Genomic DNA, 54,382 nt, shown 5'->3' with positions numbered 1-54,382 from the left:
TCCTCGTTGGCGAACTGCACTTCCTCGTCCTGCGTGATGACGATGCCGTCGTTCGCCTCGGTGACGACCGTCGAGTAGAGTTGCTCTTTCTCCTTGCGGTCGGACACGTCCCGGACGATGCCTGCCGTGCCGCAGAACTCGCCGTTCTCGTCGGTCAACAGCGTGAGGTGTGTCTCACACGGGATTCGCTCGTCGTCTTTGGTCAGGATGTCCATCTCGTAGGTCGTGTGGGACTGCTCCTCGGCGGTGAGGAGGTCGGCGATGGCCTCTTGGGTCCGCTCGATGCCGTCCTCGGGGACGCTCTGGGCGGCACTGCTCCCGAGGAGGGCGTCGCCCTCGTAGCCCGTCATCGACTCGTGAGCCTCGTTGACGAAGGTGAAGTTCCCGTCCTCGTCGAGGACGAACACGAGGTCGTCGACGGCCTCCACGATGGTCTCGTAGCGGCGTAACTCCCGTTCGCGCTTCTTGCGGTCGGACACGTCCCGGAGGGTGACGACGATGCCGTCTATCACCGTGTGGTCGACGAAACTCCGCGCCCGCGCGGCGACCCAGCGGTACTCGCCCGTGGCGTCCTCGACGCGGAACTCGACGCTGACGCTCTCGTCCGGCGACTCGACGGCCCGGTCGAGAGCCGCCGTAACGCGGTCACGGTCGTCGGGGTGGATGTACGACAACGCGTCCCTCCCCGGGAGCCTCGCGGGGTCGTATCCGAGCGACGCTTCGATGGTCGGGTCGGCGTACTCGATGCCGCTCTCGCGGTCGACGACGACGACGACGTCGGTCGTCTGTTCGACCAGTCGGCGGTACCGCTGGCTGTCGGTGGCGACCCGCTCGGTGGACTCGCCGACGACTGCAGCCAAATCCTCCGGTCCGTCGAGCGTGTCGGTCGGCACGTACCGCGTGCCCGCACGCTCGGCGGCCAGTCGCGCCAACTCCGGGTCCCCCGCTCCGGCCGGGACGAGAACCACGGCCGTCTCCGGTCGTAACTCCGTCACGGCCTCGACCACGTCGGTCCCGTCCCCGTCCGGCAGTGCGTGCTCACTCACGACGACGTCCACGCCGTCCAGTTGCTCCCGGACGCCGTCCACGGTGTCGACCTGCTCGACCCGCCATTCGGTCCCCCGGACCGAATCCATCACGTCGGGGTGCCCCGACCCCACGTACAGCACCGCCCGACCAACACTCATCTGATTGCTCCTACCTTTCCGGTAGGGATACAAAAACTTGTGGCAGAAAACGTCGCTCGTCTGTCGTCTGTGCGGCGTTTTCGACCGGCTGTCGAATACTATTAACTCAAATACACTATCTACTGAACAGTTCTTCGTGTCGGTGGGCGAGGTCGGTGTACCCGCCGGAACTGTAGGCCTCGAAGACGGCGTCCGGGTCGATGCTCGTCTCCGCGAGTGGCGTGACCGTCGCGGGCATGCCGCGAACGAACGACTCCGCTGGCACCTCGTAGCCCGCCGGCACGACCGTCCCCGTAGCGACGATGCTGCCCTCGCCGATGTGTGAGTCCGTCACCGTCGAGTTGAACCCGACCAGTGCCCCGTCCGCAACGGTGGTGTCGTTCAGTACCGCACCGTGACCGACCATCACCCGCTTACCCACCGTCGCGGCGTGGAGGACGGCGTTGTCACCGACGTGTGATTCGGGGCCGACACGGACGGACCCCACGTCACCGCGCAGGACCACGCCCGGCCAGACGCTGGCGTCGGCTTCGACAGTTACGTCCCCGACTACCGTCGATTCACGGCTGACGCGAGCAGTCTCGTGGACATCCGGGCTCGTTCCCTCGAAGGCAAACGCTCGACTGTCCATACGTGGTATTCGGTAGCACGAACTATAACGGTTGACCCACGACACGCCGCTCGGCACAGACCGGGAGAAGTAAACCGGCGGCGTGGGAACGCCTGCCCGATGAAACTCGCACGCGCGGAGACGGCGGACGGCATCGTCGAAGGGGAGTACGTCGACGGGACCATCGAGACGGACGACGGAACCTACGACCTCGGCGACGAGGCGACCCTACTCGCACCGTGTGACCCCGACGCACTCTTTTGCGTGGGGCGGAACTTCGGCGAGAAGGTCGACCAGATGGACTACGACATCCCCGACGTGCCGGACTGGTTCATCAAGCCGCCCCACAGCCTCCACCCGCCCGAACAGCCGATTCCGTACCCCGACTGGACCGCCGAGTTGACCTACGCCGGGGAACTCGCCGCGGTCGTCGACGAGCGGTGTCACGACATCACCGAGGACGAGGTCGACGACGTGCTCCGTGGGTACACGATTCTCAACGACATGGACGCACTCGACCAGGAACGCCGGACGGCCCGGAAGGCGTTCGACGGGTCCGGGCCGCTCGGGCCGTGGATAGAGACGGACTACGAACCGGTCGGCAAGGAGATGGAGACCCACATCAACGGCGAGCGTCGCCAGCACGACAACACCGAGAACATGTTCAACAAGCCCCGCGAAACCGTCGCGTTCCTCTCCGAGCGGTACACGTTCCGCCCCGGCGACGTTATCTCGTTCGGGAGTCCGGCCAACCCCGGACTGGTCGAACCCGGCGACGACATCGAAATCCGCTACGAGGGCATCGGGACGCTCCGGAACACCGTCGGGGAGTGACCGGGAGACAGGGCGACTCGTCCCCGACCACGGGGAATACGGGTTGAAACGGTTGTAAACTGGACAGCCGTACCAGTACTTTTTATACGGAAGTCACCGTGAATCGGTAACATGGTCGACAAAGAAGACCTGCGACAGCAGCTCATCGACGGCTTCGAAGGTGCAGACTTCCCAGTGTCCAGTCCGATGGACCTCGTGCCCGCGCTCCCGAACGGTCCGGCCACGACGTTCGAGTCCGGCGACGTGAGCTTCACGGCAATGGAACTGAACCAGAAGGGCGGCGGCGGGGACTTCCCCTACGACGAAGTCGAGAACCTCGTCGACGACATCATGGAAGGCCTCGAAGAAGAAGACTACATTTAAACGACCGACCACACCCCTTTCTTTCGACGCTGTCCGGGTAGCCGCGGGTGTCGGCAGAAGCCGTAAGCGTCCCCGGCCCCTATGCCGGACTATGTCACAGGACACGCAGCGAGACATCCCCGACACCGACGCGGAGTGGCGTGACGTCCTCACCGACGAGGAGTACCGCATCCTCCGGGAAGCCGGTACGGAACCAAAGTTCAGCGGCGAGTACGTCGACAAGAAAGACGACGGCACCTACGTCTGTGCCGGGTGCGGGACGGAGCTGTTCGACTCGGACACGAAGTTCGGGTCCGGCACCGGGTGGCCGAGTTTCTACGACGCCGCCGGGGACAACGTCGAGACACGCGTCGACACGAGCCACGGAATGCGCCGAACGGAAGTCGTCTGTGCGACCTGTGAGGGACACCTCGGGCACGTCTTCGACGACGGGCCGGACCCGACCGGCAAACGCTACTGCATCAACTCGGCCGCACTCGACTTCGACCCCGCGGAGTAACGGTTCTCAGTCCAGCGAGACGGTCAGCACCGGCACGTCCGCGGTGGACGCGACAGCACGGCTGACGCTCCCCAGCACCGTCTCCTGTGCGTCGTCGCCGTGTGTCCCCATCGTCACGAGGTCGATTCCCTCCGCTTCGGCGGTGGCGACGATTTCCTCGGACGGGTTGCCGCGCCGAATCTCGCCGGTCACGTCGATGCCGTCGTCGGTGAACCGTCGCTCGGCCTCCGCGAGTGCGGCCTCGCCCTTGGACTGGAACTCTTCGAGTACGTCGTCCTGCATGTCGTCTGCCAGCGTCAGGAACGCCCGGTCGTCGACGACGTAGAGGACGTGAACGGTCGCGTCTCGGCGTCGCGCGATGTCTGCGGTGTGTGGGAACACCGCGTCGAGCGAGTCCGTACCGTCGATAGGGACGAGTATATCGTCGTACATCTACCGGCGGTTCGTGCGGCCCTCCCTTGACGGTTTAGTTTCGCGCCGAGCGGTTCCGCCCCCGTCAGGGATGGGGTGCGGCCTTCTGGAGCGCGCTCTCGGCGATGTTGCCGCCGTAGTCGGCGGTCCGGGAGAGGGAGTCGACGACCAAGCCCAGTACCTGTGCCGTCTGTGAGTCGAGTTCGCGGATGAGGTCGTCGACCACCCGGGTCTGGTCGTCGATGCCCGCTATCTGCTCGCGGGCGGCGTTGGCGAGTTCCGTCGCCTTCGCCGAGTCGTCTTCGAGGAGCGCGTCCATCGCCTGCTCGGGGACCGCGATGGCCTCGTCGTGGAGCGTCTCCAGTTCGGCACCCACCTCGTCGGGAACGTCCCCGATTTCGAGCGTCAGGTTCGCTATCTTGGTCGCGTGGTCGGCGACCCGCTCCAGTTGCCGGGCACTGGACTGGTAGTCGAAACACGTCTCGCGGGGGAGCCCGATTTGCGAGGCGGCCGTCGGGTCGCGGAGAACCGACCGGAACACGCGTGAAATCATGTACCAGAGGCGGTCAACGTCGTCGTCGCGTTCGATAACGTCGTGGGCGAGGTTGTCGTCGCCGTCGATGAGTGCCGTCACGGCATCCGAGAGCATCGTCAGCGACACCAACCGCATCCGCGTGATGGCGTTGTGTACCGACAGTTCCGAGGAGTCGAGCAGGTCCTGCAGGACCACCCGGTCGCTCGTCTCCTCGATGACTTCCAACCCGACGAGGCCCTGCGTGGCCTGTCGGATGGTTCGCCGTTGCGGGGCCTCGATGCGCGGCGTTTCGAGCGTGATGATGTCGAACCCGCTGACGTACATCGTCATCACTGCGCGCGTCAGTTCGTCGCCGGCCAACCCGGTCACGTCGAGAGTCCCTTCCGTCCGCTCCTCCTCGCGCTTGGGGGTCAGCAACAACGAATCCCCCTCCGCGTGGAACTCGACGATGCTCCCGGCACTCACGTCGTTTGCCTTCGCCCAGTCTTTGGGCAGCGACACGGTGTACGTGGACCCGCCCGTGACCTGAACTTTGCGCGTCTCCATACCACATCTCGACGGAGAGGTACAATAAATCCTGCTAAATATATGTATACTCTAACGCAGTACATAATTCTAACACTCGTTTCTGGATGTGTGGTATCGGATGACGAAATCCGGGACTGACGGCGAGGAAGTCCGATGCTCGACGCTACTACGGAGATAGATTCCGTCTGATATCCGCACCGGAAGTCCCGACAATCCGTGGAAGTGACGGGTATCGGCTGTTCGACGGGTCGGCCGCTCGATATCCCTATCAAGAACTATATAGAATACATACAAATGGGTATTCGTAATAGAAGGGTATTTATCCGTATGCCGGCCGGTTTCTGATGATGCCACGCAAAGCAGACCGTATCTCGCGGCGGAAGTTTGTTGCAGGTGTTGGGGCGACTGGTGCACTCGCATTGGCGGGCTGTTCCGAACAGTCAAACGGTGGCGGCGACGGAAGTGGCGATGGTGGCGGTGACGGTGGGTCCGACCAGCTTTCGGGTGCCATCAGCATCACCGGGAGCAGTACGGTCTTCCCGCTCGCCACGGCCGTGGCCGAGCAGTTCCAGGAGGACCACCCCGAGGTCAACATCGACATCCAGTCGACCGGTTCGGGCGGTGGGTTCGAGAACTTCTTCTGCCCGGGCGACTCGGACATCAACAACGCGTCTCGCGCCATCAAGGACAGCGAGGTGTCGAACTGTCAGGACAACGGCGTCGAGCCCCACGAAATCAAGGTCGCGACCGACGCCCTGACTGTCGTCATCAACAACGAGAACGACTGGGCGACGGAGATGACCGTCGACCAACTGGCCCAGATTTGGGGTCCAGACGCCGGCGAAGACCAGATGTGGTCCGACATCAACTCCGACTGGCCCGACGAGACAATCGCGCGGTTCGGTGCCGCCGAGACGTCCGGGACCTTCGACTACTTCACCGAGGTCATCAACGGTGAAGAGGGTGCCCACACGCAGGCGTACGAACCGACCGAGAACGACCGCACCATCGTGCAGGGTGTGCAGGGCAACCCGCACGCTATCGGCTACTTCGGCTTCTCGTACTACTTCAACAACCCGGACGCGGTCACTGCTGTCGCCGTCGACGACGGCGACGGGCCGGTCGAGCCGTCGCTCGAAACCGCGTCCAGCGGCGAGTACACCCCGCTCGCCCGGCCGCTGTTCACGTATCCCAACGTGAACCAGCTCTCGGAAGAGCACATCGCGGAGTTCTGCCGGTACTTCGTCGAGCAATCCGCCAGCGAGGAGGTCGTCGCGAATCAGGTCGGCTACGTGCCCAACACTCAAGAGCGGGCCGACACCGAACTCGAAGAACTCAACGCGGCCATCGAGAACGCGAACTAGTAAGAGAAAAGTCCCCCCCGGTTTTCGTGTACACACACCCACGACTTTCCTAAGAAATGAGCAACGAACCAGAAACCGTCGACCTCAGCGGTGACCGCGGCTTCCAAGACCTCCGTGAATCGATTTACGGAGTCGCCTTTCTGGCGTGTGCGACCGTCTCCGTGCTGACGACGGTCGGTATCATCGCATCGCTGCTGTTTCCGGCGATAACCTTCCTCGGCGAGGTGCCCGTTCAGGAGTTCCTCCTCGGGACACGGTTCACGCCGGGAATCGAACCGGTGGCGTTCGGCGTCCTGCCGCTCGTGTTCGGGACCTTGTTGATAACGCTCGGCGCGGCACTGGTCTCGCTCCCAGTCGGTCTCCTCACTGCTATCTACTTGAGTGAGTACGCGAGCAGTCGGCGCCGAGCGGTCCTGAAACCGCTGCTCGAAGTACTGGCCGGCGTTCCGACAGTCGTGTACGGGTACTTCGCACTCGTGTACGTGACCCCGATTCTCGACGCGATTCCCGGTATCGAACTCGGGACGTTCAACGCGCTGTCGGCGTCGCTGGTCATGGGTATCATGATAATCCCGATGGTCTCGTCCATCAGCGAGGACAGCATGAGTGCCGTGCCCGACTCGCTCCGGAACGGGGCCTACGGCCTCGGCGCGACGAAGTACGAGGTGTCGACGAGTGTCGTCGTCCCGGCGTCGTTGTCGGGCATCGCCGCGTCGTTCATCCTCGCGCTGTCCCGTGCCATCGGCGAAACGATGATCGTCGTCGTGGCGGCCGGGACTCGCTCTCGCTTCCCGGACACCGTCCCCGACTTGCTCAATAGCTTCTTCCAGTCCACGCAGACGATGACGTCGGCGATGGTCCAACTCGGCCAGTCCGACCTCGCCGGTGGCACGACTGGCTACCGGGCACTGTTCGCTATCGGCCTGACACTGTTCGTCATGACGCTCGTGCTCAACCTCGTCAGCGACTACATCGCACAACGGTTCCAGGAGGACTACTGAGATGGCAACTGACACCGAATCCGGAACTGCGACGGCCGGCGAATTCGAGCGCGTGAGCCGCCTCAGAGGGCGCGTGTTCCGCTATCTCACGCTCGCCGCGTCGCTGTTCGGCATCGTCGCCCTCGGGGTGTTGCTCGCGTACGTCTTCTGGGACGCTTTCGGCCTCGGTGAGGCCGACGCGGCTTGGTACGGGCTGTTCGCGCTGTTCATCGTCGCCCCGACGGCTGGGTTCATCGCGTACACGCGGCGGAACTCGCTGGCAGGGACCGTCGCGCTCGAACTGACTTCGACCGCGCTGGCCGGGACTCTCGGCGGATTCGCGCTCGTCGCGCTCCTCGAAGTCATCGCCGGCGACGAGACATGGTTCGCGTACTTCCTCACCGTCATCGTCCCGCTCGGCGGACTGTACCTCTACAACCGACGCAACACGTCGGCCAACTGGGTCGGGCTTGGCTACCTCGCCGTCGTCGTCGCCGGTCCAGTCGTCGGGACGCTCGCACTCGGCCCGCTGACATCGGCGGCCGCCCTGCTCGGTGGCCCGTTCGTCTACCTCTTCTCGCTCCTCGTCCCGGCGGCACTGGCGACACGCTACTTCGTCGGTGACGCCCTCGAAATCGGGAACGGGAACTACGCGGCCGGTGCGGTGCTGGCGTTTGCAGTGTTGGCCGTCCCGCTGGTCGACACCATCCCGGCACTCACGCGGTCCATCTGGCTCATCTTCGTGGCGGCACTGTTCGTCCCGTTCGGCATCGTCGCGGCGAAGAACATCATCGAGCGTGACCGACGAGTCGGGTTCGTCGGCCCGGTTCTGTTCGTCGTCGGCATCGCCCTGCTCTGGGCCGTCCCGGACGTGCTGGGCGTCACCGGCCCGGCACCGTGGTTCGACTGGCAGTTCGTCACCAGCGACCACTCACAGACAGCCGAACAGGCCGGGCTGTACCCCGCCATCATCGGGTCGGTGTTCATCATCGTTCTGGTGGCCATCATCACGCTGTTGGTCGCCATCGGTGCGGCCCTGTTCCTCGAAGAGTACGCGCCGTCGAGCGGCGTCGGCGGGAAGATTGCCCGGTTCATCCGCATCAACATCTCGAACCTCGCCGGCGTCCCGTCGGTCGTCTACGGCCTGTTGGGCCTCGCGCTGTTCGCGAGACTGGTCGGGACCGGCGTCGGGACCGTCCTCACGGCGGCGCTCACGCTGTCGCTGCTCATCCTCCCCATCGTCATCATCTCGGCACGGGAGGCAATCAGCGCGGTTCCGGACTCGCTGCGACAGGCTTCCTACGGCATGGGAGCGACGCGCTGGCAGACGATTCGGAACGTCGTCCTCCCGCGGGCACTTCCCGGAACGCTGACCGGGACGATACTCGCGCTCGGTCGCGCCATCGGGGAGACGGCCCCGCTCATCATGATCGGGACCGCGACCACGGCGTTCAACGCACCCGCAGGCCTGTTCAGTCGGACGTCGGCGATGCCGATGCAGGTGTACGCGTGGTCGGGCTACCCGAGTCAGGCGTTCCAGCAGGGCGTCGTCGCGGCGGGCGTGGTGACGCTGCTCATCGTCCTCTTGACGATGAACTCCATCGCCATCCTACTCAGAAACAAGTTCGAACAGGAGGACTTCTGATGTCACAAGACAAGACCAGCACCTCGACCGGCGCACAGGGCGACTCAGACCAACTCATCTCGACGGACCCGGGCGGTGGCGGACTCTCCGAACGGGACTCCCGAGAGACACAGGCGGCGGCACACACCGTCATCGAATCACGCAACCTCGACGTGTACTACGGCGACACGCAGGCGCTCGACGACGTGTCGATACAGATTCCGGCGAACAAGGTCACCGCTCTCATCGGTCCCTCCGGCTGTGGGAAATCCACGTTCCTCCGGTGTGTCAACCGGATGAACGACCTCATCGACATCGCCCGCGTCGACGGCGAGTTGTACTTCGAGGGCCACGATGTCTACGCCGACGACGTGGACCCGGTCGCGCTCCGGCGGCGCATCGGGATGGTGTTCCAGCATCCCAACCCCTTCCCGAAGAGCATCTACGACAACGTAGCCTACGGCCTGCGAATCCAGAACGACACGGAGAACCTCGACGAGCGCGTCGAGACGGCACTCAAGCGCGCGGCACTCTGGGACGAAGTCAAAGACCGCCTCGACGAGTCGGCGACCGGCCTCTCGGGCGGACAACAACAGCGACTCTGCATCGCCCGTGCCATCGCCGTCGACCCGCAAGTCGTCCTGATGGACGAACCGGCGTCCGCGCTCGACCCCATCGCCACCTCGAAAATCGAGGACCTCATCGACGAACTCGCGGACGAGTACACCGTCGCCATCGTCACCCACAATATGCAGCAGGCGGCCCGCATCTCCGACAAGACGGCCGTCTTCCTCACCGGTGGTGAACTCGTCGAGTTCGACGACACGGACAAGATATTCGAGAACCCAGAACACGAACGCGTCGAGGACTACATCACCGGCAAGTTCGGATAGATGCCCCGCGAGGAGTTCCGCCAGGCACTGGACGCACTCCGCGACGAAGTCGTCCACATGGCGAACGTCGTCTCGACACGCCTCCGAAAGGTCGTGACCGCACTCGAAACCGAGGACCGACGGCTAGCCGCTCGCATCGCCGACTCCGACGACGACATCAACGAACTCTACTTAGACTTGGAACGGGACTGTATCGACCTCTTCGCCCTCCAGCAACCGGTCGCAGGTGACCTCCGCTTTATCGCCGCCTCGTTTAAAATCATCACCGACCTCGAACGGGTCGCCGACCTCGCGGCGAACCTCGCCGGGTACATCGTCGACGCCGAGTTCGCGGAGTTCGACTCCATCGGCCTGCAAGACCTCGTTTCGACCACCGTCGGGATGTTGGACGACGCGACGGCCGCCTACGCCGACGGCGACACGGCGATGTGCTACGACGTCGCCGACCGCGACGACGACCTCGACGGCCGCTGTGAGCGGACTGTACAACGGGTCGTCCGTGACCTCGCGGACAGCCGTCCCGACCCCGAGACGCTCGAATCCCGCCTCGAAACGGTCACCGACGTTCTCCTGACGGTCAGGGACACGGAACGCATCGGCGACCACGCGGTCAACATCGCCGCGCGCACGCTGTACATGGTCGAGAACGACGACGCCCTCATCTACTGACTACCCGGAACACGTGGCCGCCCCGTCCTCCGACTGCCTACGCTGTGTCCTTGTTCGGCTATAGAGACGACAATAGACGCATCAAAAACGGTTTCACCGCTGAACCAGTCGTGTCAGCCATGCCACGAGAGGACTACCAACAACAACTCGAATCTCTGCAGGACGACGTCCTCTACATGAGCGAAGTCGTTCTCGAACGGTTCCGCATGGGACTGGACGCCCTCGAAGCGAAAGACGAGGACCTCGCTTGGGAGGTCATCGAAGGCGACCACGAGATAAACGAACTCTACCTAGACCTCGAACGGGACTGTATCGACCTCTTCGCCCTCCAGCAACCGGTCGCGGGTGACCTCCGCTTTATCGCCGCCTCGTTCAAGGTCATCACCGACCTCGAACGCATCGCTGACCTCGCGACCAACCTCGGGGAGTACACGCTCGACGCCACCCGTGACCTCTACCCCGACGTGGACATCCGCGCCATCGGCGAGGAGACGCTCGACATGGTCGAGGACGCGATGGCGGCCTACGCGGAGCAGGACCCGGAGGCGTGTTTCGCCATCGCCGACCGCGACGACGACATCGACGCCCGGTGTGAGGACGCCTCGAACGTCGTCGTCCGCGACCTCATCGAGACGGAGTTCGGCGACCCGGACGACGACAGCAACCTCACGCCCGAGAGCAGTCGGGCGGACCCCGGCGACGTCGACGACATCGAGGCACTGATGAACGAGGTGTCCCGCCTCCTGCTGACGATTCGTGACCTCGAACGCGTCGGCGACCACGCGGTCAACATCGCCGCGCGCACGCTGTACATGGTCGAGAACGACGACGCCCTCATCTACTAAATTTCACTGCGTCGGGTTCGCGCTCCGCGCGAACCACTCCTTGCAAAATTTAGTATAAAACTCCCTGCTGGCTCGGCCACCGGCCTCGCCAGCAGTGAACCGCGCGCCGCCGGCGCGCGGATGGTGGACCACACCGCTCAGCACCGTCCGCCGCACCCCTAACCGCCTCCGCATCGCCGCCCGCCGAACTGTTTTGTCCGGCCAGCGACAACCACCGGCGATGCCGACCGACCGCCGGGCCTACCTGTTCGCGCTCGCGCCGACGCTCGTGGTGGTCGCTGTCGGGCCGGTGCTGGCGTTGCTCGACCCGTTCGCGGTCTCGGCCGTCGGCCCGCTCCGGGTCGTCGGCGTCCCGTTCGTCCTCGCCGGCCTCGGACTAGTCGGCTGGGCCGTCCACACGTTCGCGCGGGCGGGTGTCCCGCCCGCACCGGCGACCGAGCCCGAGTCCCTCGTGACCGCGGGCGCGCTCGCGCACACCCGGAACCCGCTCTATCTCGGTACCGTCGTCGCGGCCGGCGGCGTCGCCGTCCTGCTCGCGTCGCCGGTCACCGCCGCGTACGCGGGGCTGCTGTGGCTGGCCTACCACCTGCTGGCGCTCTACGAGGAGGAACCGGCGTTGCGGGCCGCGTTCGGCGACGCCCACGCGGACTACTGCGAGTCGACGCCACGCTGGCTGTAGTCAGCGCGGGTCTTCGACGCTCGCCAGTCCGTCGCCGACGATTCTGAAGCCCGCGCTGTCGCCCGCTGGCTTGGACTGGTGTTTTTCCAGGGTAATCCGGCGGTTGCCGCCCCGGAACCGCTCGATGCGGCAGACGACGCCCGACCAGTGGGTGAGGGTGTGGCCCCCGAGCGGTCGGGCGCGGTCGCTGTCCGGGTCGGTGAACACTTGGTTCGTGACCACCACCGCGAGGTCGTGTTTACGTGCCAACGAGAGCAGGTGTGTCACCTGCTGTGCGACGGTCCGGAGGGCGTCACCGGCCTCCTCGTCCTCCGCGCGGCGGATGCGGTAAAAGCCCGTCGCGCTGTCGAGGACGATTAGCTCGACCTGTTCGGCGAACTCGGCGGCGTCCCTGACGGCCTCGCCCTGTTCGTCGAAGTCGTGCACGTCCGAGACGATGATGTGGGAGGCCAGTTCCGACACGTCGTCGGTGTGTCCGCCGGCCAGTTGTTCGAGTCGGTCCACCGAGAGGCCCTCGGTGTCGATGAACAGCGCGTTGTCGCCCGCGGCGGCCGTCGCGACGGCACCGCTCAGCGCGAGGTTCGTCTTCCCCGCGGCGGGCGGGCCGTACAACTGCGTGACGACGCCGCGCTCGAACCCGCCGCCGAGCAACTCGTCGACGGCCGAACAGCCGGTCGGAATCGGCTCGCTCACACGCCGCTGTAGGTCGCCATCCGGCAAAAGGGCTCCCACTCAGAGGTGTCTATCGAGTGCCGCCCGCACCGCGTCGACGTCCTCGATGTCCGCGAGTGCGCACCGTATCGCGGGCCACACGCCCTTCCGGTGGATGACGATGGCACCGTCGGTCACCTCGTAGCCCGCCAGTTCGTCCCATCGGTACGTCCGGGTCCGGAGTCGCCCCTCGCGTTCGAGGCCCGTCCCCGTCGTGCGGTAGGTCCGCTGGTTCGTGACCAGTGAGGCGAGTACGAGCCACGCGCCCCCCACGACGACGAGGTTCGGGAGCCACGTCGCCGCGACGACGAACGGGCCGAGCGTCCCCACGAGGGTAACTGCGAGTGCCGGAAGCCCCGTGAGAAACAGGATTCGCCGTCGCCGCTCCGCCGTCCAGCCAGCGACCCACTCGGCGTCCATATCCGAGCCATCGTCCGCTCGTGCAAAGCGGTTGTGCAATCGCCCGTGCAATCACTGAAGTCGGTCCGCCGCCAAGGCCGACCCGTGATAGTCGTCGCGACGGCGGACTTCGAGGTGTATCACGGCGTGGTCAACGAGCTACGGGACCGCGGCGTGCCCTTCACCACCGTCGAACCCGGCGACCCCCTCCCCGAGCGGACCACCGTCGTCGTCACCGGCCCCGACGCCGCCCCGGACGCGGACGTGCCGGCGGTGGAAGCCGACCCCGCCGACCCGCGCCGCGCCGTCGAGGACGTACTCACCCTCCTCCGTGGCGGCGACGGGCGGACCGTCGTCGGCATCGACCCCGGCGAGCGGCCGGGCGTGGCCGTCCTCTCTGGGGACGCCGTGGTCGCCGCGTTCCACGTCCCCGCCGCCGACGCCGCCGAAGTCGTCTGCGAGGAGGTCGACGACGCGCCGAACCCGTTGGTTCGTATCGGCGACGGCGCGCGGATGGTCGGCGCGCGCATCATCGACGACTTGCCGGACGTGCCCGTCGAGTTGGTCGACGAAACCGGGACGACGCCGTACCTCGGCACCGGCGCGCGCGGCATGGGCGACGTGCTGGCGGCAGTCAACATCGCCCGCATCGAGGGGGAGGAAGTCGAATCACGCGACATCGAACCGACGGCCGGCGAGATTCGGACGATACAGGACCGCTCGCGCGAGCAGTCGGCAGAGAACCGCGCCATCGACGAGTCGCTGGCCCGCCGGGTCGCAGTCGGCGAGTTGACCGTCGAGGAGGCACTGGCCGAACACCGCGGGGACGAATGACCGTCAGTCGAGGGCGTCCCGGGCCGTCGCCTCCGCCCGGCGCGTGACCTCCCGGACGGGGAGGCCGAGGGCGTCGGCCGCGGTCAGCGCGTCGTCGTACTCGGCACTCACGTCGTAGACCGTTCCCGCCTCGTCGCTGGCGACTTTCACCGTCACGTCGCGGTCCGTCTCACCCTCGGTGACCGTCACGGTCCGGTACTCGCGCGACGCGACCCACCGGTGGCCCGCGCCGTGTTCCCGGATGCCGAGCGTTCCCGTCTCCTCGGCCAGTCTGCGTGCGACTCGCTGTGCGTCCGCGGGCTTGGTGATGACCTTCACGAGGTGGCCGGGCCGGGACTTCTTCATCGTCAGCGGGACGATAGACACGTCGCGCGCGCCAGCCTCTGCCAGCGTCTCCTGGAGGCCGCCCAGCACCTCCGGGGGCGCGTCGTCGAGGTTCGTCTCCAGCACTGTGATGTCGTCGCGCTGGAGGCCGCCGCTCCCGTCGCCGACGATGGCGCGGAGGACGTTCGGGCGGTCGGGCAGGTCGTAACCGCCCGCGCCGTACCCTGACGCGGCGACCCGGAGTTCGGGAAGGTCGGGGACGCCCACCGCGACGTGGGCGAGAATCGCCGCGCCCGTCGGCGTCAGGAGTTCGCGCTCGACCGGCCCACCGCGGAGCGACCAGTCGGCCCGTTCGGCGAGTTCGACGACCGCCGGGGTCGGAACGGAGTAGGTCCCGTGGCTCATCCCGACGTCGCCGCCGCCAGTCGAGAGTGGGGTCGTCACCACGCGGTCGACGCCGAGGTCCGCGAGAAGCAGACAGACGCCCACCACGTCCGCGATGGCGTCGTCGGCACCCACCTCGTGGAAGTGCGTCTCCGCCGGGTCGGTCCCGTGGACGGCCGCCTCCGCCGCGGCCAACGTCTCGAAGATGGCCGTCGCGTCGGCGGCGACCGATTCGGGGAGGTCCATCTTGTCCACGATGTCGAGGACTCCCGAGAGCGTCCGCTGTGGGCCGTGTCCCTCGGCGTGTGTGTGTCCTGCGTCCTCGCCGTGCCCGTGGCGATGGGGTTCGTCCGCGAGGTCGTCGTGGCCGTGTTCGGGGTCGGGGGAGTGGTCGTGTGCCCCGTCCCCGTCGTCGTGTTCGTGTAACTGTGCCCCTGCGTCGTCGTGGCCGTGTTCGGGGTCGGGGGAGTGGTCGTGTGTTCCTTCCTCCGGGCGGACGACATCGACGGCGGTGGCCGCGATACCGTTCTTCTCGACGGGCCGGACCTCGTAAGTCACGCGGAGCGTGGACTCCTCGACGGGTGCGAGGGCGTCCCGGTCGGCTCCGGCCGCGAGCAGTGCCCCGAGGAGCATGTCCCCGCTGGCACCCATCCGGCCATCGAACGCGAGCGTTCGCATACGTCTCCCCTCTCGCTGTGCGTGTAAAATAGTCCGGTCCAACACCGAGCGCGCGGAATCGTAACCCCGTTGCCGGATGCGTGGCTACGGACGGCCGATGTCGGAGACCGCGGAGACGCGCGCGACGCTGTGGGTCATCGTGGCCGCCGCCACGCTGACGGTGATGGCGGGAGCGGTTCTCGGGCCGGTCGTCCCGTCGATTCAGGACGGACTCGGCGTCTCCGGGTCGCTGGCGGGCCTCATCATCACGACACACGGCGCGCTCATCGTCGTCACCAGCCCGATTGCCGGGTCGCTCATCGACCGGGTCGGCCCGCGCCGCCCGTTCGTGGCCGGCCTCCTCCTGTACGCCGCGGGCGGCGGTGCGGGGCTCGTCGTCGACGAGTTCCTGCCGCTGTTGGCCTCGCGGGCGGTCCTCGGGGTCGGTGTCGCCTTCGTCTACACCGGAATCACGGTTCTCATCTACGACCTCTACGCGGGCCAGCGGATGGACCGCGCGCTCGGCTACCGGAGCGGTGCCAACAGCGTCGGTGCGGCCGTCTGGCCGCTCGTCGGCGGCGCGCTCGGCACCGTCTCCTGGCAGTTGCCCTTCGGCGTCTATCTCGTCGCGCTCCCGCTGGGCCTCGTCGCGCTCGTGACCGTCCCCGAACCCGACCACGCCGCGACGGCGGACGGGGCCGGGACGCCACCCACGGACCGCGGGGCGGCCGAGGGCGTGCTGTCGGTCTTCCGGCGACGGCCCGCGCTCCTCTCGGTGTACGGCCTCTACTTCGGCGCGAACACGCTCCTGTACAGCATCGTCGTGTTCTACCCGCAACTGCTCGACGGGTTGGGTATCGAGTCGTCGCTCTCCATCAGCCTGTACCTCGCGGCCAACGGCGCGGCGGGAGGCGTCTCGGGCGCGCTCTACGACCGCCTCACGCGGCGCGTCTCCCGGTACGCGCTGGTCGCGGGCGCGGTCGGACTGTGGGTCGCCGCCTTCGCGCTCGCGGCCACGGCCGACTCCGCGCTGGCCGCGGTCCCACCGGTCGTCTGTTTCGGCTTCGGCCTCGGGTTGGTCTTTCCCTCCGCGTTCGCGTGGGTCGAATCGCTCGCGCCGGCCGACCGGCAGGGACAGTTCAGTTCCTACCTCGCCTCCGCGGGCTACGTCGGCCAGTTCCTCTCGCCGGTGGTGTTCGGCCCGCTCGTCCCGACTTTCGGCGTCCGTGGCGTGTTCGGGGCGGCGGCTCTCGCCGCGGCCCTCGGCGTGTCCGTTCTCGTCGCCGTCGCCCTCGGCGGCCGTGCCGTGTCCGAGTGAGGGGGACGCCGGACTCACAGACGGACCGCCGGTAGCAAAAAGTGTATATCCCGCCGTACCTGACTGTGACACACCTACACAATGAACGAAGTCCAACTGGAGGTGGCGAAGGCCTACCCCAACGACTCGGGGCGTGGCATCGCCCGTCTGGACCCCGACACGCTGTTGCATCTCAAGCTCTCACCCGGCGACATCATCGAAATCGAGGGCAGCGACACCACCGCCGCGAAGGTGTGGCGCGCCGACCGACAGGACTGGAACACCGACACCGTCCGCATCGACGGGTTCACGCGGCAAAATGCCGACGTGGGCATCGGTGAGCGCGTCAGCATCCGCAAGGCCGAAGCCGAGAAGGCCGACTCGCTCGTGTTGGCCCCGCCCGAGGAGGCGTCCGTGCAGTTCGGCTCCGACGCCGCCGGGATGGTCAAACGCCAGATCCTGAAGCGGCCGGTCGTCGAGCGTGACATCGTGCCCGTGATGTCCTCGACGAACCACCCGTTCATGCGCTCGCCCGGGCAGGCCATCCCGCTCATCGCCGTCGAGACGGAACCGGAGGGCGTCGTCCTCATCACCGAGGACACGGACGTGGAACTCCGCGAGGAGCCAATCTCCGGGTTCGAGAAGACTGGCGGCGGCATCACTTACGAGGACATCGGCGGTCTCCAGAGCGAAATCCAACGGGTCCGGGAGATGGTCGAACTCCCGATGAAGCACCCCCAGATTTTCAAGAAACTGGGCATCGAACCGCCACAGGGTGTGCTTCTCCACGGCCCACCCGGCACCGGGAAGACGCTGTTGGCCAAAGCCGTCGCCAACGAAACCTCCGCGAGTTTCTTCTCCATCGCGGGGCCGGAGATAATCTCGAAGTACTACGGCGAGTCCGAACAGCAACTGCGCGAGATATTCGAGGACGCCACCGAGGAGTCGCCCTCCATCATCTTCATCGACGAACTCGACTCCATCGCGCCCAAGCGCGAGGACGTGACCGGCGAAGTCGAACGCCGCGTCGTCGCCCAACTGCTGACGATGATGGACGGCCTCGAATCCCGCGGCCAGGTCATCGTCATCGCGGCGACCAACCGCGTCGATTCGGTGGACCCCGCGCTTCGCCGTCCGGGCCGATTCGACCGTGAAATCGAAATCGGCGTCCCCGACGAGGTTGGCCGCGAGGAAATCCTCCAGATTCACACCCGCGGGATGCCCCTGAGCGACGACGTGAACCTCTCGAAACTCGCCGAGGAGACCCACGGGTTCGTCGGCGCGGACATCGAGAGCCTCACGAAAGAGTCCGCGATGAAGGCCTTGCGGCGGTACCTCCCCGAAATCGACTTGGACGAGGAGGACATCCCGCCGAGTCTCATCGACCGGATGATAATCAAACGCGACGACTTCCGGGGCGCGCTGAACGAGGTGTCGCCCAGCGCGATGCGGGAGGTGCTGGTCGAACTCCCGAAGATAGACTGGGACGACGTGGGCGGCCTCAACGAGGCCAAAGAGCAGGTCCAAGAGTCCGTCGAGTGGCCGATGAACTCCCCCGAGAAGTTCGAGCGCATGGGCGTCAAACCGCCGTCCGGCGTCCTGTTGTACGGGCCGCCCGGCACGGGCAAGACGCTGATGGCGAAGGCCGTCGCCAACGAGACGGACGCCAACTTCATCTCGGTCAGGGGGCCGCAACTCCTCTCGAAGTGGGTCGGGGAAAGCGAGAAGGCCATCCGGCAGACGTTCCGGAAGGCTCGACAGGTGTCGCCGACCATCATCTTCTTCGACGAACTCGACTCGCTGGCCCCGAGTCGGGGCGGGGAAGTCGGGTCGAACGTCTCCGAACGCGTCGTCAACCAACTGCTGACCGAGTTGGACGGCCTCGAAGAGATGGAGGACGTGATGGTCATCGCCGCGACGAACCGCCCGGACATGATAGATCCGGCACTCATCCGCTCGGGGCGGTTCGACCGCCTGACCTACATCGGCGAACCCGGTGTCGAGGGGCGCGAACAGATACTCCACATCCACACGCAGGACACGCCGCTCTCGGCGGACGTGAGTCTGCGCGAACTCGCCGAAATCTCGGAGGGCTACGTCGGGAGCGACCTCGAAAACATTTGCCGTGAGGCCGCAATCGAGGCACTCCGTGAGGACGACGACGCCGACGTGGTGGAGATGCGCCACTTCCGGCAGGCGATGGAGGGCGTCCGCCCCACGGTCAACGAGGACATCCGGGAGTACTTCGAGCAGATGGAAGACGAGTTCCGCGGCGGCGGCGACCCGCAGCGTCGCGGCGGCAGCGGCGGGCGCATCGGCTTCCAGTAACGAACTCGACGCCAGTTCCGGGTACCGCCCGCTCGTTTCCGCGCTCGTACCTACGGTGGGATACAAGACAATACAGTCACTACTGCGTATATGGTCGAAGAGGTGTTCGGCGAGGGTGACATCTGTTCTGTCCGCTGGGACGAACAGGTCGGAGCCGTCATCCTCGAGTGGGTAGGTGACGTGAACGGCGACACATATCGGGAGTACATGGACCGGACACTCAACGTCATCGTCGACAAGCAGGCGGACAAGTGTCTCGTCGATCGGCAGAACCAAGGGCGGATGACGGAAGCCGACCAAGAGTGGACGGTCGAGGACTGGGACGTGCGAGCCTTCGAGGCCGGACTGGCGTACCTCGCCATCGTCTACCCGGAGGACCCGTCCGCGAAGACCACCGTCGACATGGCCGCCCGCAAGAGTCCGTTCCTCGAACTCGAACGGGTCTTCGTCCACGACTTCGAGGAGGCACGCGACTGGCTTCTGACAAAATAACACTCGATTGCCGTTCCGAGTCCGACCGGGCGAGACGAGACCTCACCGCGCAAAATCCGCAGTGATTTGAAGACGGAGTGGCCTATCTGTGGTAGTATGCCAGACCGTCTCGACGGGGAAGCGGGGGCCTACGAAATCCGACTGGACGAGGATGTCGGTGCTTCCGCCGTCACGTGGCGTGACGATATCGACGGGGAGCAGTACCGTGAGGGGATGGATCGGTTGCTCGAACACGTCGAGCGACACGACGTGTCGGACATTCTGTTCGACAGCCGTGAGCAGGGACGACAGACGCAAGCGGACCGAGAGTGGACTATCGAGGACTGGCAGCCACGTGCCGTCGATGCCGGCGTCGAACGCGTGGCCGTCGTCTATCCCACCGACCCCGTGGCTCGACAGACGGTTGATATGGCCGCTCGGAAGAAAACCGTCCCCGACATGGACCGACTGTTCACTAGCGACATAGAGGCGGCCCGCAACTGGTTGCGTATCCTCTGACGCCGCTCAGAGTTCGCCCAGTTTTCGGAGGAGTTGGCCGCGGTACTCCTCGTCGCTCTGGACGCCCTTGAGTTCGAGTACGTTCCGCTCCAGTTTGTCGAGTGCGACGTTGAACGCCTGTTTCGCGCCGTAGCCCTCGCCGGACCCGGCCATCTGCCCTTTGGTGGTGCGTAGGCGAATCTGACACTGGATAAGCGGCGTCCCACGGAGTTTCTCCTTGTGTTCGTGGAACCGGACGTGGGAGTGACGGACCTGCATCTTCTGGTACTTGTCGACGACGTTCTCGATGTCCGTCCTGATGGCGTCCCGGGAGATGTTGTCGAGCAGGTTGACGTTCGTAATCTGTACGTCCATGTGTTCCTCTTCGGTGTAGGTCAGTGCCCGCAACACGTCGGTTTTGGTGAGGATGCCCTCGACTTTCCGGTCGTCGTCCTCGGGCGTGACGACGAGGCCGGTGTAGTCGTTTTCGAGCATCCGCTCGACGGAGCGGTCGACCGACTCGTCGAGCGACGTCGTGGCGACGGGGCTGGCCATCTCGTCGTAGACGGGGATGTCGAGGATGCGGTCGTTGCCGCCCGCCCGTTCGCCCACGGTCGTTTTGTCCATGTCACGGATGACGACGTTGACGATGTCGTGCGTCGTGAGGATGCCCGAGAGAAGTCCCGCGTCGTCGAGGACGGGGACCCGGGAGATACTGTGTTCGCGCAGGAGATTGATAGCGCGCCCGATGTTCGTGTCCTCGGTGACGGTGACGACGTCCTCGGTGTAGATGGCCTCGACGGTGAGCGCGTCGAGGTGGTCGAGTACGGCTTCCAGAATCGCGTTCGTGGTGACGATACCCCACAGACGGCCGGCCTCGAACACCGGTGCGACTTTCGTGCCGCCCTCGACGAGGACGCGGGCCACCTCGCGTACGTCGTCGGTCCGCTCTACCTTGGGGGCCGAGACCAGCAACGACTCGGCCTTCGTGTCGTCCTCGACGTGGGACTGGACGAGTTGCCGCTGGCCGATGACGCCCGCGTACTCACCGTCGTCGGTGACGATGATGCCGCGCGGGTTCTCGCGCTCGAAGAGCGACCGAATCTTCCCCAGTCGCTCCTCGGCATCGACTTCGACGTAGTCGCCAGTCGCGATATCAGCAATATCCATCGTAATCTCGTCTGCCGGTTGGATGGCTGGGGTATTCAAACTTAGCGGTGGTTCTTAACCGGCGGGAACCCTACTGCGGTTGTGCTCCCGGATATCACCGTCTTCGGTCAGTACACGTACCTCGTCACGGAACTGTTGTGGGGGTGTGTCGCCGTCGCCCTCCTCGCGTACTCCGGGGCGGGGAAAGCGGCCCTCCGCACCATCGCCATCCTCTACCCGTTCGCGTACGCCTGGGACTGGTACACCCTCGAAGTCGGCGTGTTCGCCATCCCACTCCGAACCGGCGTCGAACTCCTCGGTATCCCCATCGAGGAACACATCTTCATGATCGTCGTGCCCGCGATGGTCGTCGGTGCCCACGAATCGCTCCGCAAACTCGACGACCGCCGGCGCGAGGACACCACGCGGGCCATCGGCGGGGAGTAGCGACGCGTCCGCTGAGTCGGACCGGTCGCTCTGACGTGCCCGAAGTCAGTGAAAAAACCTTGGGTAGCCAAGGTATAACAATACCTCCCGGGAGTGTGTAGCCTCTCCCATGCAAGACACGCTGGCGGAGTGTGAGACGTGCAACCGAACGTACAACGAGTTGGTCAACAGTCAGTGTCCAGTATGCGCGATTCAGGTCAGGAATGGGTAGTCGTCACGTCGTCTACTGTGGTAACTTATATCAATGGAAGGTCCTTCGTGAGATGTTGTCTTGATGGAAGGAACGCTTTAGACTATCGCTGAGTGTTGTTCCAGACGGGGAGAGGAATCCCATGCAAGAACCCGCGCCGTCCGACCCGATACGACTCGAACTCTACGTGCGGACGATGTCGCCGCCGGGGGCCAGAACCCGGCAGGAGGACGTTATCGGCCGTCTCCACCGTCTCGAAGACGCGGACCACGTCGCCGACACCCACGTGCAGGTGTGGGGCCGTCAGATAGACCCGACGACGAACGCCGCAGAGACCGACCAAGGACAGTTCGTCCTGAATCGCATCGCCGAGTTCAAACAGTGGGCACTGGCGAACAACACGACGCTGGACGCCTTCTACGAAACCCGTGAGCAGTCCTCGACCATCACGGGCGAGGAGTACACGACCATCGTCCTGCCGAAGATGGGGCTCGCCGAGTACCACGGCCCAGAACTCGCACAGGTGACACCCTGTGCCGAACGCGACGGCGTCTACACGGTCACCGACCACCTCGACGACATTCGCCGCCGTGTCGCCGGGAACGCGTCAGAACAAGGGTCGGCTGGGACGTCCGTCGCCGAGGAGTAACGCTCAGGCCGACTGTCTCGGTTCTGTCCCGGTGTCACCCTCGGAGGTGGCGTGTTCCTGCTCGCCCGCCGCTTCCCCGAGAACGTCGGAGAGGAACCGAATCGAGGCGTACGTTAGCGCGACCATTACGAGCAGTGCCGTTCCTGTCAACCAGAGTGCTGCGTCGACCATACCTGCACTATCAGCGGTCACCACCGAGAATGTTACTCATTGGTCACGCCACGCGGGGCCGTGTCACTGGCCGCCTCGAACTCGAAGCGGGCACCACTGTCGGTACCCTCGGTGACGCGTGCCGTCCACCCGTGAGCCGCCGCGATTTCGGCGACGAGGCTCAGGCCGACACCCGTCCCGTCTTCGGCCGTCGAGTACCCGAACTCGAAGACGGTGTCGCGTTCGCTCTCCGGGATGCCCGGCCCGTCGTCCGCGACGTAGAAGCCGTCGCCGGTGTGGCCGACGGTGACCGTCACGTCCGGACCACCGTGTTCGACAGCGTTGCGAAAGAGGTTCTCGAACAGTTGCCGGAGCCGTTGGGCGTCGGCCTCGATGGACACCCGCGATTCGGCTTCGAGCGTCGCGTCGCCGGTGGGCACCGTCTCCCACGCCTCGTGGGCGGCGGCCGCGAGGCTCACCTCCGTCACGTCCTCGACGGACTCGCCCACGCGCGCCATCGTCAGGATGTCGGAGATGAGCGTCTCCATCCGCTTGTGTGCGCCCCGTATCGCCGCGGTGTGTTCGCTCTCGTGCTCTTCCTCGAGCAGTTCAAGCCGCGTCGCGGCCACGCTGAGCGGGTTGCGCAGGTCGTGTGAGACCAGCGTGGCGAACCGTTCGAGCCGTTCGTTCTGGGTCTCCAGTCGCTCTTCGGTGATTCTCCGCTCCAACGCCGCGCCGACCCACCGCCCCATCAGTTCGGTGAGCGTCACCGCCCACTCCGAGAACGAACCATCCCGGGAGTCTGTATCGTAGAAACAGAAGGTACCGTACACCTCCCCGTCGACGATGACCGGTGACCCCACGTAGCAGGCGATACCCCACTCGGTGAACCCCGCGTTCTCGGCGAGGTCGGGGTAGTCCGCGCCGATGTCCTCGGCCACCAACGCTTCCTCCTCGGCGACGACCCGCTCGCAGTGCGTCTCCTCGATATCGACCCTTTCACCCTCCTGTACCGTCCCTTCTGGGGCTTTGACCACCTCGAAGACGTACTCGCCGTCCCGTATCCGCGAGAGCGTCCCGTACTCCGTCCCCAACTCCCGCGTGCCGATGGCCAACAGTCCCTCGACACGCGCCTCGAAGTCGAGCGACTGGTCCGAGATGACGCCGTACACCTCACGTAACACCGTCTCCCGGTGTTTGAGTTCCTGCCGCTGTTCGTGTTGTTCGGTCACGTCACGCAGGAACACCGAGAGGCCCGTGTCCGAGGGATACGCCCGCACCTCGAACCACGTCGAGAGCGGGCCGTAATACTCCTTGAACGTGCGCGTCGACTGCGTCTCCATGGCTCGGTGGTACTCATCGTAAAAATCCGTGTCGGCGGCTTCGGGAACCACGTCCCAAATCGACTGCCCGCGCAGTTCCTCGACGGTGTACTCCGTTCCGGCCGCTTCGCAGACGGCTGTCTTCCCGCGTTCGTTGAGATAGGTGAACTGCCAGTTCCGGTCTAGGCCGACGAACGCGTCGGTCACTCTGTCCAGAATCGCCCCGAAGTCTTCCATTGGAGCGACGTCTTCGTCACGTTCCATTCTCGAAACCAGTCTCGTAGCTAGGTTAGGCCTTCCCTCGGCAAAAGGATTCGCTGTAACTCACCAGTTCCGGTGGCGAGTTCACACACTCGTGCTCTCTGCTCGTGATGCGACAGGTTCCGGAGAGCGGCGGTGACGCCGAGGGTTTCGGGAGGGCGGCCGTGACTTACCGCCGACACTGTCCCGCTCTGTGCGGTCACTCGTCCGTGGGTGGAAGGTCACCGAGTGCGACGACGCCGCTGCTCTCGTTGCTCGCGTAGAACGCCGCCCCCTCCGCGAGGACCGGTGGGGTGGTGGGAAACGCGTCGAACCCCTCGACGGGATGCTCCCATCGGACGGTGCCGTCGGACCGCTCGAAGGCGGCGACGCCGGCGAGGCTGTACTCTCGGAGGTTCGTCACCGACGCGACCACCGCATCACGGCCGACGCTGACGCCCGTGTCGGCGACGACACCCGCGTCCGCGCGCCACAGGGTTTCGCCGTCCGCGACCGACACCGCGACGAGTGCCCGCTCCGCCGACGTGACGTACGCCGTCCCGTCGGCCACGGCGGGCACTGTCTCGATGCGATCACCGAAATCGCCGAGCGACCGCCGTCGCGTCCCGTCGCTGGGGGCGTGAACGGCCAGCGTCCCGCCGTCGGCGACCACCACCCCGGCGTCCGTCACCACGGGGGACGGGCCGGGACTGTCGAGGTCCCGTTCCCACACCCGCTCTCCATCAGTGGCCGACACCCCCCGTACGACCCCCGTGTTCCCGTCCTGCTTGTAACCGGTCGTGTACACCGTCCCGTCGTCGACTGCGGTCGCCCTCGCGGAGAGTGTCGACGCCTCCCACAACCGGTCGCCGGTCTCGCTGTCGTACGCGAGCACCCCCGCGGCACCCCGCCGCGCCACGAGCGGGACCGTGACGAGCGGCGGGTCGGCGGCGACGGTGACCGGCCCCCCTGCTGGCCGTGGGAGTTCCACCGACCACTGCTCGCTCCCGTCGCCCCGTCCGAGTCCGAGAATCCGTTGGTCCGTCGCGACGACCAGCAACTCATCGGTCAGTGCGGGTGCGTACTCGGCACGCCCCGGAGGGTCGACCCGCCACAGCTGCTCGCCCGTCTCGGCGTCGAGAGCCGTCGCTGCCGACGCGACGGCGTAGACGGTGCCGCCCTCGACCAGCGGTGCTGCAGTGCCACCTACCCCCGTGTCCCACGCAGGCGTACCGCGGGCCGGGACGGTGACGCTAGCCGACCCCGTGTTCCGCGCGTCGTGTGCGCGATGCGTCCAGTCCCCGGACGGGTCCCCCGGCAACGCCCGCCCCGAGTCGCTCGAACACCCAGCCAGTACGACGGCCGCGCCAGCGGATGCGGCGAGGAACTCCCGTCTGTCCATACACCCCCTACAGCCAGCCGACGTATGTGAGTCGTGGTACGTTCCACCGCGATTTGTGTCACTGATGCATACACTAGCCGGCACGAGCCAACCTGCGGACCACGCTCTCCGCTCACGGGTTGTTCGGCGCAAAATCAGTGGGTTCGGGCGGATTGTGAACCACGAGGACTTCACCCGCGTTCGTCCTCTAGGTTCAAATCCGCTGAAGAACGGATTTGCGCCTCACGGGTTGTTCGGCGCAAAATCAGTGGGTTCGGGCGGATTGTGAACCACGGTCGCTCGCTGTCGCTCACTCCCTGCTTCAAACCGCCCTCACGCTTCGTACACGCGCCGCTCGAAAGTGAGCGGCGCGAGAATGACAGTGGGTTCGGGCGGATTTGAACCGCCGGCCTCCTCCATGTCAAGGAGGTGTCATAACCGACCTAGACCACGAACCCGCGCTGTCTCCACCTCACGCTTATCCGGGTTGGTAATTGAAGGTTTCGGATTCGGCACCGCCGCCCCGTCCGTCGTTCACGTGCCCCACCCCCGCGACGGCCCGCGGTCCGAACGCTTAAGTTGATGTACGGATTTGTACATTACAACACGAAAGAGTTCACTGGTGACCACAATGCAGGACTACATCGAACGCGTGACCGACGGTGACGATTTGACGCTCGCCGAGGCACGTGCGGCGGCAACACAGGTGTTCGAGGACGCCACGGAGGCACAGATCGGCGCGCTGTTGGCGGCACTGCGCGCGAAAGGCGAGACGGAAGCCGAGATAGCCGGGTTCGCACAGGGGATGCGCGAGGCGGCACGGACCATCTCGCCCGACCGGACGCCGCTGGTCGACACCTGCGGGACGGGCGGCGACGACCACGACACTATCAACGTCTCGACGACGAGTGCCATCGTCGCAAGCGGTGCGGGCGTCCCCATCGCCAAACACGGCAACTACTCCGTCTCCTCTTCCTCCGGCAGTGCGGATGTCCTCGAAGAAGTCGGCGTGACCGTCGACGCCGACCCGGCGGCCGTCGAACAGGCCATCGAGGACGACGGTATCGGGTTCATGCTCGCGCCCGTGTTCCACCCGGCGATGAAGGCGGTCATCGGCCCGCGGAAGGAACTCGGGATGCGGACGGTGTTCAACGTCCTCGGCCCACTGACCAACCCCGCCGGGGCCGACGCGCAGGTGCTGGGCGTCTACGACGACGCCCTCGTCCCGCGCATCGCCCAGTCGGTGGCGCACATGCCCGTCGACCACGCGCTCGTCGTCCACGGCGACGGACTGGACGAAATCGCTATCCACGGCGAGACGACCGTCGCGGAAGTCCGCGGCGAGGACGTCGAGGAGTACACGCTCACGCCCGCAGACATGAACCTCGAACGCCACCCCATCGCGGACGTGGCCGGGGGGTCGCCCGCGGAGAACGCCGCCGACCTCCGCGGTATCGTCGAGGGGGACGTGACAGGCGCGAAACGGGACATCATCCTCGCGAACGCGGGCGCGGCGATTTACATCGCCGGCGAGGCCGACTCCCTGCAGGCCGGCGTCGAGGCGGCCCGCGAGGCCATCGACTCCGGCGGGGCCGCCGCGAAACTCGACGACCTCTGCTCGGGGCAGGCATGACGCGCGTGAAAATCTGTGGTATCACTACCGAGGCGGACCTCGCTGCCGTCGTCGCGGCCGGGGCTGATGCGGTGGGCGTGACCGCCGCCGTGTCCGTCGACACGCCCCGCGAGGTAGCGGTCGAGCGGGCGACGACGCTCCTCGGAACAGTTCCGCCGTTCGTGACGAGCGTCCTCGTGACGATGCCCGACACCGTCGAGCGTGCGGTCGAACTGGTCGAGACGGCCGCTCCCGACGCGGTACAACTGCACGGGAACCTCGGCCCCGACGCCATCGAGCGGGTCCGTGAGCGTGCCTCTGCACAGGTTCTCGCCGCCGTCGACGCACGGGCCACGGACGTGATGGCCTACGCCGACGCCGCGGACGCGGTGCTCGTGGACTCGACAGACGAACAGGGCGGCGGCGGGACCGGCGAGACCCACGACTGGGAGCGGACGCGCGCGTTGGCCGAGGCGACCGACACGCCCGTCGTCCTCGCGGGCGGTCTCACGCCGACGAACGTGATGCAGGCGGTCAAGACGGCGCGCCCGTTCGCGGTGGACGTGGCGAGCGGCGTCGAGAGCGAGGGTGGGGTCAAAGACCACGAGGCGGTCGAGACGTTCATCGACCGGGCAACCCGCGTCCGGGTGGGAGCGTGATGGACATCACCCGCGGCGAGTTCGTGGCACTGGCCGACGGGAGCGAGGGCGCGCCGGAGGGTCACGCCGACCCCGGCCGCCCCGCCGTCGTCCGCGTCGCGGCCACGCTCGGCGTGGACGTGGAGCCACTCGCCGCCTACGCCGCGCTGACCGGCCGGACCACCGAGGCGGACCCCGCGCCGTACGCCTTCCTGCTGGAGAGTGCCGAGAAGGTGGCCTCCAGCGACCCCGACGGAGCCTTCGCACCGGTCCGTGAGGAACGCCACGCCCGGTATTCCTTCGTCGGATACGACCCCGAGGCCGTGGTGACCGTCGACACCGACGGGGCCGACGTGCGGACGTTCGACGACCGCTACGCCGGGCACGTCACGCCCGACGCCACCGCGGACGGCGACCCCGACGCCGTCTCCTCTCTCCGGGAGACACTCCCGGACGCGACGCTTCGCGGGTTCGGCAACGGTGACCGTCAGCACTTGGACGGCGGCCTCGTGGGGTTCCTCTCCTACGACGCCGTCTACGATATGTGGCTCGACGAGGTAGGACTGGACCACCCCGAGTCCCGGATGCCGGACGCACAGTTCGTCCTGAACACGAAGACGCTCGTCTTCGACGAGGTCGAGGGCACCGTCTCGCTGGTGTTCACACCGCTCGTCACGCCGGACGAGAACGCCGGCGAACGGTACGACGAACTCCGCGCCGAGGCCGAGCGCGTCGCGTCGCTGCTGTCGGGCGACACGACCGTCGAGACCGGCGGCTTCGCCTACGAGGGCGAGACCGCTGGCCCGCGCGAGGAGTACGAGGCGGCCGTCGAGCAGGCCAAAGAGCACGTCCTCGACGGTGACATCTATCAGGGTGTCATCTCGCGCAAGCGCGAACTCACCGGCGACGTGGACCCGCTGGGCTTCTACGAGGCTCTGCGCGCGGTCAACCCCTCGCCGTACATGTACCTGCTCGGGTACGACGACCTGACGATAGTCGGGGCCAGTCCCGAGACCCTCATCTCGGTGAAGGGCGACCGCATCGTCTCGAACCCCATCGCGGGCACCTGCGACCGCGGGTCCAGTCCAGTCGAGGACCGCCGACTCGCGGGCGAGATGCTCGCGGACGGGAAAGAGCGGGCGGAACACACGATGCTGGTCGACCTCGCGCGCAACGACGTGCGTCGCGTGGCCGAACCCGGGTCCGTCCGCGTCGAGGAGTTCATGAACGTCCTCAAGTACAGCCACGTCCAGCACATCGAGTCGACGGTGACGGGGACGCTGGCAGACGACGCCGACGCCTTCGACGCGACGCGGGCGGCTTTCCCCGCGGGAACGCTCTCGGGCGCGCCCAAGATTCGCGCGATGGAGATTATCGACGACCTCGAACCGACGGCACGGGGCGTCTACGGCGGCGGCGTCGGCTACTACTCCTGGACCGGCGACACGGACTTCGCCATCGTCATCCGGACCGCGACGGTCGAACACGGCGTGTCGCCGGCGAACCGGGCGGGCGACGCCACCGACCGCATCACGGTCCAAGCCGGAGCGGGCATCGTCGCGGACAGCGACCCGGAGAGCGAGTATTACGAGACGGAGAAGAAGATGGACGGCGTGTTGACGGCACTCGACCGCATCGCGGACGCGACGGTGGAAGCCGACACACACCCGGAGGCGTCGGGCGACGCGGACACCGCCGGCGAACGGGAGGTGCCCCGATGAGTGCCGCCGCCACGGACGCCGAGGCGGCCCGGCCCCGGGTCCTCTTCGTCGACAACTTCGATTCGTTCACGTACAACCTCGTGGAGTACGTCAGCGAGTACGCCGACACCGACGTCGTCCGCAACACCGTCTCGCTCGCGGACGTACGTGCGGCCGACCCCGACGCAATCGTCGTCAGTCCCGGCCCGGGACACCCGAAGAACGACCGCGACGTGGGCGTGACCAACGACGTGTTCACCGAAATCAGTCCCGAGGTACCCACGCTGGGCGTCTGTCTCGGACTGGAGGCGGCCGTCTACGCCTACGGCGGAACGGTCGGCCGCGCGCCCGAACCGATTCACGGGAAGGCCTTCGACATCCACCACGACGGACAGGGCGTGTTCGAAGGCCTCGAAAACCCCGTGCAGGGCGGCCGCTATCACTCGCTCGTCGCTACCGAGGTACCGGACTGCTTCGACGTGACCGCCACCTGCGAGAGCGAGGCTGGTGACCTCGTGATGGGGATTCGCCACCGCGAGTATCCTATCGAGTGCGTGCAGTTTCACCCGGAGTCGGTGCTGACGGCGGCGGGACACGATGTTGTCGAGAACTTCCTCGCGGGTATCTAGAGTGGTGCCGCGGCGAGAATCCCCATCGAGAACCCGAGCGCGCCGAGGACCCACAACGTCGCGACGACGACAATACCGATGATGACCAGCTTCCACGCCAGACTCATGAGGACGCGGCCGACGACGAGGATGGCCGCGAGGACGAGGAGGGTGAGCAGGATACCGGGTGGCGACCCCAGCGGACCGAACGTCTGCAGGAGGGTCAGTGAGAACATACGCCGAGATAGACGGGTGCCACTGAAAACCGTGCCGGCCGGACGGGGTGACTGGCGACGCCGCGAATCGCCGGTTCGGTGCCACCCCGAACCCCCTGATATTTCCAGTGGAAACACAACTCCCGTCCCGGGGTTCGAACGGGTTGGTTTTCACTTTCACTCCGGTTTAGCCACGCTTAAGAACGGTCCACGTGTTGATGGAAGCCGTAACGAAGCTATCCGCAGACGGGGGTCTGCGCGACGAACTGGCAGAAGAGTTACATTTGCATCGGGCAAGAAATCCACCCAACCAAAGGGTTATTTGGTATCAACGAGTAGGAAGATTCCGTTAGATATGACAGGTTACAGGCCCGCAACGCGGCCGGCACGTGAACCGACACTGGAGGCACGAGTATGAGCAAACACGACCTATCTGCAGACGAGCTGACACTTCCGATAAAGCGAACTGACGGCGACACGCTCGCCGAGCGACTGACAGACAACGCGTATCACAACATCCTCCCGGCGCGGTATCTCCGCAAGGACGCCGACGGCGAACTCGTCGAGACGCAGGAGGACCTCTTCGAGCGCGTCGGAAAGAACATCGCGCTGGCCGAGGCCGTCTTCGAGGCCGACCAGCGCGGCGTCGAGATTACGGTGACGCCGGACCAACTGAAGCCCGACCACCCGCGCCGGGACGAACTCGCCGCCGAGGTGTTCGGGAAAGGGACCACCGCCGAGGACGACACCGAGACGACACTCTCTGTCTACAACGTCAACAAGTTCGCCTACGACACGCTGGTTCCCGAACTCCCCGACGACGTCCGCGAACACGTCGAGGACACCGCCGCGGAGTTCCAGAACCTGATGGAACGGCTGGCCTTCATGCCGAACTCGCCGACGCTGATGAACGCGGGCGACGAACTGCAACAGCTCTCGGCGTGTTTCGTCGACTCGCCCGAGGACGACATCGACGACATCCACCAGACCGCAAAAGAGGCCGCACAGGTGTTCCAGAGCGGCGGCGGGATGGGCTACGCGTTCTGGCGGCTCCGCCCCTACGGCGACGCCGTCGGTTCGACTGGAGGTATCGCCTCCGGCCCCATCACGTTCATGCGCACCTACGACCAGATGTGCGAGACCATCGCGCAGGGCGGTGCCCGCCGCGGTGCCCAGATGGGCGTCATGCGCGTCAGCCACCCCGACGTCATCCAGTTCATCCACGCGAAGAACAAGGACGTGTCGCTGGCCGAGACGCTGCGGCTGAACGACCCCGACGACTTCACGCACAACTCCTTCGAGGCCGCACTGGAGGAGGCCCGCGAACTCATCGACGACGACGGCAAGGTTCCCGAACACCTCCGCAACGCCGTCGAGGGCCACCTGTCGAACTTCAACATCTCCGTCGGCATCACCGACGACTTCATGGACGCCGTGAAGGCCGGCGAGGAGTTCACGTTCACCAACCCCCGGACGGGGGAACCGCACGTCGCCACCGCCGAGACGAAGGAACTGTACGACATGTTCGGGCTGGGCGACTACGTCGAAGTCGGCGAAGTGCTGTCGGTCCCCGCCGAGAAACTCTGGGAACACATCGTCGAAGGTGCCCACGAGAACGGCGAACCCGGCGTCATCTACCTCGAACGAGTCAACAAGGAACACTCCTTCGACGTGGAGGAACACCCCGACCACCGCATCCTCGCGACGAACCCCTGCGGCGAACAGCCGCTGGAGGAGTACGAGGCCTGTAACCTCGGCCACATCAACCTCTCGACGCTCGCGGACACGGACGCCCCCGACTGGCGCGTCTGGCACGAGGAACACGGCGACGAGTACGACACGCTCGAAGCCGCCGTGGACGCCTTCCTCAACGAGGCAATCGACGTGGCGGAGTTCGAACACCGCATCGAGATGGGGACGCGCTTCCTCGAGAACGTCGTCACCATGTCCGACTTCCCGGTGCCCGAAATCGAGCAGAAGGTCCGGGAGATGCGCAAAATCGGTCTCGGCGTGATGGGACTCGCCCAACTGTACATCCAACTCGGTATGGAGTACGGGAGCGACGTGGGCAACGAAGTCGCCCGCCAGTTGATGCGGACCATCAACCACGAGTCCAAGTGGGCGTCCCACGAACTCGCCGAGGAGCGCGGGAGTTTCGACGAGTGGGACAACTCGAAATACGCCGACCCCACCGAGTACCGCGAGTGGTTCGAGAAACAGACCGGACTGGACGCCGACGAGTGGGACGACGGCTTCGCCGTCCGCAACCACAACACGACCACTATCGCGCCCACCGGCACCACGAGCATGGTCGGCAACACGACCGGCGGGTGTGAACCCATCTACAACGTCGCCTACTACAAGAACGTCAGCGACGACGTGCAGGGCGACGAGATGCTCGTCGAGTTCGACGACTATTTCCTGCGCACGCTGGAGGAGAACGGCCTCGACGTCGAAGCCGTCAAAGAGGAGGCCCAAGAGCAGATGGCCAACAACGAGTTCGAGGGGCTGGACGGCCTCGACACCGTGCCGGACGCCATCGGCGAACTGTTCGTCACGACCCAGCAACTCACCGCGAAACAACACGCCGGCGTCCAAGTCGCCTGTCAGGAGGGCGTCGACTCGGCCATCTCGAAGACCGTCAACGCACCCAACGACTCCACTGTCGAGGACGCGAAGGAAGTCTTCGAGTACATCTACGAACACGGCGGGAAGGGCGTCACCTACTACCGCGACGGGACGCGCTCGAAGCAGGTGCTGACGACCCGCGCCGACAACGCCGAGTTCGCCGAGATGGGCGAGGACGAGGCGGCGACGGTCCTCTCCGAGCAAATCGAGGACATCTTCGGCAGTCTGGAGGCGTTCCTCGACCACGAGGACGTACAGGCCGCACTGGAGGCTGGCGTCGAGGACCTCTTCTCCGTCGACCAACAGGCCTACGCCGAGAAACGCTCGCGGCCGGACGCCCTCCGGGGCGTCTCCCAGCGCATCGACACCGGGTACGGCAAACTGTACGTGACCATCAACGAGGACCCAGAGACGGGCGAACCGTTCGAGTTGTTCGCCAACATCGGCCACTCCGGTGGGTTCACCAACTCCTTCACCGAGGCACTGGCGAAAGTCATCTCGACGGCCCTGCGCTCGGGCGTGGACCCGATGGAAGTCGTCGACGAACTGCAGGGCACGCGGAGCCCGAAAGTCGCGTGGGACAAGGGCGAGCAGATTCAGTCCATCCCCGACGCCATCGGGACGGCGATGCGCCGGTACCTCGAAGACGAACTCGACAAGGCCTATCCCAAACAGGCCACGCTGGAGGAGACGGCGGAGGACACGGAGACGGACCCCAACGTCGACGCCGGCGCGGGCGTGCCCGAACCCGACGGCGGGCCGGGCGCGGCAGTCGACGCCGGCGGGCCGCAGGGCGCGGGTCCCGACGCGGCGACCCAGTCCGACGACGCGACACAGGACCTCATCTCGGCCGGCGAGAGCCCCGAGTGCCCCGAGTGCGGCGCGATGACGCTGTACTACTCGGAAGGGTGTAAGACCTGCGAGTCCTGCGGTTGGTCGGAGTGCTGACCTGAGCGACCCCCACTCCCACGTTGGAGCGTGTGACACTACGGGGCTGGTCGCTACCGACGAACCGTCGCCTTGGCTACGTTGCCCGACACCGTTTCGCCGATTATCGCGGCGTGTGCCCGTCTGAGTCGTTTCGAGAGTGCCTGCTGTGAGATGCCGAGTTCCTCGGCGACAGCCCCCATCGACGTGGCACGCGGCACCTCGTAGAACCCGAGTTCGACGGCCATTACGACCGCCGCCCGCTGTTTGGTCGTGAGGCTGTCGAGGCTGCTGGCGTTCGGTGTCTGTGGCCTGTAGATTCGCTCTATCTCTACGTCTACGTCCGCCCGGATGAGCAAGTCTTGAAACTCCGAGAGGTAGGCGTGCTCGGGAACGCGTATCCGGGCGTGCCAGCCACAGGAGTCGCCGAGAAACTGGAGTACAGAGACGTTGCGGTCCAGTGTCGACTGGATTCGCTCCTGTACGATATCCGCCCACTCGACCGTGTAGAGCCGTCCGGCCTCGGTACGTGCGATTTCGCGTGCCGTCTCGACCGTCGGGTCCTCGGCGGGGTGTACGCTGTCGTCGAAGTCGTGTCCGCGAAGCCACACGTGTGGGAACAGCCGGTCGGTCGGCGTTGCGACGGCTCGCTCTGCCTCCACGACGAGGTCCGGTTCGACGGCGAACGATTCGGCGAGTGCGAACTCTTCGTGCGGGAGGCGAAACTCCGCGACGACACTCATACCTAAACGAACGCCGGGGACGTTTTTGACCGTTTGTGCGGGTCGCTTGCGGCTTCCTCAGCGGTCGTCGACTACGATACGTGTGTGGTGGGAGTCGCCGCTGACGGTCACTTCGTGGCCGTGATATGCGAGGGTGAGTGTCCGTTCGTTCTCGACACGGCCCGAACTTGGGTGGAAAAGTGCGTCGATGGTGTCCGGGTCGATACTGTCGTACAGCGGCGTGAGGTCGAGCGGGTCACAGCCTTCGACAACTGCGACGGCCCTGACGAGTGCGTCGCTCGTGTGTTCGTTGTCCTGCACTATCGTCCGGTGTTCTCCTCTGCTACTAACTTCGGTGTCGGCTGTCGTCATCGGCTACATCCAACTCACGGACCCACCAGTCTCACTCATTGGGTTGTATAGGAAACCGATTTAAAAGACCCCGATGCCGTCACTGCATCGTCACGTAGGTCAGAAAGAGCAGTGCGAGGAACTCCAGTCCGCGCAGTCCGGCGACGAATTGCTGGGCGGTGGGGCTCCCCGAGTAGAGCATCCCCATCGAGAAAAAGAAGTAGATAGACGCGAGGTTTTGGACGAGCATGACGGCCGCGAACGCCAGCAACCCGAGGATGAGCGGCGTGCCGAACGTCCGGTAGTTGCGAAGCCATACGAACCCGAGCGTCGCCAGTAACAGGACGTTCAGCCCCGCGAAGGCGGTTGCGACGGTTATCCACGTACTCATTGCCATTGTCAGTTCATCTCCTCTGTTATCTCCTCGAAGGTCTCTCGATGGTGCTCGAACTGGTCCGTGAGGAAGTACAGTGCCCCGTAGTCGTCGCCGCCACGCTCGACGACGTCGTGGTCGAGCAGGGTGTCGAGGTGGTGGCGGACGGTGTTGTAGTCCACGCCGAGTTCCTCCGCGAGTTGGTTGGCGTTGCGGGGGCGGTCGTCGAGCACCCGGATGATGCGCGCTCGGTTCGCGCCGCCGCGCGTGCCAGCCAGTAAGTACCACAGGGCCTTCTCCATCGGCAGTCCCCGGTTGTTCTCACGGTTTCGGCAAAGGCGTGGTGGTTCACTGGACGGTTCTCGACACCCACCCGCTGGGACCGTTCGGGTACGGGTCCGACTCCTCCTGTGGCTGGAGTTCACCCGTCCCGTCGACGGCGCGGGCGACCACCTCGTGACTCCCGCCCGGCGCGTCGTAGGCGTACCGCCACTGCCGCCACACGTCGTTCACGGCGTCGCCTGTCTCGCTCGCGTCTGTGATGTCCGTCAGTGGCTCGGAGAGGTCGGCCTCGTTCCACGTCGACCCCCCGTCGGTCGACACCTCGACGGTGTCGATACCGCGCGTCCCGGCGTAGGTGTGCCCGCCGACCTCCCGCCGGCCGTCGCCGAGTTCGTTGACGGCGTGTATCTTGGCGACGGTGGTGACCGGACCGGTGCCGTGCCACCCACGTTGTTCCCAGTACCCGTCCGCCTCCCGTTCGAGGACCTCGATTTCGGTGAGCCACTTGACGTTGATTTCGCCCCAGTGGCCGGGGACGAGCGCGCGGACCGGGTAGCCGTGGGCGCGCGGGAGAACCTGTCCGTTCATGCCGTAGGCCAGCAAGCCGTCCTCCAGCGCGGCCAGCGGGAACTCCTCGAAGTAGTCGTCGGCGGCCCGCAACATCACGCACTCGCAGTCGCCCTGCGGGTTCGCCCGGTCGAGGATGTCGCCGACGGGGACGCCGGTCCACAGCGCGGTGTCCATCTTCCGCCCGTTGAGTCCCTCACCGACACAGCGGAGCGTCTCGAAGCGGTCGACGCTCTCCATGTCCCGCAGGGCCTCGTAGTCGAAGGTGAGTTCCGTCTCGACTTCGCCGGTGACGCTGAGCGACCACGACGACTCGTCGACGGTCGGGTCGACGGCGTTGATGTCGACTTTGTAGAACTCCTCGCTCACGAGCGGTTCGAGGCCATCCACGTCCAGAGACTGCTCCCGTGCCGCGGCGACGAACTGTTCGCGTTCGCTCGGCCGCTCGGTGCCCGTGCCCGCATCGTCACCGGTGTCCGCGTTGCCGTCGGCTTCGTCGTCCAACGACCGGGCGTCCGGTGTCCGGCGTCTCCCGAGGAGGTAGCCGACGAGGCCGATGCCGACGACTGCGGCACCGCTCGACAGCACCTGCCGCCGGTCTCGGGTGATACTGTCGCCGACTGGGAGCGTGGGGACGACTTCGGCGACGAGGACGACCAATCCCGCCGGCAACCCTGCACCCAGCGCGAGCGTCACGTTCCCGGTCAGTACGACAGTGAGGCCCCACGCGCCCCCGATTGCCGCGACAACGGGGGTCGCGCGGTTGTTGAGTCGCCGCCCGAGGACGAGGCCCGCCACCGTGACGCCGCCGACGGCGACGACGACGATGCCGATTGCAGTCAGGAGGTTCAGTTGCTGGCCGAGGCTCCCGAGGACGGTAATCGCGTAGCGGATGACCACGTCCGGCATCGTCACGGCGATGAAACTCGACACCGGGGCGGCGACGAACCCCGGCGTGAACCCGGCGACAGCGTAGGACCCAGCCACCGCCGCGAGGCCCGCGAACAGCCCCACCAGTCCAGTCGGGAGGGCACCCACGAGACGGGACTCACTGGACACGGTACTGCCTCCGGTCGGTCGACCACAGTCGCGGCACGGTCACTCTCATACTCGGGCCGAGGCGACAGCCCCCAAAAGCCGTTGTGCGAACTCCGTCCGGACTGCATCTAGAATTCCTCCGAACTGTTCAAGCCCACGGCGTCCGATTGGATCTCTGTGAACGACTCTAACGCCGCCGGAGACGGGACGGGCGGGCGGCCCTGCCCGCGGTGTGACCGCCCGCTGTTCAGCCGTCACTGCAAGTACGTCTGCCCGGAACACGGCGTCGTCTACGACTGTGCGGACACGTTCTACTGAGCGACCTCACGCCGGGCGCGGACGTGCCGGTACGCCGGCCCGGCCAACAGGAGCGCGGCCAGCGACGCGGCACCGACGACGAGCCACACGCCCACGTCCGTCCCGCGGAGCGCGAGACTGTGCATCGAGTGCCCGGCGAGGACGGCCGCCGTCACCCACGGGAGTTCACCCAGCAGCGTCCCGAGGACGAACCGCCCGCGACTGACGCCCGACAACCCGGCGGCGTAGGACACCGGGTCCGCCGGGAGCGGTGCCAGCCGGACGGCGACGATACCCCGGAGTTCGCCGGTGCCCGCGACCAACCGGCCCCCCATCTCGCCGAGTTGACCGAACAGGCCGTCGCCGGTCTGTGCGTAGCGGGCCAAGAGAAACGGCGGGAGACACGTCAGGACGGCTCCGGCCAGCCCCACCGGGATGCCGACGGCGACGCCGTACACGTAGCCCACAAGTACCGAGACGGCACTGATAGGCCAGAGGACGAACGGCCGACACAGGTAGAGCGCGGCGAGGACACACACGAAGAGAACCGGACGAGTGGCGACGCGTTCGGCCCCCTGCAGGACGGCGGCCGGCGACAGCACCACCGCCGCCGCGGCGACGACGCCGCCGCCGACGGCAGTCCCGACCACCTGTCGCCGCGTCGCTCGCTGCATCTACCCTCTCGTGGCCACTGACTCGACAAACCTCTTGTGGTCCGCGCAACCGCCACGGCTCGACGCCCGTTCGCACACGCCGCCGGACGGCCCACGCAACGCTTAATCCGGCGGCCATCCACCCTCCCGGCGTGCGCGACATCGACCCAGTCGAGTTGGGGCTGGACTTGCTGGCGAGCCTCGAAGACGACTCGCTGAGCGTCGCCGACGCGCTGGACCGCATCGAGACGGTCACCACCGACCCGAACGTCCAGCGCGAGATTCTCGACACCGCGGTCACGCGGGGTATCGTCGACCGCGAGGACGGCACCATCCGTCCGCAGGGCCACGACTACGTGAGCTTCGAGGCCGACGTGATAACCAAGGAGGGGGAGTTCAGTTGCCGACGCTGTGGTGCCGGGCTCTCGACTGGCTACTTCATTACCTTCGACGCGGGCGAACACGGCCCCTTCGGCTCCTCGTGTATCAGAAAAGTCACGGGCCGCGAGTCCTAACCGCGTCCCTCGCGCAGTTCGCGGACGAGTTGCTCGATGATGTCGTGTTGCTCCTCTAGGAGTTCGTTCTGTCGCTGGACGGCCGTCGTCAACTCCGAGAGTCGCTCCTCGACGGCCGCGATGTCCTCGCTGGTCGGACCCGTGGTGCCGTTCTCCGTCGCGTCATCCCTTGGCTCGGAGGGTGCTGAACGCGAAGAGTGCCCGGTCGCCGTCGCGGCGTCTGTCTGTCTGACCCCATCCACTCTACTGTCGTGCGCGTCGGTGTCGGCCGTCGTGTCGGAGCGACTCGCCGGCTCCATCGGCTCGTCCATGCTGGACCCGTCGGCGTCGGTCACGAGCGGTTCGACGCCGCTCCCGAGGCCGAGGCCGTCGTCGTCCTCGGCAGGCGCGTCCGTTTCGTCGGTTCCGACGGCCGCGTTCAGCTCTTCCAAGGAGGAGACGCCGTGGTACTCGAAGGCAGTCTCCTCGATGACCTCCTGGACCTTCCGCGCTTGGTCGTTGGGCGTCTTGACGCGCTGCGGCCGCCCGTCGATTTCGAGGACGACCTCGGTCGCGACACTTCCCCGCTCGAAGGCAAGCCCCGTCAGGTCCGCGTACGGGTACACCTGATAGTCGTCGGTCCAGACTGCCGCCCCGATGTGCCTGACGACGCGGGCGTCCGTGACGACGACGGCGAGTTCACTGAACCGGAACGCGCCGGCGATGTTCTCGTCTGCCTCGATGACACCTGCCGTCCGCAGGATGCCCCGAAAGAGGAGTTCGAGAACCTGCGTATCCCGACTGCTCGGGACGCTGAACGACCGTGCGTCGTCGACGTAGTGGAGGGTGAACTTCGTCTTCCGTCGCCCCTCGCTGACCGCCAGTCGCTCGATGTCGTGCGGGAACTCTTCGACTTTCTCGTCGCTCAACAGTCCTTCCGCGCGGTAGAGTAACGTCCGAGTCGGCGTGAGACAGACGGTGTCCTCGTCGCCGAGGTTGACGCCCGCCTGTATCTCCTCGCCCCCGAGGGCGTCCCGGACGAGGTCAGGAACGTCCATGGTCGTGTGTACCAGCGGTGTGGCTTAAATCCGCGGGTGGGTCCCGAACGACCCGCGCTCCGGGACCCTGTGGCGCGAACTCCCACACGGGAGCGGGCAACCGCCGGATATGAGAAGGTATAAGATGGCGACTCGACTATCACCGGATGCGCCCGGGTGGCTTAGCTGGACATAGCGCCGCACTCATAGGGTTATCGAGACTCACGCGGCGGACTCCCGGTCCCACGAGGCCCGTCGAACCTCGAACCTGGGACATGCGGAGATCGAGGGTTCGGAGCCCTCCCCGGGCATTCTCACTACCGCCACGAGTCGGAGACGAGTGGCAACGCCGTGGGAATGCCCGGCCACTCCGAACCCGGAGGGTTCACGCGAGCATCGAGAGCGAGCGTGAAGCAGGAAAACCGGAGGTTTTCCGTGGTTCTGTCGTCCCCCGGGCATTTCATTTCGGTGACGAAACCCACAGATACTCCCTTCTTCGGCCCCAATCGGCAGTGTGCCCAGAGAATTCCCCTACCGGTGTCTGAACTGCCTCGACCACACCGTGGTCCGGGAGTTCGACGTCTCGCACCTCACGATGACGTGTCCGGTCTGTGATTCCTTCGAGCGATTCGTCAACGGCGACGTGTTCGACCAGTACGAAGTCTACGAGTCGACTCCACCGGCGGATTTGGACTGGGGAAAACTCGACCGGTCGGAGAAACTGCTGGTCAGCGAACACGTCGTCCGCCGGGGCCACAGCCCCGCGGACTTCGCCGTGGAAGACTCCAGTGCCGTGAACACGCAGTAGCTCGCGCTCCCGGGTCGGTTCGTTACAGTCCCCTCGCGGCTACCGCCCTGACCCCTTGCGGCCGTTACTGCCTGACGCTGACGGTGTAGTCCGTCGCTATCCACCCGTCGCTGTTACCGGACTCGGTGAACACGACCCGTCCCTCGGAACTGCTGTGGGTCGTCACGTCGCCGGAACAGTCCGTCTCGTAGTGTTCCCTCTCGTCGCGCCGCGCATCGTTTCGGGTGTCGTCCATCCCACTCATGCGTGTGTGAACACGTATCGTATGGCATATGCCTATCCGTTCTGCGACGTTTCTGTGGTCCTTTAATACGCGCCCACCCTGCGAGGGCACGTATGGACAAGCAGACGCGCCGCGAACGTGTCTGGGACGAACTGGAGGAGAGCGGGGTTGCGCGGTTCCCGTACCCACCACACGGACGAATCCCGAACTTCGCGGGCGCGGACGAGGCGGCCGAGCGGTTGACCACGACGGACGCGTGGCAGGCGGCGGACACGCTGAAGGCCAACCCCGACGCGCCGCAACTGCCGGTCCGCCGCGCCGCGTTGCGGGCGGGTAAGACGGTGTACATGGCCGTCCCGCGGTTGCGCGACGAACGGTGTTTCCTGCGACTGCATCCGGCCGACATCGAGGACATCGACCACGCGACGACGGTCGGCGGGTCCGCCGAGGCGGGACAACCAGTCGACCCCGAGGAAATGCCGCCGGTCGACCTGATTGTCTCGGGGAGCGTCGCCGTCAGCGAGGCCGGTTCCCGCGTCGGCAAGGGCGAGGGGTACAGCGACCTCGAATTCGCCGTCCTCCGCGAGTTCGGACTCGTCGGCGAGGACACGCCCGTCGCCACGACGGTCCACGAGCGACAGGTCCGCACCGACGCCATCGACACGGACCCCCACGACGTTCCGCTCGATGTCGTCGTCACCCCGGAGCGAACCATCGACGTGCCGCCGTCGACCAAACCGTGCGGCCTCGACTGGCCCGCCCTCTCCGAGGAGCGAATCGCCGACATTCCGATACTGCAGCGACTCCGTGACTGAGTGGTAACTGTTGTCTTGGCCGACGGAGGACGACTGGCCGTGAATAATGAAATTATTTTAATGAAAGTGTGTGCGTATGTACGTCGTAGTGTCAACACTTCGTTCACGCGACGTGCTTAGTCACGTGGCAATGGCAGTGCGTGGGCTTTCGAGCTACTGGTGGCTCTTCCCCGTCATCGCCGTCACAGCGCGGACCGTTCACCAACTGCAAGTGGTCAGCTACAGCTCACTTGCAGTCTCCGAAGACTCCGCGCTGTTCTACCATAGCGGGCTCGCATGGGTCGAACTCGGTCGTACCCCGTATCTCTACACGTGGGATATCAAAGGCCCACTCACACACGAGATAGCCGCCCTTCTCGCCCTCGCCGGAGACGGTGTTCCCGTCGCCATCAACCAGTATGGAGTGTGGCTGAATGGGTTGTGTTTCGTTATCGCCACCGTCATCGGCGTCGTGGCGGTATTTCGACTTACAGACTCGAAGCCGGCTGCGTTCGTTTCCGGGTCCGGGTTGTTACTCTTTCCGTATATATGGACGATTATGGGGACGGGGTACCGACCGAAGTTTCCGTTCCTTGCTGCACTGGCTCTCTGTTTCGCCGCGCTCGTCGAACGGCGACTCGCGTTTGCAGCCGTCGCTGCTGCCGCGATGGCTGCACTCTGGCAGGTTGGCGCGCTCGTGGTCCTGTTGGTATTTGGAATCATCGTTACCGAGACAGCCCGCGGGAGACTCTCTCCGCGTGTACAGTACAACGCGCTCGCTGGGGTCGGCATTGTATTCGCGGTTACGGTCGCCCCATTCGTCGCAGCAGGCGCGCTCGGACAGCTGATAGTCCAAACCGTCATCGCTCCCGTCGCGTCCGGTACTGGCGGCGGCGGTCTCGAGTTTGCGTTCCGCGTCTTAGACCCGACACTCGCGGCGGTCGCGGTCCTCGGTGTCGCGGCATTCGCCGTCGAGCGGCGGCCTCCTGAAGGATGGTTGCCCGCACTCCTGCTTGCTGTCTTCGCGCTCGTAGCACTCGCACTAGGGCAGCTGGGCACGTCCGACCTCCTCCCGCTTACACTGTTGTCGTGTGTCGGGGCCGGTGTGGGTGTCGCCGCGGCGAACCGCCCAGACCAGCCACTCCATCACAACCCTGCCGTGTGGATTGTCACCATCGTCGTCGTCTCCGCGTGGTACGCGCCAGCGGTCGAACAAACGGTGCCAGTCCTAGGTTCGGTCGGCAGCAATCTTCAGCACGGCACCATCGCGACACAGTGTCACGTGCGGATGTCGACGCCCGAGATGGAAATGATACGGCTCACTGGCCACAGCCCGACGGCGAACGTGTGCTGGTCACCGTCGTGGTGGCCCTCTCTGTAGCAGCGCGTTTGAGCGACCGTTTGTCACGGTGATGGCTTGGAATAGTTGATTCAAAGTAGTGGGACGAAGTGAGCAGTACGGTCACCGCTCTGCTGTCGGGCACGGCTGACTGAAGAGAGTGCCAGACTGCTCTGACGCCGAGTCAGGTCGCTTCGGTACCCGTGACCGTCGAGACGCGGTCGACGAGTTCGTCGAAGCCGCCGTTGAGGCCCCCTTTCTGGAGGTAGTTGACCTCCTCGTCGGCTCGGGTGCCATCGAACAGTTCCCGCTCCCGCGTGGTAAAGAGGATGAACGGGATATCCGACTGCACCTCGTGGACGGCGTCTTTGAACTGGAGTCCGTCCATCTCCGGCATCTCGAAGTCACTGACGACGCAATCGAACTCGTCGCCGTCGGCTTCGAGCCGGTCGAGTGCTGCCCGCGCACTCGTCTCCGTGACTACGTCGAACCGGTCGCTCCGGTGTTCGAAGTAGGAACTCGCGACGGCGACCACACCCGGCTCGTCGTCGACGACCAGTACTCGTACCCCCTCGGTGTCCCCACACCCAACCGACATGGTTACACGCCGATGTTAGAGCGAAGAAACTTAAAATACACTCCTAGTTTTCTCCTGTTGAAAAGACCGGTTCGCCGCCGAGATTTATGAACGTCCGGCCCCGAGTGTATGGGAATGGAAGCGACCGCATCGATAACGCGTGCCGCACTCGATACGCTGTCGAGTCAGGTCGCTGTCCTCGACGAGGAGGGCACGATCCGTTTCACGAACAACTCGTGGGGTGCCAGCGACGGAGCGGGGACGTCGCCGGAGGCGGCGCAGGTCAACTACTTCGATGCAGTCGACCCGACGGCGGACGAGTACGCCGCCGACGCGGTGACCGGCATCCGCTCCGTCATCGACGGCGACCGCGACTCGTTCACGCTCGAATACCCGTGCCACACCGACGAGCGCAAGCAGTGGTTCCTGATGCGGGCGACGCCGTTCACGCTCGGCACGACACGGTATGTGACGGTGACACACATCGACATCACCGACCGGCGACTGGCGGAACTCGACGCACAGGACCACGCCGAACGGGCCGAACAGGAGCGCGGACGCCTCGAACACCTCATCGAGCGCATCAACGGGCTCGTACAGGACATCACGAAACTCCTCGTCGAGGCCCAGTCCCGCGGCGAAATCGAGACGGGCGTGTGTGAGCGACTCGCCGACGCGGAGCCGTACGTGTACGCGTGGGTCGCCGACGCCGATGTCGCGGCGGACTCCCTCACCCTGCAGGCGGACGCAGGGGTGACCGATGTCGATATCGATGCCGTGACCTATCCACTCGCCGACGACACCGGGGACCCGACGGTGCGAGCGTACACCGAGGGCGAAGTCGTCACTGTCCAATCTATTGACCCGGACACGCGACTCGGGCGGGTGTATGGCGACGCGGGTGTCGAGGCGGTCATGGCCGTCCCGATTGCCAGCCACGACACCGCCTACGGCGTCCTCACCGTCTGTGCCGACCAACCGGACGCCTTCGACGAGCGCGAGCAGGCCGTTCTCGAAGCGTTGGGGCGGGCCACGGCGAACACTCTCGACGCGTTGGAGAGCAAACAGACGCTGACGGCGGACCGTGTCGTCGAGATGGAGTTCACCGTCGACGACGAGACGTGCTTCCCGGCACGGCTCTCGGCGGCGGCCGACTGCACGCTCACATACTCGGGGTCGGTCTACGACGAGGACGGCCACATCAAACTGTTCTACCGGGTTCGCGAAACCGACGCCGAGGCGGCCCTCGCCGCCGTCGCGGCCGACGATGTCGTCGCCGACGTCACGCTCCTCGCCGAGTACGACGACGAGACGCTTCTCGGGGTGACTTGTCGCTCGTCGCTCGTGGCCGCACTCGCGGACCGGGGTGCGGTCACGAAAGAGGTGACGGCGAGTGAGGGCATCGCTCGGTTCACCGTCGAACTATCACAGGACGGCGACGCACGCTCGCTGTTCGAGTTCGTCGAGGACGGCCACGACGGAACCGAACTCGTGAGCTATCACGAACACGACCGCCCGGTACAGACCCGACAGGAGTTTCGGGACAGTCTCGAAGACCGGTTGACCGACCGTCAACTGACGGCCCTGCGGACCGCCTACTACAGCGGCTTCTTCGACTGGCCGCGGGACGTCAACGGCGACGAACTCGCCGAGACGATGGACATCTCGCGGTCCACCTTCCACCAGCACCTCCGGACCGCCGAGCGAAAGGTGTTCGACGCGTTCTTCGACAGAGCCTGAGGACAGTACCGTCAAGAGGCACCGGACCCACAGGTCGCACATGTCGTCGGACGACCCGACCGTCATTCGCGCTATCGCCGTCAGCGCAGAGGACGTGGCATCGGCACTGGCGGCGACCCACCGTAGCGGGAACGACGCCGTGTTGCGGGTTACGCCGCCGTTCAGCGGGCGAATGCGCGCCCGTCTCCACGTCGAGGGTGCCGCCGACTACGAGGACCCACCGCGACCGATTCACGTCCCGGCGGACGCGCTCGTGACCGATGCCGCGCCCGCGTATCCGACTCCCGCCGACACGGAGGACGAACTCAGAGCGGACCCCGAGGAGACGTACTCCCGGGAGCGTCACCACGAGTACCACGCCGAGGCGGTTGCCGCGTGGCGCGACTCGGTCGGCAACCACGTCGTCGACACCGTGGCACTCCCCACGCCCGCTGGCCAGCACGAAGTGACCGTCTCGCTGCTGGGCTGAGGTCCGCCCCTTCCCCACGTCCTTGACATTCGTTAACAACCACCTTCCGGCGAGTGCCGAGAGCGTCCCGCTCGGGCCAGCCGCCGCCGCTCCTACGGACTGTCTGCCGTATTTCTTACCGGACGAGGCGTGTCTATAAAACGTCTCGCGACTGCTTGCTCCGTGATGAAAGGTCTGTACGGCGGCCGGAGAGGATAAAATGAGCCGAAACGCTTCGAAGTCTCGACCAATTATAAGACCGTTCCCGTAGATGGACAGGACAAGTCACATGTCCCCATCGAGTCCCTCCAGTAACGAACGGGAGCTCTCGTTCCCGAACCGCGACGCCCTCCCGTCGCTGGGCCAGTACGGCAGCGGACTGAAATCGGGCGTCGAGGGTATCGCCTTCTGGGCCGCCGTCATCCTCCCGTTCCTCCACCTGCCCTTGCTCGCCACCGGCCTCGACAGCACGTCGGTCACCGTCGCGTTCGTCGCGTTGCTCGTCGTGAACGTCGTCGCCGTCGTCCTCGGCCGGCCACACCGCGCCGACTGACTCTCACCCGGCCAGCCGTTCGTCCCCGAGTGCTTGGAGCAGGTCCTGCCGTGCGATGATGCCGACGACGCGCCCGTCGTCGTCGACGACTGGAACCCGGTTGATGTCCCGGTCACCGTCGGCCAGAACGTCAAGGACGGCGTCGATGTCCTCGTCCGGGCCAACCGTCACCACGTCCTCGGTCATCACATCGCTGACGGGGTGGCCCGCGTTGCGCAGGAGGTCGAGGCCCACGTCGAGTTCGTCCCACGAGAGGTCGATACCGTATGTCAGACTCTCCAAGAACGGCGGGAATCCGACGGGAATCCACAGCGTTCGGTCGGAGGGTTGAAACAGGTCCACGAGGTCACCCTGCGTGACGATGCCGACGAGGCGTTCGTCGCCGTCGTCGTCCGTCTCGACCACCGGGTAGCCGTTGAACTCCGCACGGGCCAACCCGGTGAGGACGCTCGCAACGTCGTCGTCGGGTCCGACCGTCTCCACGTCGGCGGTCATGATGTCGCTGGCAGTTCGCATACGTCGGTGGAGAACCGGCCCGGCCCTATGCTTTGGGACTCGACAGTGTCGTTGTCACGTCTCGACCGGGGCCGGAGAACTCGACGCCAACCGACGGACTCAGACGGCCTCACTGACCGGTTCCCAGATGGCACACCAGTCTTCGACTGGGATGTATCCCTCGACTTTGGCACAGGCACCCCACGTGTCACCGTTTTTGTCGGGGATGAACTCCGCACAGTTTCCACAGGACTGCCCCGGTTGAGCGGGGCCGTCCGCGATGGCTTCGACGGACTCGGTCAACTGTACGTCGTCTTGGCTCTGGAGGGCGTCGGGGTCCCGCTCCTCTCCGGCCTGTGAACTCGCGGTCCGGTACTCCTCGGGGACCTCGGCCGTCGGTAACTCGTCTTCGGACATCCCCGCGGGGACCTCCGGTTCGGGCAGTCCTTCGTAGATGACACACCAGTCCGCGCCGTCGATGTACCCTTCGACCTCCGCGCACGCACCGAACTCGTCCCCGTTCTTGTCCGCGATGTAGTCGGCACAGTTCGCACAGCACCGTCCCGGTTGGTGTGCGTCGTTCTCCCGTGCCTCGTCGTACTCGGTGAAACTGACAGCCGCCTTCGCGTTCAGTGCGTCGGGGTTGCGTTGTTCGCCGCCGAGCGAGGTTGCCGACACGTACGCGTCGGGCACTGGCCCGCCTTCGAACTCCGATTCGGAGACGCCCGGTGGCCGTTCCTCTTCCCAGTCTTCTTCGTCCTCTCCCGCTTCGGCGTCGGTGGGCTCCGGCGTCTGGTCTTCGTCGTCCGTATCGCCGGTACACCCGCTCAGTGCCGCGAGACCGACCGTCGCCACGAGGTAGTTCCGCCGACTCCACATGTCGTGATTCGACACTCGCTCTCGCCGCGAAGGTCTCTGTGACATCCGACTGAACTTCTAAACCAATAACATAAAACAGTTGAGTATAATTGTCGGGGAATGGGAACGGCCCCGGCTGAGCGGACAGTACGTTTAAATTCCCGCCCGCCAAAGTGGATGTATGGCCGCTTACGGCCGGCCGTCCCTTCGGGACTTGTTCGACGAGTCGCCGACGCCACACATTGCACACCCCCCTCGCACCCACCATCGGGACTTCTACGTCGCAACTGACGGCTCATTCAGACCGACAGGGAGTGCGACCGCCACAGACGGCGCGTCGGCGGGTGGACTGGGCGTCGTCATCGAAACCTGCGACGGCGAGCGTGTCGCCAGACTGTCCGTCCCGGACAGCGCGCCCGACAACAACGTCGCGGAGTATCGCGCGCTCCACCTCGGCCTCGACGTCTTGGCCGCTCGCGCGCCCCCCGACGCCCGCGTCGGCGTCCTCATCGACCACGACGACCTCGCGGGCAACGTCAATCAGGCCGTCCTCGCCGCCCGCGAACCGGACTGGGAGACACACGACCCGGTTTCGGTCCCGAACGAGACGGGCCACCACTGGCGGGGCATCCGCGCCCGCATCTCCGGGTTCGACCGCCTCCGGGCCGCCCGCATCCCGAGCGACGTGAACCCCGCTCACCCGCTCGCCAACGCCCCCGACCAGTACGCACACGTCAACGGCGAGAGCGACCGGTGTGTCCGGCCGACGGGGTCGAACAGCGAGACACAGGTACCGCCACCGTCGCGCTCCGACCGCGGCGCGAGCGACTGAGGCGGTCGCCTCAGTAGTCGTTCTGCTGTGCGTCGACCACGGCCACCGAGGCCAAGTTCACGATGTCTTTGACCTCGTCGCCGCGCTGGAGGACGTGGACGGGCTTGTCCATCCCGACGAGCATCGGGCCGATGGCCTCCGCACCGCCCAGTCGCTGGAGGAGTTTGTAGCCGATGTTCCCCGATTCGAGGTTCGGGAACACGAGCACGTTCGCCGGTTCGTCGAGGTCCGAGAACTCGTAGGTCCCTTCGAGGATGTCCTCGACGACGGCGGTGTCGGCCTGCATCTCGCCGTCGACGGGGAAGTCCGCTTCGTGGTCGTTCCGGACGAGTTCGGCGGCGCGCCGGGGCTTGCGCGTCCCCTCGTTGTCGACCGACCCGAAGTTCGAGTACGACAGCATCGCCGCGCGCGGTTCCACGTTGAACCGGCGGGCGAGGTCGGCGGTGTGTTTGGTCACTTCGGCCAACACGTCCGCGTCCGGGTCTTGGTTGACCGTCGTGTCCGCACAGAAGACCACGCGGTTCTTGAAGGTCAACATGTAGACGCCCGCGGCGTAGTCGGCGTCCTCGGCCGTCCCGACGATTTGGAGCGGCGGTTTGAGTGCCGACGGGTAGTTGTGCATCAGGCCGGTCAGCATCGCGTCGGCGTCACCCATCTCGACCATCACGCTGCCGAGGTAGTTGCCGTCTTGGACGAGTTCGTTGGCCTCCCGGCGGGTGATGCCCTTGCGCTGGCGGAGGTCGTACAGGCGTTCTGCGTACGGGTCGAGGTTCCCCTCGCCGGGGTCGACGATTTCGGGCTCGAAGTTCAACGCCAGTGTCTCCATGATAGCCCAGATGCGCTCGCGGTCGCCGATGAGAATCGGCTGAGCGATGCCCTGGTCGGCCAACTGGTAGGCCGCCCGAATCATCTTCTCGTCGTCGCCCTCCGCGAGGACGACCCGTTTCGGCTCGTTTTTGGCCTTGTTCAGGACGACCCGCATCATCTCGCGAGACTTCCCGAGGCGGGCCTCCAGTTCCTCGACGTACTCGTCGAGGTCCAACTCCAGCCGTGCCGCGCCGCTGTCCATGGCGGCCTGTGCGACGGCGGGTGCCACCTCGAAGAGGACGCGCGGGTCAAGCGGTTTGGGGATGATGTACTCGGGGCCGAACTGGAGCGGTTGGTCGCCGTAGGCCTTCACCACGGCGTCGGGCACGTCCTGCCGTGCGAGTTCGGCCAACGCCTCGGCGGCGGCGACTTTCATGTCCTCGTTGATTTCGGTCGCACGGGCGTCCAGCGCGCCGCGGAAGATGAACGGGAAGCCCAACACGTTGTTCACTTGGTTGGGGTAGTCCGACCGCCCCGTCGCCATGATGACCGTGTCGTCGCGGGCCTGCTTTGCGTCCTCGTAGGCGATTTCCGGGTCCGGGTTGGCCATCGCGAAGATGATGGGGTCCGGCCCCATCGACTGGACCATCTCCTCGCTCACGATGCCACCGACCGAAAGGCCGACGAACACGTCCGCGCCGTCCATGGCGTCCGCGAGGTCACCCTCCGGCACGTCGCGGGCGAACTCTCGTTTGAACTCGTTCACGTCGCCCGACTCGGCGCGGGCCTCGGTGATGATGCCCGAGGAGTCACACATGGTGATGTTCTCCCGGTCGACGCCCAGCGAGACGTAGAACCGCGCCGACGCGATGGCACTCGCGCCGGCACCGGAGAAGACGATTTCGAGGTCAGCGAGGTCCTTGTCGGCGATGTCCGCGGCGTTCAGCAGGGCCGCCCCGGAGATGATGGCGGTGCCGTGCTGGTCGTCGTGGAACACGGGGATGTCCATCTGCTTGCGGAGTTTCTCCTCCACCTCGAAGCACTCGGGAGCCTTGATGTCCTCGAGGTTGATGCCGCCGAAGGTGGGTTCCATGGAAGAGATGGAGCGAATCATCTCTTCGGTGTCCGCGTCCTCCAGCTCGATGTCGAACACGTCGATGTCGGCGAACCGCTTGAAGAGGACGCCCTTCCCCTCCATGACCGGCTTGGAGGCCTGTGCCCCGATGTCACCGAGGCCGAGGACGGCCGTCCCGTCCGAGACGACGCCCACGAGGTTCCCCTTCGCGGTGTAGGAGTAGGCGTCGTTCGGGTTGTCGCGGATGCTTCGACAGGGGGCGGCGACCCCCGGCGAGTACGCGAGGCTCAAGTCACGCTGTGTGTTGGTCGGTTTCGTCGTCGAAATCTCGATTTTTCCCGGGGGGTCCTGCCGGTGATAGTCGAGTGAATCCTCGTCCAGTCCCATGCTGATACTGGCACCGTCCCACGGTAAAAAGGTAACCGAAAGCGACATTCGACAAGTGTCGATATCGCACGGGAGACGCCCCGGCGTCGGCAGTGCAGTTCTCACGCCACGGGAACGAATGGCGGGGCATAAGTGCGCTCGCTCCCGAGAGTCGGATATGCGTTTCAGCTTCCGCCACCTCGCCGCCACGACGACGGGGCTGACGTTCAGCCTCATCCTGCTCGGTGTCTACACGGGTGCCATCGGTGCGGGACTGGCCTGTGAGGCCCGCTGGCCGCTGTGTGACGGCTGGATGGGACTGTTCCCGGCGACGTGGCCGAGTTTCGTCGAGTGGTTCCACCGCTTGGTCGCCATGGTGACCGGCTTCTTCATCCTCGGCACGACGTACGCCGCGTGGCGACACACTGACTCGACCCGCATCCGCCGGGCGTCGACGCTCGCGCTCGCCGTCCTCCCGGTGCAGGTGCTCCTCGGTGCGAATACCATCTTCAACTTCGGCGCGACGGCACAGGTCCTCCACCACGCCGCCGCGCTGACGATTCTGACCTCGCTGGTCGCCGCCACCGCGTGGGCGTTCGGGAACGCCGACACCGCGGCCGCCGAGACGGACGCCGATACGACGGCAGAATCGGGGTCGACCGGCTCCGTCCGAATTTGAGGGTTACGCGAAGTCGCCGAGACCGGACTGCTGGTCGTCCGGTTCCTCCCGCTCTGCCTCGTCCTCGGAGGCGTCTACTTCCGCTTCACCGCCGTCGCCGCCAGCGTCCGTGAGCGTGACCTGCCCGCTCTCGCCGTCGTCGTCCGCGTCGTCCGCACTACTGTCGTCCTCTGTCGCCGTCTCGCTCCGGGCCGCTCCGTCGAAGGCTCCGCCCGAGTGTTCGACGGCCATCTCCTCGCGCAACTCCTGTGCGTCCGCGACGATGGACTGGACCTTGTTCGTGTCCTTCCCCGACCCCGTGACGAACGCCACGTGGTCGGCCTCTAAGTCGTAGCGGGCCGCCATCGCCACGGTCAACTCGCGGTTCTTGCAGTGGTGGGTCATGACCGCGAGGAAGGGCATGATGTCCCGTCGTGCCGTCCCCATGCTGACGCCGTTCTCTTCGGCTATCTGCCGGGCGACGTAGTCCCGCTTGTTCCGGGTCCCCCGCGAGCGGCCGAGTTTCGACCAGTAACTCGGCGGCCCGTAGCGGGTCCAGCCACCCTTCTGTTCGCGGCGGGCGGCGGCGACGCCAGCGGTCATGTTGTCGCCCGCGTACCGCCAGTAGGAGTAGTTCTGTGTCGCCCGGACCCGGCCAAGCCAGCGGTCGGCGTTGGCGAGGAAGTCGTAGGCCCGCGCCAACTCCGTGCCGTGGTAGTCTTTTGGCACGTTGTCCGCTATCCAGTTGATGAGGTCGTCGGGCGTCTCGTCCACGTCGTAGGAGGCTTTCAGTGCCTCCTCGGCGTCTGCCTCCTTGATGACCGTGTCGAGGTAGTCGAACACGCCGCTGGTCCGGTCGCGTTCGCCCGACACGTAGTCCTCCGCGGTTATCTCCTCGCGGCCCTGTGCGGTCGCCTGCAGGTCCTTGATTGCCCCGCGCAGGTCGCCGCTGTTCGCCTCGGCGATGTCGGATAGCACCGCGTCGGTGAACCCGACGCCCTCCTGCCGACAGATGTCTCGGAGGACGGGGACGATAGAGCGTTTGCCGATGTCGCGGAACTCTATCTCCCGGCAGGCGTTGCGCAGGCCATTGGACATCTCGTAAAAGTCGTTGGCGATGAGGACCATCGGCTGGCCCGCCGACTTTACGATGTCCGTGACCGCCCGCGACCCGCCCCGGTCCACGTTGCCGTGGAAGTTGTCCGCCTCGTCGACGATGACCAACTGCCGACTGCTCTCGCCGAGCGTCGCGTTTGCCGAGGCCCGGCCGGCGACCCGCTGAATGTCGTCTTTCGTCCGGGAGTCGCTGGCGTTGAGTTCGATGCGGTCCCATCCCATGTCGTTCGCCAGCGCGTGGGCGGCGGAGGTTTTGCCCACGCCGGGACTGCCGTGGAGGATGGCCGCCTCCCGGTGGTCGTCCCACGTCTCGGCCCACTCCTTCAGTTCGTCGCGGGCCGTGTCGTTGCCCCGGACCTCCGCCAGCGTCGACGGGCGGTAGGTCTCGGTCCAATCTGCCATTATCGGAGGGAGGCACGGACCGTGTTTAGTGGTTGCGGAGCGGCCGGTGGGACCCGCCGGCGCGGCCGATAATAAGAGTTAATAACTGAACGCGAGTGAGTTAATACATGACAGTCGTCAGCGTGTCGATGCCGGACGAGTTGGTCGAGCGAATCGACGAGTTCGCCGAAACGCACGGCTACACGGGCCGAAGCGAGGTGTTCCGGGAGGCATCGCGGAACCTCCTCAACGAGTTCGAGGACAAGCGACTGGAAGACCGCGACCTGATGGCCGTCGTCACGGTCATGTTCGACTACGAGACGACGAGCGTCGAGGAGAAGATGATGCACCTGCGCCACGACCACGAGGGTCTCGTCGCCGCGAACTTCCACAGCCACGTCGGCGACCACTACTGCATGGAACTGTTCGTGTTGGAGGGGCGACTCGACGCGATTTCCGCGTTCGTCGGGAAGGTCAGGGCGACGAAGGACACGCTCTCCGTGGATTACTCGGTGCTCCCGGTGGACGACATCGGGATGGTCTCCTGACGGCGCGGGTTTGCTTCGCCGTCCATCGACCCGAAAGCATTTTCTGCACCCGTGTGTTCGCCGGGACGCATGAGTACTGACAGCCTCCGTGACCGCGTTCCGCTCGCGTCCGGTGCCGTCGCCGGTGCCGTGGCGTACGTCCTCGGGTACGTCTTCACCTACGCGTTGACCAGCGGCGACTTGCGGGAGTCGCCGCTCAATCGGTTCGCCGAACTCGTCGGCGGCGAGGACATTACGCTGCAACTCGTCGGGTGGCTGTTCTACAACGGGCACTTCGTCCCGACGCTCGTCGACGCGCCAGTCTTCGGCGGGTCGACGAACTTCATCGCCGAGACGGAGGCGTTCTCACCGCTCCTCTACGCGATTCCGCCGCTTCTCCTCGTGGGCGCGGGGCTGGCCGTCGCACGCCGCTACCTCGACGCGCGGGGCGTGACTGACGCCGCGTTCGCGGGCGCGTCGGTGGCTGTCGGCTACCTGCCACTGTCCCTCCTCGGCATCGTCGTCTTCGAGGTCAGTCTCGGGTCTTCCAGTGGCGGCCCGGACCCGATACTGGCGGCAGTCCTCGCCGGTGTCGTCTATCCCGTCGTCTTCGGAACCATCGGTGCCGTCGTCGCCCAGCAGACGAACTGACGCCGCGAACTGCAGGTTTCGACGGTTGCGGTACGTTTTTATCACCGCTGAGAGTGGAAGGCCGCATGGCCCGTGGGCCACGCCGCGAACTCGCCGAGCGCATCGCCGGCGAGATAACTCTCAGCGACGACCCCGGTGCGACCCTCCGGAAGTGGCGCACGGACTTCGACGTGTCACAGACGGAACTCGCCGACCACCTCGACGTGTCTCCCTCCGTGGTCTCTGACTACGAGAGCGGACGCCGACAGAGTCCGGGCATCGGCTTCGTCGACCGGGTGGTGCAGGCCCTCCTCGACATCGACGAACGCCGCGGCGGCGGGCGCATCCGCCAGCACGCGCGGGTCCTCTCGGCCGGGTTCGAGAGCGACATCGTCCACGACTTGCGGGAGTATCCGGCGACCATCCCGCTCTCGCGGTACTACGATGCCATCGACGCGACCGAAATCGTCGCCGGCGGACAGGACACCGTGGCCGGGCACACCGTCATCGACAGCATCGAAGCCATCACGCGCCTCTCCAGCGAGGAGTTCTACCGCCTGT

At 65.8% G+C, this 54,382-nt stretch carries 60 protein-coding genes and 2 tRNA genes (2 of these 62 only partly in view); 36 read left to right on the top strand and 26 right to left on the bottom strand.

From position 1 onward, the window contains the following. Nucleotides 1-1,187, bottom strand: the 5' end (the start) of a protein-coding gene (locus MUG95_RS04165) for a PAS domain S-box protein (RefSeq protein ID WP_247009817.1). 1,327 nt of this gene lie to the left of the window's left edge; 1,187 of the gene's 2,514 nt are visible here — the first part of the coding sequence; its start codon is at nucleotides 1,185-1,187; its stop codon lies beyond the left edge, outside the window. A gap of 115 nt (nucleotides 1,188-1,302) precedes the next feature. Beyond that, on the bottom strand, nucleotides 1,303-1,818 hold the full coding sequence (locus MUG95_RS04160) for a gamma carbonic anhydrase family protein (RefSeq protein ID WP_247009816.1): 516 nt from the start codon (nucleotides 1,816-1,818) through the stop codon (nucleotides 1,303-1,305). 99 nt (nucleotides 1,819-1,917) lie between these two features. Here MUG95_RS04160 and MUG95_RS04155 point away from each other — a divergent pair, with 99 nt between their 5' ends. The 3 genes from MUG95_RS04155 to msrB all read left to right on the top strand — a co-directional run bounded on the left by MUG95_RS04155 (nucleotide 1,918) and on the right by msrB (nucleotide 3,493). Beyond that, the gene (locus tag MUG95_RS04155) at nucleotides 1,918-2,631 is read left to right on the top strand and encodes a fumarylacetoacetate hydrolase family protein (protein ID WP_247009815.1); all 714 of its coding nucleotides are present in this window, start codon (nucleotides 1,918-1,920) and stop codon (nucleotides 2,629-2,631) included. Between the two features lie 111 nt (nucleotides 2,632-2,742). Continuing rightward, nucleotides 2,743-2,994 carry an MTH865 family protein gene (locus MUG95_RS04150; RefSeq protein ID WP_247009814.1) on the top strand — a complete coding sequence of 84 codons (252 nt, stop codon included), beginning with the start codon at nucleotides 2,743-2,745 and terminating at the stop codon, nucleotides 2,992-2,994. Between the two features lie 91 nt (nucleotides 2,995-3,085). Continuing rightward, nucleotides 3,086-3,493, top strand: a complete 408-nt coding sequence (gene msrB, locus MUG95_RS04145; protein ID WP_247009813.1) for a peptide-methionine (R)-S-oxide reductase MsrB — start codon at nucleotides 3,086-3,088, stop codon at nucleotides 3,491-3,493. Between the two features lie 6 nt (nucleotides 3,494-3,499). On the opposite strand, the gene MUG95_RS04140 is transcribed toward msrB, so the two are convergent. Further along, nucleotides 3,500-3,925, bottom strand: a complete 426-nt coding sequence (locus tag MUG95_RS04140) for a universal stress protein (protein ID WP_247009812.1) — start codon at nucleotides 3,923-3,925, stop codon at nucleotides 3,500-3,502. 64 nt (nucleotides 3,926-3,989) lie between these two features. Beyond that, nucleotides 3,990-4,985: a phosphate signaling complex PhoU family protein gene (locus MUG95_RS04135; RefSeq protein ID WP_247009811.1), complete on the bottom strand. Its 996-nt coding sequence runs from the start codon at nucleotides 4,983-4,985 to the stop codon at nucleotides 3,990-3,992. A gap of 329 nt (nucleotides 4,986-5,314) precedes the next feature. On the opposite strand from MUG95_RS04135, the gene MUG95_RS04130 reads away from it, so the two are divergent. From MUG95_RS04130 to MUG95_RS04100, 7 genes are all read left to right on the top strand, one after another. Then, on the top strand, nucleotides 5,315-6,331 hold the full coding sequence (locus tag MUG95_RS04130) for a PstS family phosphate ABC transporter substrate-binding protein (protein WP_247009810.1): 1,017 nt from the start codon (nucleotides 5,315-5,317) through the stop codon (nucleotides 6,329-6,331). Nucleotides 6,332-6,387: 56 nt separating this feature from the next. Continuing rightward, complete coding sequence (gene pstC, locus MUG95_RS04125; RefSeq protein WP_247009809.1) at nucleotides 6,388-7,332, top strand: phosphate ABC transporter permease subunit PstC; 945 nt, start codon at nucleotides 6,388-6,390, stop codon at nucleotides 7,330-7,332. 1 nt (nucleotide 7,333) lies between these two features. Next, entirely contained in the window at nucleotides 7,334-8,956 is a 1,623-nt protein-coding gene (gene pstA / locus MUG95_RS04120) for a phosphate ABC transporter permease PstA (RefSeq protein WP_247009808.1), read from the top strand. Continuing rightward, the gene (gene pstB / locus MUG95_RS04115; RefSeq protein ID WP_247009807.1) at nucleotides 8,956-9,828 is read left to right on the top strand and encodes a phosphate ABC transporter ATP-binding protein PstB; all 873 of its coding nucleotides are present in this window, start codon (nucleotides 8,956-8,958) and stop codon (nucleotides 9,826-9,828) included. Before pstA ends, pstB begins: the two co-directional genes overlap by 1 nt. Further along, a complete protein-coding gene (gene phoU / locus MUG95_RS04110; protein ID WP_247009806.1) occupies nucleotides 9,829-10,497 on the top strand; it encodes a phosphate signaling complex protein PhoU in 669 nt (222 codons plus the stop codon). A gap of 119 nt (nucleotides 10,498-10,616) precedes the next feature. Further along, nucleotides 10,617-11,342, top strand: coding sequence for a phosphate signaling complex PhoU family protein (locus MUG95_RS04105; RefSeq protein ID WP_247009805.1), 726 nt, complete (start codon nucleotides 10,617-10,619; stop codon nucleotides 11,340-11,342). Between the two features lie 220 nt (nucleotides 11,343-11,562). After that, nucleotides 11,563-12,021, top strand: a complete 459-nt coding sequence (locus MUG95_RS04100; protein WP_247009804.1) for a methyltransferase family protein — start codon at nucleotides 11,563-11,565, stop codon at nucleotides 12,019-12,021. On the opposite strand, the gene radB is transcribed toward MUG95_RS04100, so the two are convergent. After that, a complete protein-coding gene (radB, locus tag MUG95_RS04095) occupies nucleotides 12,022-12,741 on the bottom strand; it encodes a DNA repair and recombination protein RadB (RefSeq protein WP_256463866.1) in 720 nt (239 codons plus the stop codon). Between the two features lie 12 nt (nucleotides 12,742-12,753). Then, nucleotides 12,754-13,152, bottom strand: coding sequence for a hypothetical protein (locus MUG95_RS04090; RefSeq protein WP_247009802.1), 399 nt, complete (start codon nucleotides 13,150-13,152; stop codon nucleotides 12,754-12,756). 84 nt (nucleotides 13,153-13,236) lie between these two features. Here MUG95_RS04090 and MUG95_RS04085 point away from each other — a divergent pair, with 84 nt between their 5' ends. Further along, on the top strand, nucleotides 13,237-13,965 hold the full coding sequence (locus tag MUG95_RS04085) for a hypothetical protein (RefSeq protein WP_247009801.1): 729 nt from the start codon (nucleotides 13,237-13,239) through the stop codon (nucleotides 13,963-13,965). A gap of 3 nt (nucleotides 13,966-13,968) precedes the next feature. On the opposite strand, the gene larC is transcribed toward MUG95_RS04085, so the two are convergent. Continuing rightward, on the bottom strand, nucleotides 13,969-15,351 hold the full coding sequence (larC, locus tag MUG95_RS04080) for a nickel pincer cofactor biosynthesis protein LarC (protein WP_247009800.1): 1,383 nt from the start codon (nucleotides 15,349-15,351) through the stop codon (nucleotides 13,969-13,971). A gap of 97 nt (nucleotides 15,352-15,448) precedes the next feature. On the opposite strand from larC, the gene MUG95_RS04075 reads away from it, so the two are divergent. The 4 genes from MUG95_RS04075 to MUG95_RS04060 all read left to right on the top strand — a co-directional run bounded on the left by MUG95_RS04075 (nucleotide 15,449) and on the right by MUG95_RS04060 (nucleotide 19,945). Continuing rightward, a complete protein-coding gene (locus MUG95_RS04075) occupies nucleotides 15,449-16,648 on the top strand; it encodes an MFS transporter (protein ID WP_247009799.1) in 1,200 nt (399 codons plus the stop codon). Between the two features lie 81 nt (nucleotides 16,649-16,729). Beyond that, entirely contained in the window at nucleotides 16,730-18,955 is a 2,226-nt protein-coding gene (locus MUG95_RS04070; RefSeq protein ID WP_247009798.1) for a CDC48 family AAA ATPase, read from the top strand. A gap of 90 nt (nucleotides 18,956-19,045) precedes the next feature. After that, entirely contained in the window at nucleotides 19,046-19,447 is a 402-nt protein-coding gene (locus MUG95_RS04065; RefSeq protein ID WP_247009797.1) for a hypothetical protein, read from the top strand. 96 nt (nucleotides 19,448-19,543) lie between these two features. Then, on the top strand, nucleotides 19,544-19,945 hold the full coding sequence (locus tag MUG95_RS04060; RefSeq protein WP_247009796.1) for a SpoIIAA family protein: 402 nt from the start codon (nucleotides 19,544-19,546) through the stop codon (nucleotides 19,943-19,945). Between the two features lie 6 nt (nucleotides 19,946-19,951). On the opposite strand, the gene MUG95_RS04055 is transcribed toward MUG95_RS04060, so the two are convergent. Beyond that, nucleotides 19,952-21,094 carry a CBS domain-containing protein gene (locus MUG95_RS04055; RefSeq protein WP_247009795.1) on the bottom strand — a complete coding sequence of 381 codons (1,143 nt, stop codon included), beginning with the start codon at nucleotides 21,092-21,094 and terminating at the stop codon, nucleotides 19,952-19,954. An 81-nt stretch (nucleotides 21,095-21,175) separates the two neighbouring features. Here MUG95_RS04055 and MUG95_RS04050 point away from each other — a divergent pair, with 81 nt between their 5' ends. Both MUG95_RS04050 and MUG95_RS04045 read left to right on the top strand, forming a co-directional pair. Beyond that, the gene (locus MUG95_RS04050; protein WP_247009794.1) at nucleotides 21,176-21,520 is read left to right on the top strand and encodes a lycopene cyclase domain-containing protein; all 345 of its coding nucleotides are present in this window, start codon (nucleotides 21,176-21,178) and stop codon (nucleotides 21,518-21,520) included. Between the two features lie 332 nt (nucleotides 21,521-21,852). After that, complete coding sequence (locus MUG95_RS04045) at nucleotides 21,853-22,359, top strand: HTH domain-containing protein (RefSeq protein WP_247009793.1); 507 nt, start codon at nucleotides 21,853-21,855, stop codon at nucleotides 22,357-22,359. A 3-nt stretch (nucleotides 22,360-22,362) separates the two neighbouring features. On the opposite strand, the gene MUG95_RS04040 is transcribed toward MUG95_RS04045, so the two are convergent. The 4 genes from MUG95_RS04040 to MUG95_RS04025 all read right to left on the bottom strand — a co-directional run bounded on the left by MUG95_RS04040 (nucleotide 22,363) and on the right by MUG95_RS04025 (nucleotide 25,910). Then, nucleotides 22,363-22,530, bottom strand: coding sequence for a hypothetical protein (locus MUG95_RS04040; RefSeq protein WP_247009792.1), 168 nt, complete (start codon nucleotides 22,528-22,530; stop codon nucleotides 22,363-22,365). A 32-nt stretch (nucleotides 22,531-22,562) separates the two neighbouring features. Continuing rightward, a complete protein-coding gene (locus MUG95_RS04035; RefSeq protein WP_247009791.1) occupies nucleotides 22,563-24,095 on the bottom strand; it encodes an ATP-binding protein in 1,533 nt (510 codons plus the stop codon). Nucleotides 24,096-24,291: 196 nt separating this feature from the next. After that, on the bottom strand, nucleotides 24,292-25,473 hold the full coding sequence (locus tag MUG95_RS04030; protein WP_247009790.1) for an outer membrane protein assembly factor BamB family protein: 1,182 nt from the start codon (nucleotides 25,471-25,473) through the stop codon (nucleotides 24,292-24,294). Between the two features lie 362 nt (nucleotides 25,474-25,835). Further along, nucleotides 25,836-25,910, bottom strand: a tRNA-Val gene (locus MUG95_RS04025). A gap of 173 nt (nucleotides 25,911-26,083) precedes the next feature. Here MUG95_RS04025 and trpD point away from each other — a divergent pair. From trpD to trpG, 4 genes are read left to right on the top strand one after another with little or no spacing between them, the layout of a single operon-like run. Next, nucleotides 26,084-27,085 (top strand): anthranilate phosphoribosyltransferase, encoded by a 1,002-nt coding sequence (gene trpD, locus MUG95_RS04020; protein ID WP_247010449.1) that lies wholly within the window; start codon nucleotides 26,084-26,086, stop codon nucleotides 27,083-27,085. Continuing rightward, entirely contained in the window at nucleotides 27,082-27,723 is a 642-nt protein-coding gene (locus MUG95_RS04015) for a phosphoribosylanthranilate isomerase (protein WP_247009789.1), read from the top strand. The genes trpD and MUG95_RS04015 overlap by 4 nt, the downstream gene beginning before the upstream one ends. Next, nucleotides 27,723-29,423 (top strand): anthranilate synthase component I, encoded by a 1,701-nt coding sequence (gene trpE / locus MUG95_RS04010; protein WP_247009788.1) that lies wholly within the window; start codon nucleotides 27,723-27,725, stop codon nucleotides 29,421-29,423. Before MUG95_RS04015 ends, trpE begins: the two co-directional genes overlap by 1 nt. Continuing rightward, nucleotides 29,420-30,031: an anthranilate synthase component II gene (gene trpG, locus MUG95_RS04005; RefSeq protein WP_247009787.1), complete on the top strand. Its 612-nt coding sequence runs from the start codon at nucleotides 29,420-29,422 to the stop codon at nucleotides 30,029-30,031. Before trpE ends, trpG begins: the two co-directional genes overlap by 4 nt. On the opposite strand, the gene MUG95_RS04000 is transcribed toward trpG, so the two are convergent. Next, entirely contained in the window at nucleotides 30,028-30,246 is a 219-nt protein-coding gene (locus MUG95_RS04000) for a DUF8029 family protein (protein WP_247009786.1), read from the bottom strand. The genes trpG and MUG95_RS04000 overlap by 4 nt on opposite strands. 393 nt (nucleotides 30,247-30,639) lie before the next feature. Here MUG95_RS04000 and MUG95_RS03995 point away from each other — a divergent pair, with 393 nt between their 5' ends. Then, nucleotides 30,640-33,801 (top strand): adenosylcobalamin-dependent ribonucleoside-diphosphate reductase, encoded by a 3,162-nt coding sequence (locus tag MUG95_RS03995; RefSeq protein WP_247009785.1) that lies wholly within the window; start codon nucleotides 30,640-30,642, stop codon nucleotides 33,799-33,801. 53 nt (nucleotides 33,802-33,854) lie between these two features. Here the strand turns inward: MUG95_RS03995 and MUG95_RS03990 are convergent, their stop codons facing one another. The 5 genes from MUG95_RS03990 to MUG95_RS03970 all read right to left on the bottom strand — a co-directional run bounded on the left by MUG95_RS03990 (nucleotide 33,855) and on the right by MUG95_RS03970 (nucleotide 37,134). Continuing rightward, the gene (locus tag MUG95_RS03990; protein ID WP_247009784.1) at nucleotides 33,855-34,523 is read right to left on the bottom strand and encodes a helix-turn-helix domain-containing protein; all 669 of its coding nucleotides are present in this window, start codon (nucleotides 34,521-34,523) and stop codon (nucleotides 33,855-33,857) included. 57 nt (nucleotides 34,524-34,580) lie between these two features. Then, on the bottom strand, nucleotides 34,581-34,874 hold the full coding sequence (locus MUG95_RS03985) for a HalOD1 output domain-containing protein (protein ID WP_247009783.1): 294 nt from the start codon (nucleotides 34,872-34,874) through the stop codon (nucleotides 34,581-34,583). Between the two features lie 79 nt (nucleotides 34,875-34,953). Beyond that, on the bottom strand, nucleotides 34,954-35,250 hold the full coding sequence (locus MUG95_RS03980) for a DUF8036 family membrane protein (RefSeq protein WP_247009782.1): 297 nt from the start codon (nucleotides 35,248-35,250) through the stop codon (nucleotides 34,954-34,956). A gap of 2 nt (nucleotides 35,251-35,252) precedes the next feature. Continuing rightward, nucleotides 35,253-35,528 carry a winged helix-turn-helix domain-containing protein gene (locus MUG95_RS03975; protein ID WP_247009781.1) on the bottom strand — a complete coding sequence of 92 codons (276 nt, stop codon included), beginning with the start codon at nucleotides 35,526-35,528 and terminating at the stop codon, nucleotides 35,253-35,255. A gap of 46 nt (nucleotides 35,529-35,574) precedes the next feature. Next, nucleotides 35,575-37,134: a molybdopterin-dependent oxidoreductase gene (locus tag MUG95_RS03970; protein WP_247009780.1), complete on the bottom strand. Its 1,560-nt coding sequence runs from the start codon at nucleotides 37,132-37,134 to the stop codon at nucleotides 35,575-35,577. Between the two features lie 156 nt (nucleotides 37,135-37,290). Between MUG95_RS03970 and MUG95_RS03965 the strand changes: the two genes are divergently transcribed. Beyond that, complete coding sequence (locus MUG95_RS03965) at nucleotides 37,291-37,431, top strand: HVO_2523 family zinc finger protein (RefSeq protein WP_247009779.1); 141 nt, start codon at nucleotides 37,291-37,293, stop codon at nucleotides 37,429-37,431. On the opposite strand, the gene MUG95_RS03960 is transcribed toward MUG95_RS03965, so the two are convergent. Continuing rightward, nucleotides 37,425-38,084: a TVP38/TMEM64 family protein gene (locus MUG95_RS03960; protein WP_247009778.1), complete on the bottom strand. Its 660-nt coding sequence runs from the start codon at nucleotides 38,082-38,084 to the stop codon at nucleotides 37,425-37,427. The genes MUG95_RS03965 and MUG95_RS03960 overlap by 7 nt on opposite strands. A gap of 131 nt (nucleotides 38,085-38,215) precedes the next feature. On the opposite strand from MUG95_RS03960, the gene MUG95_RS03955 reads away from it, so the two are divergent. Further along, a complete protein-coding gene (locus MUG95_RS03955; RefSeq protein ID WP_247009777.1) occupies nucleotides 38,216-38,578 on the top strand; it encodes a DUF5830 family protein in 363 nt (120 codons plus the stop codon). On the opposite strand, the gene MUG95_RS03950 is transcribed toward MUG95_RS03955, so the two are convergent. After that, entirely contained in the window at nucleotides 38,575-39,615 is a 1,041-nt protein-coding gene (locus MUG95_RS03950) for a DUF7115 domain-containing protein (protein WP_247009776.1), read from the bottom strand. The genes MUG95_RS03955 and MUG95_RS03950 overlap by 4 nt on opposite strands. A 150-nt stretch (nucleotides 39,616-39,765) precedes the next feature. Here MUG95_RS03950 and MUG95_RS03945 point away from each other — a divergent pair. Further along, nucleotides 39,766-39,905 (top strand) — tRNA-Met (locus MUG95_RS03945). A gap of 203 nt (nucleotides 39,906-40,108) precedes the next feature. Further along, complete coding sequence (locus MUG95_RS03940; protein WP_247009775.1) at nucleotides 40,109-40,402, top strand: hypothetical protein; 294 nt, start codon at nucleotides 40,109-40,111, stop codon at nucleotides 40,400-40,402. Nucleotides 40,403-40,466: 64 nt separating this feature from the next. Here MUG95_RS03940 and MUG95_RS03935 read toward each other — a convergent pair whose 3' ends face one another. Beyond that, complete coding sequence (locus MUG95_RS03935) at nucleotides 40,467-40,646, bottom strand: hypothetical protein (RefSeq protein ID WP_247009774.1); 180 nt, start codon at nucleotides 40,644-40,646, stop codon at nucleotides 40,467-40,469. 92 nt (nucleotides 40,647-40,738) lie between these two features. On the opposite strand from MUG95_RS03935, the gene MUG95_RS03930 reads away from it, so the two are divergent. Continuing rightward, complete coding sequence (locus MUG95_RS03930; RefSeq protein WP_247009773.1) at nucleotides 40,739-41,440, top strand: 5-formyltetrahydrofolate cyclo-ligase; 702 nt, start codon at nucleotides 40,739-40,741, stop codon at nucleotides 41,438-41,440. A 76-nt stretch (nucleotides 41,441-41,516) separates the two neighbouring features. After that, nucleotides 41,517-42,800: a DolP-mannose mannosyltransferase gene (locus MUG95_RS03925; RefSeq protein ID WP_247009772.1), complete on the top strand. Its 1,284-nt coding sequence runs from the start codon at nucleotides 41,517-41,519 to the stop codon at nucleotides 42,798-42,800. A 142-nt stretch (nucleotides 42,801-42,942) separates the two neighbouring features. Here the strand turns inward: MUG95_RS03925 and MUG95_RS03920 are convergent, their stop codons facing one another. Next, complete coding sequence (locus MUG95_RS03920; RefSeq protein WP_247009771.1) at nucleotides 42,943-43,356, bottom strand: response regulator; 414 nt, start codon at nucleotides 43,354-43,356, stop codon at nucleotides 42,943-42,945. A 114-nt stretch (nucleotides 43,357-43,470) separates the two neighbouring features. Between MUG95_RS03920 and MUG95_RS03915 the strand changes: the two genes are divergently transcribed. From MUG95_RS03915 to MUG95_RS03905, 3 genes are all read left to right on the top strand, one after another. Next, the gene (locus MUG95_RS03915) at nucleotides 43,471-45,075 is read left to right on the top strand and encodes a bacterio-opsin activator domain-containing protein (RefSeq protein WP_247009770.1); all 1,605 of its coding nucleotides are present in this window, start codon (nucleotides 43,471-43,473) and stop codon (nucleotides 45,073-45,075) included. A gap of 40 nt (nucleotides 45,076-45,115) precedes the next feature. Further along, nucleotides 45,116-45,544, top strand: a complete 429-nt coding sequence (locus MUG95_RS03910; protein ID WP_247009769.1) for a DUF8009 family protein — start codon at nucleotides 45,116-45,118, stop codon at nucleotides 45,542-45,544. 268 nt (nucleotides 45,545-45,812) lie between these two features. Then, nucleotides 45,813-46,076, top strand: coding sequence for a DUF8028 family protein (locus MUG95_RS03905; RefSeq protein WP_247009768.1), 264 nt, complete (start codon nucleotides 45,813-45,815; stop codon nucleotides 46,074-46,076). Nucleotides 46,077-46,079: 3 nt separating this feature from the next. Here MUG95_RS03905 and MUG95_RS03900 read toward each other — a convergent pair whose 3' ends face one another. Then, nucleotides 46,080-46,592, bottom strand: a complete 513-nt coding sequence (locus MUG95_RS03900) for a CBS domain-containing protein (RefSeq protein ID WP_247009767.1) — start codon at nucleotides 46,590-46,592, stop codon at nucleotides 46,080-46,082. Between the two features lie 99 nt (nucleotides 46,593-46,691). Beyond that, entirely contained in the window at nucleotides 46,692-47,495 is an 804-nt protein-coding gene (locus MUG95_RS03895; RefSeq protein WP_247009766.1) for a high-potential iron-sulfur protein, read from the bottom strand. A gap of 115 nt (nucleotides 47,496-47,610) precedes the next feature. Here MUG95_RS03895 and MUG95_RS03890 point away from each other — a divergent pair, with 115 nt between their 5' ends. Then, on the top strand, nucleotides 47,611-48,261 hold the full coding sequence (locus tag MUG95_RS03890) for a ribonuclease H family protein (protein ID WP_247009765.1): 651 nt from the start codon (nucleotides 47,611-47,613) through the stop codon (nucleotides 48,259-48,261). 10 nt (nucleotides 48,262-48,271) lie between these two features. On the opposite strand, the gene MUG95_RS03885 is transcribed toward MUG95_RS03890, so the two are convergent. Next, the gene (locus tag MUG95_RS03885; protein WP_247009764.1) at nucleotides 48,272-50,530 is read right to left on the bottom strand and encodes an NADP-dependent malic enzyme; all 2,259 of its coding nucleotides are present in this window, start codon (nucleotides 50,528-50,530) and stop codon (nucleotides 48,272-48,274) included. A gap of 118 nt (nucleotides 50,531-50,648) precedes the next feature. Here MUG95_RS03885 and MUG95_RS03880 point away from each other — a divergent pair, with 118 nt between their 5' ends. Further along, complete coding sequence (locus MUG95_RS03880; protein WP_256463865.1) at nucleotides 50,649-51,188, top strand: COX15/CtaA family protein; 540 nt, start codon at nucleotides 50,649-50,651, stop codon at nucleotides 51,186-51,188. Nucleotides 51,189-51,191: 3 nt separating this feature from the next. Here the strand turns inward: MUG95_RS03880 and MUG95_RS03875 are convergent, their stop codons facing one another. Next, on the bottom strand, nucleotides 51,192-52,685 hold the full coding sequence (locus MUG95_RS03875; protein WP_247009762.1) for a replication factor C large subunit: 1,494 nt from the start codon (nucleotides 52,683-52,685) through the stop codon (nucleotides 51,192-51,194). A gap of 107 nt (nucleotides 52,686-52,792) precedes the next feature. On the opposite strand from MUG95_RS03875, the gene MUG95_RS03870 reads away from it, so the two are divergent. The 3 genes from MUG95_RS03870 to MUG95_RS03860 form a co-directional block, all read left to right on the top strand. Continuing rightward, on the top strand, nucleotides 52,793-53,212 hold the full coding sequence (locus tag MUG95_RS03870) for a CopG family ribbon-helix-helix protein (RefSeq protein WP_247009761.1): 420 nt from the start codon (nucleotides 52,793-52,795) through the stop codon (nucleotides 53,210-53,212). A 69-nt stretch (nucleotides 53,213-53,281) separates the two neighbouring features. Next, entirely contained in the window at nucleotides 53,282-53,842 is a 561-nt protein-coding gene (locus MUG95_RS03865) for a DUF7978 family protein (protein ID WP_247009760.1), read from the top strand. Between the two features lie 65 nt (nucleotides 53,843-53,907). After that, nucleotides 53,908-54,382: the 5' portion of a helix-turn-helix domain-containing protein gene (locus MUG95_RS03860; protein WP_247009759.1), read on the top strand. It continues 233 nt past the right edge of the window; only the first 475 of its 708 coding nucleotides appear in the window; it begins with the start codon at nucleotides 53,908-53,910; its stop codon lies off the right edge, out of view.

The sequence above is a fragment of the Halorientalis litorea genome (assembly GCF_023028225.1).
In the GTDB taxonomy this organism is placed as follows: domain Archaea; phylum Halobacteriota; class Halobacteria; order Halobacteriales; family Haloarculaceae; genus Halorientalis; species Halorientalis litorea.
Note: the sequence above shows the minus strand (reverse complement) of the source record. Positions and strands in the feature narration are given on the sequence as shown.

Bases quoted from the DNA above. Each gene is read 5' to 3' on its own strand.
- MUG95_RS03900 (WP_247009767.1), bottom strand. From the start codon at position 46,592: ATGCGAACTGCCAGCGACATCATGACCGCCGACGTGGAGACGGTCGGA.
- MUG95_RS04045 (WP_247009793.1), top strand. From the start codon at position 21,853: ATGCAAGAACCCGCGCCGTCCGACCCGATACGACTCGAACTCTACGTG.
- MUG95_RS03925 (WP_247009772.1), top strand. From the start codon at position 41,517: ATGTACGTCGTAGTGTCAACACTTCGTTCACGCGACGTGCTTAGTCAC.
- MUG95_RS03950 (WP_247009776.1), bottom strand. From the start codon at position 39,615: ATGGACGTTCCTGACCTCGTCCGGGACGCCCTCGGGGGCGAGGAGATA.
- MUG95_RS04070 (WP_247009798.1), top strand. From the start codon at position 16,730: ATGAACGAAGTCCAACTGGAGGTGGCGAAGGCCTACCCCAACGACTCG.
- MUG95_RS04100 (WP_247009804.1), top strand. From the start codon at position 11,563: ATGCCGACCGACCGCCGGGCCTACCTGTTCGCGCTCGCGCCGACGCTC.
- MUG95_RS04000 (WP_247009786.1), bottom strand. From the start codon at position 30,246: ATGTTCTCACTGACCCTCCTGCAGACGTTCGGTCCGCTGGGGTCGCCA.
- MUG95_RS03985 (WP_247009783.1), bottom strand. From the start codon at position 34,874: ATGACGACAGCCGACACCGAAGTTAGTAGCAGAGGAGAACACCGGACG.
- MUG95_RS04135 (WP_247009811.1), bottom strand. From the start codon at position 4,985: ATGGAGACGCGCAAAGTTCAGGTCACGGGCGGGTCCACGTACACCGTG.
- MUG95_RS03920 (WP_247009771.1), bottom strand. From the start codon at position 43,356: ATGTCGGTTGGGTGTGGGGACACCGAGGGGGTACGAGTACTGGTCGTC.
- MUG95_RS04130 (WP_247009810.1), top strand. From the start codon at position 5,315: ATGCCACGCAAAGCAGACCGTATCTCGCGGCGGAAGTTTGTTGCAGGT.
- trpG (WP_247009787.1), top strand. From the start codon at position 29,420: ATGAGTGCCGCCGCCACGGACGCCGAGGCGGCCCGGCCCCGGGTCCTC.
- MUG95_RS04035 (WP_247009791.1), bottom strand. From the start codon at position 24,095: ATGGAACGTGACGAAGACGTCGCTCCAATGGAAGACTTCGGGGCGATT.
- MUG95_RS03980 (WP_247009782.1), bottom strand. From the start codon at position 35,250: ATGGCAATGAGTACGTGGATAACCGTCGCAACCGCCTTCGCGGGGCTG.
- MUG95_RS04015 (WP_247009789.1), top strand. From the start codon at position 27,082: ATGACGCGCGTGAAAATCTGTGGTATCACTACCGAGGCGGACCTCGCT.
- trpE (WP_247009788.1), top strand. From the start codon at position 27,723: ATGGACATCACCCGCGGCGAGTTCGTGGCACTGGCCGACGGGAGCGAG.
- MUG95_RS03880 (WP_256463865.1), top strand. From the start codon at position 50,649: ATGGCGGGGCATAAGTGCGCTCGCTCCCGAGAGTCGGATATGCGTTTC.
- MUG95_RS03885 (WP_247009764.1), bottom strand. From the start codon at position 50,530: ATGGGACTGGACGAGGATTCACTCGACTATCACCGGCAGGACCCCCCG.
- msrB (WP_247009813.1), top strand. From the start codon at position 3,086: ATGTCACAGGACACGCAGCGAGACATCCCCGACACCGACGCGGAGTGG.
- MUG95_RS03935 (WP_247009774.1), bottom strand. From the start codon at position 40,646: ATGAGTGGGATGGACGACACCCGAAACGATGCGCGGCGCGACGAGAGG.
- MUG95_RS04160 (WP_247009816.1), bottom strand. From the start codon at position 1,818: ATGGACAGTCGAGCGTTTGCCTTCGAGGGAACGAGCCCGGATGTCCAC.
- MUG95_RS04150 (WP_247009814.1), top strand. From the start codon at position 2,743: ATGGTCGACAAAGAAGACCTGCGACAGCAGCTCATCGACGGCTTCGAA.
- MUG95_RS03875 (WP_247009762.1), bottom strand. From the start codon at position 52,685: ATGGCAGATTGGACCGAGACCTACCGCCCGTCGACGCTGGCGGAGGTC.
- MUG95_RS03870 (WP_247009761.1), top strand. From the start codon at position 52,793: ATGACAGTCGTCAGCGTGTCGATGCCGGACGAGTTGGTCGAGCGAATC.
- pstC (WP_247009809.1), top strand. From the start codon at position 6,388: ATGAGCAACGAACCAGAAACCGTCGACCTCAGCGGTGACCGCGGCTTC.
- MUG95_RS04030 (WP_247009790.1), bottom strand. From the start codon at position 25,473: ATGGACAGACGGGAGTTCCTCGCCGCATCCGCTGGCGCGGCCGTCGTA.
- pstA (WP_247009808.1), top strand. From the start codon at position 7,334: ATGGCAACTGACACCGAATCCGGAACTGCGACGGCCGGCGAATTCGAG.
- MUG95_RS04090 (WP_247009802.1), bottom strand. From the start codon at position 13,152: ATGGACGCCGAGTGGGTCGCTGGCTGGACGGCGGAGCGGCGACGGCGA.
- MUG95_RS03905 (WP_247009768.1), top strand. From the start codon at position 45,813: ATGTCCCCATCGAGTCCCTCCAGTAACGAACGGGAGCTCTCGTTCCCG.
- MUG95_RS03865 (WP_247009760.1), top strand. From the start codon at position 53,282: ATGAGTACTGACAGCCTCCGTGACCGCGTTCCGCTCGCGTCCGGTGCC.
- MUG95_RS04060 (WP_247009796.1), top strand. From the start codon at position 19,544: ATGCCAGACCGTCTCGACGGGGAAGCGGGGGCCTACGAAATCCGACTG.
- MUG95_RS04040 (WP_247009792.1), bottom strand. From the start codon at position 22,530: ATGGTCGACGCAGCACTCTGGTTGACAGGAACGGCACTGCTCGTAATG.
- MUG95_RS04140 (WP_247009812.1), bottom strand. From the start codon at position 3,925: ATGTACGACGATATACTCGTCCCTATCGACGGTACGGACTCGCTCGAC.
- MUG95_RS04105 (WP_247009805.1), top strand. From the start codon at position 10,617: ATGCCACGAGAGGACTACCAACAACAACTCGAATCTCTGCAGGACGAC.
- trpD (WP_247010449.1), top strand. From the start codon at position 26,084: ATGCAGGACTACATCGAACGCGTGACCGACGGTGACGATTTGACGCTC.
- MUG95_RS03910 (WP_247009769.1), top strand. From the start codon at position 45,116: ATGTCGTCGGACGACCCGACCGTCATTCGCGCTATCGCCGTCAGCGCA.
- MUG95_RS03995 (WP_247009785.1), top strand. From the start codon at position 30,640: ATGAGCAAACACGACCTATCTGCAGACGAGCTGACACTTCCGATAAAG.
- MUG95_RS04065 (WP_247009797.1), top strand. From the start codon at position 19,046: ATGGTCGAAGAGGTGTTCGGCGAGGGTGACATCTGTTCTGTCCGCTGG.
- pstB (WP_247009807.1), top strand. From the start codon at position 8,956: ATGTCACAAGACAAGACCAGCACCTCGACCGGCGCACAGGGCGACTCA.
- MUG95_RS04075 (WP_247009799.1), top strand. From the start codon at position 15,449: ATGTCGGAGACCGCGGAGACGCGCGCGACGCTGTGGGTCATCGTGGCC.
- MUG95_RS04155 (WP_247009815.1), top strand. From the start codon at position 1,918: ATGAAACTCGCACGCGCGGAGACGGCGGACGGCATCGTCGAAGGGGAG.
- MUG95_RS03890 (WP_247009765.1), top strand. From the start codon at position 47,611: ATGGCCGCTTACGGCCGGCCGTCCCTTCGGGACTTGTTCGACGAGTCG.
- phoU (WP_247009806.1), top strand. From the start codon at position 9,829: ATGCCCCGCGAGGAGTTCCGCCAGGCACTGGACGCACTCCGCGACGAA.
- MUG95_RS03930 (WP_247009773.1), top strand. From the start codon at position 40,739: ATGGACAAGCAGACGCGCCGCGAACGTGTCTGGGACGAACTGGAGGAG.
- MUG95_RS03960 (WP_247009778.1), bottom strand. From the start codon at position 38,084: ATGCAGCGAGCGACGCGGCGACAGGTGGTCGGGACTGCCGTCGGCGGC.
- MUG95_RS04055 (WP_247009795.1), bottom strand. From the start codon at position 21,094: ATGGATATTGCTGATATCGCGACTGGCGACTACGTCGAAGTCGATGCC.
- MUG95_RS03990 (WP_247009784.1), bottom strand. From the start codon at position 34,523: ATGAGTGTCGTCGCGGAGTTTCGCCTCCCGCACGAAGAGTTCGCACTC.
- MUG95_RS03895 (WP_247009766.1), bottom strand. From the start codon at position 47,495: ATGTCACAGAGACCTTCGCGGCGAGAGCGAGTGTCGAATCACGACATG.
- MUG95_RS03915 (WP_247009770.1), top strand. From the start codon at position 43,471: ATGGAAGCGACCGCATCGATAACGCGTGCCGCACTCGATACGCTGTCG.
- MUG95_RS03975 (WP_247009781.1), bottom strand. From the start codon at position 35,528: ATGGAGAAGGCCCTGTGGTACTTACTGGCTGGCACGCGCGGCGGCGCG.
- larC (WP_247009800.1), bottom strand. From the start codon at position 15,351: ATGCGAACGCTCGCGTTCGATGGCCGGATGGGTGCCAGCGGGGACATG.